At 71.5% G+C, this 57,671-nt stretch carries 28 protein-coding genes and 6 pseudogenes; 20 read left to right on the forward strand and 14 right to left on the reverse strand.

Features of this window, described 5'->3' with window-relative positions:
• The 8 genes and pseudogenes from SALPAC4_RS29050 to SALPAC4_RS0100025 all read right to left on the reverse strand — a co-directional run.
• Positions 1-664 (reverse strand): polyketide synthase dehydratase domain-containing protein (locus SALPAC4_RS29050; RefSeq protein ID WP_033775427.1); only part of this gene is annotated, 664 nt, incomplete at its 3' end.
• A 123-nt stretch (positions 665-787) separates the two neighbouring features.
• Positions 788-1,153: pseudogene (locus SALPAC4_RS29055) on the reverse strand (polyketide synthase dehydratase domain-containing protein); the annotation flags it as partial.
• 121 nt (positions 1,154-1,274) lie between these two features.
• Positions 1,275-2,081 (reverse strand): annotated as a pseudogene (locus tag SALPAC4_RS29200) (beta-ketoacyl synthase N-terminal-like domain-containing protein); the annotation flags it as partial.
• Positions 2,076-11,690: pseudogene (locus tag SALPAC4_RS28130) on the reverse strand (type I polyketide synthase); the annotation flags it as partial. The pseudogenes SALPAC4_RS29200 and SALPAC4_RS28130, both read right to left, overlap by 6 nt.
• A complete protein-coding gene (locus tag SALPAC4_RS25705) occupies positions 11,691-14,129 on the reverse strand; it encodes an SDR family NAD(P)-dependent oxidoreductase (RefSeq protein ID WP_162562165.1) in 2,439 nt (812 codons plus the stop codon).
• Between the two features lie 200 nt (positions 14,130-14,329).
• Positions 14,330-15,088, reverse strand: coding sequence for an acyltransferase domain-containing protein (locus SALPAC4_RS28135; protein ID WP_223874848.1), 759 nt, complete (start codon positions 15,086-15,088; stop codon positions 14,330-14,332).
• A complete protein-coding gene (locus tag SALPAC4_RS28140; RefSeq protein WP_050564961.1) occupies positions 14,991-26,030 on the reverse strand; it encodes a type I polyketide synthase in 11,040 nt (3,679 codons plus the stop codon). The genes SALPAC4_RS28135 and SALPAC4_RS28140 overlap by 98 nt, the downstream gene beginning before the upstream one ends.
• Complete coding sequence (locus SALPAC4_RS0100025) at positions 26,027-35,260, reverse strand: type I polyketide synthase (RefSeq protein WP_223874670.1); 9,234 nt, start codon at positions 35,258-35,260, stop codon at positions 26,027-26,029. Before SALPAC4_RS0100025 ends, SALPAC4_RS28140 begins: the two co-directional genes overlap by 4 nt.
• A gap of 676 nt (positions 35,261-35,936) precedes the next feature.
• On the opposite strand from SALPAC4_RS0100025, the gene SALPAC4_RS28775 reads away from it, so the two are divergent.
• The 8 genes from SALPAC4_RS28775 to SALPAC4_RS27865 all read left to right on the forward strand — a co-directional run bounded on the left by SALPAC4_RS28775 (position 35,937) and on the right by SALPAC4_RS27865 (position 41,243).
• Positions 35,937-36,059: a hypothetical protein gene (locus SALPAC4_RS28775; protein ID WP_019868613.1), complete on the forward strand. Its 123-nt coding sequence runs from the start codon at positions 35,937-35,939 to the stop codon at positions 36,057-36,059.
• A 290-nt stretch (positions 36,060-36,349) separates the two neighbouring features.
• Positions 36,350-37,054, forward strand: a complete 705-nt coding sequence (locus tag SALPAC4_RS24970; RefSeq protein ID WP_019868614.1) for a DivIVA domain-containing protein — start codon at positions 36,350-36,352, stop codon at positions 37,052-37,054.
• Between the two features lie 209 nt (positions 37,055-37,263).
• Positions 37,264-38,022 (forward strand): DivIVA domain-containing protein, encoded by a 759-nt coding sequence (locus tag SALPAC4_RS24975; RefSeq protein ID WP_223874671.1) that lies wholly within the window; start codon positions 37,264-37,266, stop codon positions 38,020-38,022.
• Positions 38,023-38,191: 169 nt separating this feature from the next.
• Positions 38,192-38,386, forward strand: a complete 195-nt coding sequence (locus SALPAC4_RS27675) for a hypothetical protein (protein WP_020113432.1) — start codon at positions 38,192-38,194, stop codon at positions 38,384-38,386.
• Positions 38,387-38,552: 166 nt separating this feature from the next.
• Complete coding sequence (locus SALPAC4_RS0100050; RefSeq protein ID WP_019868617.1) at positions 38,553-39,068, forward strand: IS30 family transposase; 516 nt, start codon at positions 38,553-38,555, stop codon at positions 39,066-39,068.
• Positions 39,069-39,149: 81 nt separating this feature from the next.
• Complete coding sequence (locus SALPAC4_RS0100055; protein ID WP_162562135.1) at positions 39,150-40,658, forward strand: ISL3 family transposase; 1,509 nt, start codon at positions 39,150-39,152, stop codon at positions 40,656-40,658.
• A gap of 92 nt (positions 40,659-40,750) precedes the next feature.
• A complete protein-coding gene (locus tag SALPAC4_RS0100060) occupies positions 40,751-40,969 on the forward strand; it encodes a hypothetical protein (protein WP_223874672.1) in 219 nt (72 codons plus the stop codon).
• A 124-nt stretch (positions 40,970-41,093) separates the two neighbouring features.
• Complete coding sequence (locus SALPAC4_RS27865; protein WP_019868620.1) at positions 41,094-41,243, forward strand: hypothetical protein; 150 nt, start codon at positions 41,094-41,096, stop codon at positions 41,241-41,243.
• 211 nt (positions 41,244-41,454) lie between these two features.
• On the opposite strand, the gene SALPAC4_RS0100070 is transcribed toward SALPAC4_RS27865, so the two are convergent.
• Complete coding sequence (locus SALPAC4_RS0100070) at positions 41,455-41,691, reverse strand: histidine phosphatase family protein (RefSeq protein ID WP_019868621.1); 237 nt, start codon at positions 41,689-41,691, stop codon at positions 41,455-41,457.
• Positions 41,692-41,943: 252 nt separating this feature from the next.
• On the reverse strand, positions 41,944-42,342 hold the full coding sequence (locus tag SALPAC4_RS24985; protein WP_223874673.1) for a phosphotransferase: 399 nt from the start codon (positions 42,340-42,342) through the stop codon (positions 41,944-41,946).
• A gap of 461 nt (positions 42,343-42,803) precedes the next feature.
• On the opposite strand from SALPAC4_RS24985, the gene SALPAC4_RS0100085 reads away from it, so the two are divergent.
• The 3 genes and pseudogenes from SALPAC4_RS0100085 to SALPAC4_RS28145 all read left to right on the forward strand — a co-directional run.
• Positions 42,804-43,481: a DUF899 domain-containing protein gene (locus tag SALPAC4_RS0100085; protein WP_019868623.1), complete on the forward strand. Its 678-nt coding sequence runs from the start codon at positions 42,804-42,806 to the stop codon at positions 43,479-43,481.
• A 145-nt stretch (positions 43,482-43,626) separates the two neighbouring features.
• A complete protein-coding gene (locus SALPAC4_RS0100090) occupies positions 43,627-44,136 on the forward strand; it encodes an SRPBCC domain-containing protein (RefSeq protein ID WP_019868624.1) in 510 nt (169 codons plus the stop codon).
• A 280-nt stretch (positions 44,137-44,416) separates the two neighbouring features.
• A pseudogene (locus tag SALPAC4_RS28145) lies at positions 44,417-44,668 on the forward strand (AMP-binding protein); the annotation flags it as partial.
• 185 nt (positions 44,669-44,853) lie between these two features.
• On the opposite strand, the gene glpK (SALPAC4_RS0100095) reads toward SALPAC4_RS28145, so the two are convergent.
• Together glpK (SALPAC4_RS0100095) and SALPAC4_RS0100100 are read right to left on the reverse strand one after the other, a co-directional pair.
• A complete protein-coding gene (gene glpK / locus SALPAC4_RS0100095; RefSeq protein WP_019868625.1) occupies positions 44,854-46,377 on the reverse strand; it encodes a glycerol kinase GlpK in 1,524 nt (507 codons plus the stop codon).
• Positions 46,378-46,414: 37 nt separating this feature from the next.
• Entirely contained in the window at positions 46,415-47,182 is a 768-nt protein-coding gene (locus SALPAC4_RS0100100; RefSeq protein WP_018728988.1) for an IclR family transcriptional regulator, read from the reverse strand.
• A gap of 184 nt (positions 47,183-47,366) precedes the next feature.
• On the opposite strand from SALPAC4_RS0100100, the gene SALPAC4_RS0100105 reads away from it, so the two are divergent.
• From SALPAC4_RS0100105 to SALPAC4_RS28155, 5 genes and pseudogenes are all read left to right on the forward strand, one after another.
• Positions 47,367-48,206 carry an MIP/aquaporin family protein gene (locus SALPAC4_RS0100105; RefSeq protein ID WP_012184592.1) on the forward strand — a complete coding sequence of 280 codons (840 nt, stop codon included), beginning with the start codon at positions 47,367-47,369 and terminating at the stop codon, positions 48,204-48,206.
• A 37-nt stretch (positions 48,207-48,243) separates the two neighbouring features.
• The gene (glpK, locus tag SALPAC4_RS0100110) at positions 48,244-49,761 is read left to right on the forward strand and encodes a glycerol kinase GlpK (RefSeq protein ID WP_019868626.1); all 1,518 of its coding nucleotides are present in this window, start codon (positions 48,244-48,246) and stop codon (positions 49,759-49,761) included.
• Between the two features lie 71 nt (positions 49,762-49,832).
• Positions 49,833-51,557 carry a glycerol-3-phosphate dehydrogenase/oxidase gene (locus SALPAC4_RS0100115; RefSeq protein WP_019868627.1) on the forward strand — a complete coding sequence of 575 codons (1,725 nt, stop codon included), beginning with the start codon at positions 49,833-49,835 and terminating at the stop codon, positions 51,555-51,557.
• 319 nt (positions 51,558-51,876) lie between these two features.
• Positions 51,877-52,086: pseudogene (locus SALPAC4_RS28150) on the forward strand (helix-turn-helix domain-containing protein); the annotation flags it as partial.
• Positions 52,087-52,355: 269 nt separating this feature from the next.
• Positions 52,356-52,775 (forward strand): transposase, encoded by a 420-nt coding sequence (locus tag SALPAC4_RS28155; protein WP_223874674.1) that lies wholly within the window; start codon positions 52,356-52,358, stop codon positions 52,773-52,775.
• 267 nt (positions 52,776-53,042) lie between these two features.
• Here SALPAC4_RS28155 and pyrE read toward each other — a convergent pair whose 3' ends face one another.
• Positions 53,043-53,567 carry an orotate phosphoribosyltransferase gene (gene pyrE / locus SALPAC4_RS0100125; protein WP_019868628.1) on the reverse strand — a complete coding sequence of 175 codons (525 nt, stop codon included), beginning with the start codon at positions 53,565-53,567 and terminating at the stop codon, positions 53,043-53,045.
• Positions 53,568-54,474: 907 nt separating this feature from the next.
• Positions 54,475-54,618, reverse strand: coding sequence for a hypothetical protein (locus SALPAC4_RS28160; RefSeq protein WP_019868631.1), 144 nt, complete (start codon positions 54,616-54,618; stop codon positions 54,475-54,477).
• Here SALPAC4_RS28160 and SALPAC4_RS29060 point away from each other — a divergent pair.
• From SALPAC4_RS29060 to SALPAC4_RS0100155, 4 genes and pseudogenes are all read left to right on the forward strand, one after another.
• Positions 54,583-54,852, forward strand: a pseudogene (locus tag SALPAC4_RS29060) (recombinase family protein); the annotation flags it as partial. The gene SALPAC4_RS28160 and the pseudogene SALPAC4_RS29060 sit on opposite strands and share 36 nt — an antisense overlap.
• Positions 54,828-55,454: a zinc ribbon domain-containing protein gene (locus tag SALPAC4_RS27260; RefSeq protein ID WP_109746109.1), complete on the forward strand. Its 627-nt coding sequence runs from the start codon at positions 54,828-54,830 to the stop codon at positions 55,452-55,454. The pseudogene SALPAC4_RS29060 and the gene SALPAC4_RS27260, both read left to right, overlap by 25 nt.
• A complete protein-coding gene (locus SALPAC4_RS27265; protein ID WP_050564963.1) occupies positions 55,451-55,669 on the forward strand; it encodes a hypothetical protein in 219 nt (72 codons plus the stop codon). Before SALPAC4_RS27260 ends, SALPAC4_RS27265 begins: the two co-directional genes overlap by 4 nt.
• 618 nt (positions 55,670-56,287) lie before the next feature.
• A complete protein-coding gene (locus tag SALPAC4_RS0100155; protein WP_223874675.1) occupies positions 56,288-57,184 on the forward strand; it encodes an ISAs1 family transposase in 897 nt (298 codons plus the stop codon).
• The last annotated feature ends 487 nt before the right edge of the window (positions 57,185-57,671 follow it).

The following is a 57,671-nucleotide window of genomic DNA, read 5'->3' on the forward strand; positions in this document are numbered from 1 at the left end:
CGTCGTCGGCGAGGAACCGCTGCACGAGGTGCAGGGCCCGGCGGGTGGTGTCGCCGGCGCTGCCGTCCCCGGTGAGGCCAGCGACGACGTACGCCGGTGGTTCTGCGCGCGGGATCGCGCCGAGCTGCGCCACGGGCCGGTCGCCGTCGAGCGTGACGACCGACAGCGGGCCGGGATCGGCTGCTCCGGGCGCGATCTCGGTCCAGGTCACCTGGTAGAGGGCGCCGGCGGCGAGGTGTTCGACGGTCACCGGCCGCCAGGCCAGGGAGCGCACGGAGAGCACCGGGGTCCCGGACTCGTCGGTGATGGTCAGCGACGTGGTGTCGCGTCCGGCCGCCGAGATCCACACTCGCAGCTTGCGGGCTCCGCCGCGGTAGGCGGTGATCCCGGTCCAGGCGAACGGGATCCGCACGCCCGCCTCGTCGCGGTGGGCCAGGCCGAGCACGGCGTGCAGCGCGGCGTCGATCATGAGCGGGTCGACGACGAAGCCGGCTCCGTCGTGGGTCGCGGTCAGCTCGGCGACGATGTCGTCACCGACCTGCCACGCCGCGGTGAGGCACTGGAACGCGGGCCCGTAGGCGTACGCCCGCGCGGCGAGCTCGTCGTAGACGCCGGTGGTGTCCAGCGGGACCGCGTCCGCGGGTATCCCGGCCGGGACGGGCACTGCCTCGCCGGCCGGTCCGGCCGTCCCGGTGGCGTGCCGCGTCCAGTCCTGGTCGCGCCCGGCCCGGGAATGGATGCTCACCGGGCGCCGCCCGTCGCCGTCCGCGGCGCCGACGGCCACCTGCAGCTCGACCTCGCTGCGCTCCGGTACGAGCAGCGGCGCCTGCAGGGTCAGCTCGCCGACCTGGTCGCACCCGCGGCGTGCGGCCGCGAACAGGGCGAGCTCCACGAAGACCGCGCCGGGCAGCAGCGTCCGGCCGAGCACCACATGCTCGGCCAGCCACGGCAGGGCGCCGGCCGAGAGACGCCCGGTGAGCAGCAGGCTCCCGTCGGCGGCCGACTCCACGACGTTGTCCAGCAGCGGGTGGTCCAGGGTGGCCGGCGCGCCCGGCGGGATCTGCCAGAACCGGCGGCGCTGGAAGGCGTACGTCGGCAGGGTGACCCGCCGCGGGCCCCGGCCGGCGAACGCGGCCGTCCAGCTCACCGGCATCCCGCATACGTGCAGCTCGGCGAGACCGCCCAGGAAGGCTTGCGCTTCGGGCCGGTCGCGGCGCTGCGTAAACACCACCGGCACGCCGCCGCCCAGGCTGCCGCCGGCTTTTTTTTTTCTCCAACAGCACCAGACCGACACCCTCGCCCAGGCCGAACCCGTCCGCAGCCGCGGCGAACGGCTTGCAGCGTCCGTCCCCGGCAAGCGCCCGCTGGCGGCTGAACTCGGTCAGCCCGAGGTGTGTGGCGAGGATCGTCGCTCCGCCGGCCAGCGCCAGCGAGCACTCGCCCCGGCGCAGCGCCTGCGCCGCCAGGTGAATGGCGACCAGCGACGACGAGCAGGCGGTGTCCACGGTGACCGCGGGACCTTCCAGCCCGAGCGTGTACGCGATCCGGCCCGACACGACACTGCCGGCGTTTCCGGTGGTCAGATAGCCGTCCACGGCTTCCGGGGAGGCCAGCAGCAGCTGGGCGTAGTCCTGCGAGGTGGCGCCGACGAACGCGCCGGTGTCGGTGCCGCGCAACATGGTCGGGTCGATGCCCGCCGCCTCCAGCGTCTCCCAGGCGACCTCGAGCAGCAGCCGCTGCTGCGGGTCCATCGCCAGCGCCTCACGCGGGCTGATCGCGAAGAAGCCGGCGTCGAAGCCCGCCGCGTCGGCGAGGAAGCCGCCGGCACGTACGTATGTCGTGCCCCGGCTGTCCGGGTCCGGGTCGTAGAGGCCGTCGAGGTCCCACCCGCGGTCGGCGGGCTGCCCGCCGACCGCGTCGCCTTCGCTGACCAGCAGCTGCCAGAACCGTTGCGGGCTGTCCACGCCGCCCGGGTAGCGGCATCCCATCGACACGATCGCGATCGGCACGGTGTCGTCGGCCGGTGAAGCCACCGTGTCCGCGGATTCCTGGTGTACCCCGGACAGGAGCCTGTGCAGCATCGCCGCGACCGCCGCCGGGGTCGGGTAGTCGAACACCAGGGTCGCCGGCAGCCGCAGACCGGTCGCGGCGCTCAAGCTGTTGCGCAGCTCCACCGCGGTCAGGGAGTCGTAGCCGGCGTCTCGGAACGGCCGGTCCGCACCGACCGCGTCGCCGTCCTGGTGGCCCAGCACCACCGCGGCCCGGTCCCGCACCAGGCGCAGCAGCAGCTCGACTGCCGCGTTACCGGGCAGGCCCGCGATCCGCTGCGCCAGCGCCGAGTCGGCCGCGGCGCCGGCCTGGTCCGTACCGGCGACCACCCGGGCCTCGGGCAGGTCCGCGAGCAACGGGCTGGGCCGGGCCACGGTGAACATCTCCACGAACCGCGGCCAATCCACCTCCGCCAGCGCCACGCACGGCTGGTGGCCGCCCACCGCGTGCGCCAGCCCGGCGAACGCCACCGCCTCGTCGATGACCGGCAGGCCCTGCCGGCGCAGCCGGTCGTGGGCGGCGGCGACCGCACGCTCCCCCTCGTCCCAGGGGTTCACTGCTCGCCACACGCCCCACGCCACCGACGTCGCCGCCGCGCCACGCGCCCGGCGCTGCGCGGCCAGCGCGTCCAGGAACGCGTTGCCGGCCGCGTACGCGCCGTGGTCGCCACTGCCCCACACCCCGGCCAGCGAGGAGAACAACACGAACGCGTCCAGCCGCTGATCGGCGAAGACCTCGTCCAGGTGCCGTGCGCCCGCCACCTTCGCCGCCACCACCGAGGTCACGTGTTCCAGCGACGCGTCGCGCAACGCGGCCAGCTCGATCACCGCCGCCGCGTGCACGACGGCCCGTACCTGCACACCGTCGGCCCGCAGACCTGCGGCCATCGCGGCCACCGCGTCACGATCCGCGACGTCGCAGGCGATCCAGGACACCCGTACGCCGCGGTCCGCCAGCTCAGCGGTCAGCTCCGACGTGCCCGGGGCGGCGGCGCCGCGCCGGCTCACCAGGACCACGTGCTCGGCGCCGGAGTCGGCCAACCACCGCGCCACGTACGGCCCCAGCGACCCCGACCCGCCCGTCACGAGCACCGTCCCGGCGGGCTGCCACGCCGCTCCGCCCCACGTGCCCTCGTCGCGCCTCAGCCGCCGGCCGAACACACCGCCGGAGCGGAGCGCGACCTGGTCCTCGCCGCCCACCGCGCCGCAGAGCACTCCCACCAGGGCGTCGTCCGCCCAGGGCGTCTCGTCCGCGCCGGGCAGGTCGATCAGTCCACCCCACCGGGCGGGGAACTCCAGGGCGGCCACCCGGCCCAGACCCCACACCTGCGCCTGCACGGCGCCGCCGACGCGGTCGCCGGTGACCACGTCGACCGCGTCGCGGGTCACCCACCACCAGCGGCCGCCCACCTGCAGCTCCGCCAGCGCCTGGAGCAGCACCACCGACAGTCCCAGGCCGACCGACAGACCGGCGCGTGCGGAGTCCTGCTCGGCCAGCCCGACCAGCGAGACCACGCCGGTGATGTCGACACCGGCGGTCACCTCGGCCACCGCGGAGGTCACCGCGTCTCGGTCGACATCCGTCGTCACCAGCCGCAGTACCTCGGCCCCGCGGTTCGCCAGCAGCTCGCAGGTACGGTCGACCACAGCGCTGTCCGCGCCCACCACCAGCCAGACGCCGGAAAGCACACCGCCCGGTACGGCGCCCAGCCACTTCCACCCCACCGCATAGCGCCAGGAGTCGAGGACCGCGTCCACGCTTCGGCGACGCCGCCACGACGACAGAGCGGGCAGCACGTCGTCCGCGATGCCGGCGTCGATGCCGAGCTCACCGGACAGCTCCGTGACGTCACCGCGCTCGACTACGTCCCAGAACCGGCGGTCGAGTTCGTCCGCGGCCGGCCGGGTCGCCCGGGCGCCCGGCAACATCCAGTAGGACTCGCGCTGGAAGGCGTACGTGGGCAGGTCGACCCGCCGCTGAGGCACGCCCGCGAACACGGCCCGCCAGTCGACGTCCACGCCGGCGGCGAACAACTCGCCGGCCGACGTCAGCAGGCGCCGCAGACCACCGTCGTCGCGTCGCAGCGAGCCGACGACCGTGGCGTCGTCGAGGGTCTCCTCGATCGCGGCCAGCAGAACCGGGTGCGGCGCCACCTCCAGGAAGACGCCGTGGAATGCGCGGCCCGCGCATTCCACGGCGTCCTGGAAGCGGACCGTGTGCCGCACGTTGTCCAGCCAGTACGCCGCGTCCATGGCGCTGCCGTGGATCGGCTCACCAGTCACTGCCGAGATCACCGGCGTGTGCCCGTCATCCGGTGTGATGGGGCCCAACGCGGCCAGGATCCGTTCCGCGACCCGGTCGACCTCACCGGAGTGCGCGCTGAAGTCCACGCCGGGGATCCGCCACCGCAGCACCCCTTCGGCGGACAGCGTCCGCTCCCACCGCACCAGAAGCTCGTCCGGACCGGACACCACCACCGTGCCCGGCCCGTTCACCGCCGCCACCGACAGCCCGTCCGGCAACAACTCGCGGACCCGGTCCTCGGCCGCCATCACCGACACCATCCCGCCGCCACCGGCGATCTCCCGCAACGCCCGGCTACGCAACGCGACCACCCGCGCCCCATCGGACAGCGACAGGACACCAGCCACACAAGCCGCTGCCACCTCACCCTGGGAGTGACCGATCACCGCCGCCGGCCGTACTCCCCACGAGCGCCACACTTCGGCCAGCGACACCATCACCGCCCACAGCACCGGCTGCACCACATCGACACGCGACAGATCCCCGTCCATCACGTCCGGCAGCGACCAGTCCACGAACGGCGCCAACGCGGCCCCACACTCGGCCATCGAGGACGCGAACACCGGCGACTCGGCCATCAACTGCCGGGCCATCCCCGTCCACTGCGCGCCCTGACCGGAGAACACCCACACCACGCCGCCGGTGGCGCCCGAGTCGCCCACCACAACGGAGGGTGCAGGGATGCCCGCCGCCACCGCGGACAGGCCGTCGAGCAGGCCCTCGCGGTCGGCGCCCACCACCACCGCGCGGTGCGCGAACACCGCACGGGTACGCACCAGAGCCGCACCGACCGAGGTGACGTCCTCGTCCGAGCGCCGTACCCACTCCGCCAGGCGAGCGGCCTGATCGCGCAGGCCTCCCGCCGTCCTGGCCGACACCACCCACGGCACCGCGGGCAGGCTGGGCGCGGGCCGGGCCGGGGCGGCCACCGCCGGGGCCTGTTCGAGGACGATATGTGCATTCGTGCCGCTCATGCCGAAGGAGGACACGGCCACGCGCCGGCGTCCGGTGCGGTCCGGCCACGGGGTCCGCTCGGTGACCAGTTCGACCGCGCCGGCGGACCAGTCCACCTCGGGCGTCGGATCGTCGACGTGCAGGGTCGGCGGCACCGTTCCCTGGCGCATGGCGAGGATCATCTTGATGACCCCGGCGACGCCGGCCGCCGCCTGGGTGTGGCCGATGTTGGACTTCACCGACCCGAGGAGCACCGGCCGGTCGCGGTCCTGCCCGTACGTGGCCAGCAGCGCCTGCGCCTCGATCGGATCGCCCAGCCGGGTCCCCGTGCCGTGCGCCTCCACCACGTCGACATCGCCCAGCGACAGCCCCGCGCTCGCGACGGCCTGCCGGATCACCCGCTGTTGGGCGGGGCCGTTCGGCGCGGTCAGGCCGTTGCTGCTGCCGTCCTGGTTGACCGCGCTGCCCTTGAGCACGGCGAGGACCTCGTGCCCGTTGCGCTGGGCGTCCGACAACCGCTCCAACAGCAGCAGGCCGGCGCCCTCGCCCCAGCCCACCCCGTCGGCCGAGGCCGAGAAGGCCTTGCACCGCCCGTTGGCCGCCAGCCCGCCCTGCCGGTTGAGCTCGACGAACGCCATCGGTGTGGCCATCACCGTCACGCCACCGGCCAGCGCGAGGGAACAGTCGCCCTGGCGCAGGGCCTGCATGGCCAGATGGATGGCGACCAGCGACGAGGAGCAGGCGGTGTCCACGGTGACGGCCGGTCCTTCGAGCCCGAGGGTGTACGCGACCCGGCCGGTGGCGATGCTGCCCGCGCTGCCGCCGCCGACGTACCCGGCCAGGGCGTCGGCGTCCTCGGTCTCCGGCGTCAGAAGCGTCGCGTAGTCGTGGTACATCACCCCGGCGAACACCCCGGTCGGGCTGCCCCGCAGCGACGACGGGTCGATGCCGGCCCGTTCGAGGACCTCCCATGACGTCTCCAGCAGCAGCCGCTGTTGCGGGTCCATCGCCAGCGCCTCGCGCGGGCTGATCCCGAAGAACTCGGCGTCGAAGCCGGCGGCATCGTGCAGGAAGCCGCCCTCGCGGGTGAAGGGCGAGGTGGCCTCGGAGTGCAGGTCGAAGTCCTGTTCGAGCTCCCAGCCGCGGTCGCGGGGGAACGCGGAGGTGGCGTCGATGCCGTTGACGACCAGCTGCCACAACTCTTCGGGGCTGGTCACGTCGCCGGGGTAGCGGCAGCTCATCGCGATGATGGCGATGGGGTCGTCGCTCGCCGGTTTAGTCGGGACGGCGGGCGCCGGTGCGTCGTGGACGTCGAACAGCTCGGCGGCCAGGTGGTCGGCGAGCGCGACCGGCGTCGGGTAGTCGAACACCAGGGTGGTCGGCAGCCGCAGCCCGGTGATCGCGCTGACCGCGTTGCGCAACTCGACCGCGGTCAGCGAGTCGAACCCCATGTCGCGGAAGGCGCGGTCGACGCGTACCTCGTCTTGCCTGCCCAAGCCGAGGACGGCCGCGGTCTGCTCGCGGACGAGGTCCAGCAGCAGACGTCCGCGTTCGGCCTCGGCGAGCCCGTCGAGCCGGATGCGCAGCGCGTCCGTGGCGGACGTGCCCGCGCGCCGCAGCGGGGCCCGGACCAGGTCGCGCAGCAGCGCCGGAACGCCCGTCCGCGGGCGCAGGTCCACCCGGACCGGCAGCAGCACCGGTTCGACGCTTGCGGCGCCGGCGTCGAGCAGGCGCAGCGCCTCTTCGGTGGAGACGGCCGAGAGGCCGGCGCGGCCCATCCGGTGCAGGTCGGTCCCGCCGAGATGGCCGGTCATCGCGGACCGCTGCTCCCACATCCCCCAGGCCAGCGAGACGGCGGGCAGCCCGAGGCCGTGCCGGTGCGCCGCGAGAGCGTTCAGGTAGGCGTTGGCTGCCGCGTAGTTGCCCTGCCCGGCCCCGCCCAGCACCCCGGACACCGACGAGAACAGCACGAACGCCGACAGGTCCCGGTCGGCGGTAAGCTCGTGCAGGTGCCACGCCGACTCGGCCTTGGCCGCCAGCACCGGCTCGACGCGGGAGCGCGTCAGCGACTCGACGGTTCCGTCGTCCAGCACGCCGGCGGTGTGCACCACCGCCCGCAGGCCGGTGATGCCGTTCACGACCTCGGCCAGCGCGGCGCGGTCCGTCACGTCACAGCCGTCGATCGCCACTTCGGCGCCGGCCGCCTCGAGCTCGGCCGCCAGCTCCGTGGCGCCCTCGGCGGCCGGGCCGCGGCGGCTGACGAGGACCAGGCTGCGTACGCCATGAGCGGTGACCAGGTGCCGGGCCACCAGCGAGCCGAGCCCACCGGTGCCGCCGGTGATCAGGACGGTGCCGTCCACCGGCCACACCGGCTCGCCGCCCGCCTCCGCGCGCACCATCCGCAGCGCGGAGACCACACCGGCACGGATCATCAGCTGCGGCTCGTCCAGGCCCGCGACAGCCGGCAGGACCGCACGGGAAGCCGAGTCGCCGTCGGTGTCGACCAGCACGAACCGGCCCGGGTGCTCCGACTGCGCCGACCGCACCAGGCCCCACAACGCCGCTCCCTCGGGCGCCGTCTGCGAGGCCACCACCAGCAGCACGCCGTCGCCGTCGGCCAGCCAGCGCTGGATCGCCTCCAGGCCCTCCCCCACCACCTCGGCGACCGGGCGGCCGGAGACCGCCGGCTCGAACACGGCCGGCTCCACCCCGCCGGGCCCCGACGGCACGGACACCGGAACCCAGCGCAACGCGAAGAGCGAATCGGCCGGCAGCCGGGAATCGTCAACGGCGATCGACCGTACGGTGAGGGTGTCAACCGTGGCCACCGGCTGGCCGGACGTGTCGGTCAGGGTGATGGCGACGCCGTCGCCGGCGGTCGCAACGATGCGTACGCGCAGGCGCGAAGCGCCGACCGCGAACAGCGACAGACCGTTCCAGGCGAACGGGACCCTGGAGGTCTGCTCGCCGGATCGCAGCAGCGAGGCGTGCAGTGCCGCGTCGAAGAGCGCGGGGTGCAGGGCGTACCGGTCGGAGTCGGCCTCGAGCTCGGCCGGCAGCTCGACTTCCGCGAAGATTTCCTCGCCCCGGCGCCAGGCGGCGCGCAACCCCTGGAACGCCGGCCCGTAGCCGTAGCCCAGCGCCACGATGTGGTCGTAGAACCCGGTCACGTCGACCGGTTCGGCGCCGGCCGGGGGCCACTGCTCCGGTTGCTGCGGCACGTCCGGGCCGGCCGGCATGAGTACGCCCGTCGCGTGCAGCGTCCACGGCTGGTCGTCCGGGCCGTGCTCGGGCCGGGAGTAAACCTCGACTGTCCGGCGGCCCGTGTCGTCCGGCGTGCCGAGCGCCAGCTGGATGCCGACCGCGCTGTCCGGCGGCAGGACGAGCGGCGAGACCAGCGCGAGCTCGTCGACCGCCGGGCAGCCGCTGTCCGCGCCGACGCGCAGCGCCATCTCCACGAACGCCGTCGCGGGCAGCAGATTGGCGCCGCCGATGACGTGGTCGGCCAGCCAGGGGTGGGTCCGCATCGACAGCCGGCCGGTGAACAGCAGTCCGCCGGTGCCGCCGAGCGTGGTCATCGCCCCCAGCAGGGGATGCCCGGCGGCGCGCAGGCCGGCGGAGGTGACGTTCGGTTCCGGATACAGCCAGTAGGAGCGGTGCTGGAACGCGTACGTGGGCAGGTCGACGGCGACGCCGCCGGAACCGGCGAGCAGCGCCGCCCAGTCCACGGCGCTGCCGGTGACGTGCAGTGCGGCCATGGCCTCCAGCACGGATTCGGCCTCCGGCCGCCCGCGCCGCAGAACGGACACGACGGCCGGGCCGCCGGCGTCGTCGGCGAGGCAGTCGCGGGTGAGCGCGGCCAGCGTGCCGGCGCCGAGCTCGACGTAGGCCGCGGGGTTGCGGGCCTGCAGCGAGGCGACGCCGTCGGCGAACTGTACGGCGGAACGGACGTGCCTGACCCAGTAGTCCGCCGTGCACAGTTCGTCGCCGACCGCCACCGTTCCGGACACGTTCGAAACGATCGGCAGCCGTGGACGCCCGTACGTGAGGTCCGCGGCCACCTGCCGGAACGCGTCCAGCATGGGCTCGATCAGCGGCGAGTGGAAGGCGTGGCTGACCCGCAGCCGGCGGACCTGCCGGCCGGATTCGGTGTAGTACCGGGTCACCTCCTCGACGGCGTCCGCGGCACCGGAGATGACCACGGCGGTGGGCCCGTTGACGGCCGCCAGGCTCACGCGCCCGCCACCTCCGGCGGAGGCGAGCACCGGTTCGATCTCGGCCACGGTGGCCTGGACGGCGGCCATCGCGCCGCCCGCCGGCAGCTCGGCCATGAGCCGGGCACGGGCCGCGACGAGGGTGGCGGCGTCCTCGAGGCTGAGTACGCCGGCCACGTGTGCCGCGCTCAGCTCGCCCACCGAGTGCCCGAGCAGGAAAGCCGGTACGACTCCCCACGATTTGAGCAGCCGGAACAGGGCGACCTGGAAGGCGAACAGCGCCGGCTGCGTGTAGTCGGTACGGTCGAGCAACTCGGCGTCGGAGGTGCCCTCCGCGGCGAACATGACCTCGCGCAACGGGCGATCCAGCAGGTGCTCGAAGCGGGCGCAGACGTCGTCCAGGGCCGCGGCGAACGCCGGGAACGCCGCGTACAGCTCCCGGCCCAGGCCGGCCCGCTGACTGCCCTGGCCGGGGAAGAGGAACGCGAGGCCGATTCCCGGCCGGGCGACGCCGCGGATCACGCCGGTGGCGGCGGTTCCGGCGGCGACCGCGCGCAGACCCTCGTGCAGGGTGTCCGCGGTGGATCCGATCACCACGGCGCGGTGATCGAGGTGAGTGCGCGTGGTCGCCAGCGAGAACCCGATGTCGGCCGGGCGTGCGCCGCCGGTCACGTGCCGCAGCAGCCGGTTCGCCTGTTCCCGCAGGCCGTCCTCGGTCGCCCCGGAGATCGGCCAGGCCAGGGAACGCCCGTCGGCGGGCGGTGCGGTTTCGGCGGGTTCGGGCTTGACGTCCTCGACGATGACGTGCGCGTTGGTGCCGCTGATGCCGAAGGAGGAGACGCCCGCGCGCCGGGGGCGGTCACCGGCCGGCCACGCGACCGGCTCGGACAGCAGCCGCACAGTTACCGCGGACCAGTCGACGTGCGGGGAGGGCTCGTCGGCGTGCAGCGTACGCGGCAGCGTGCCGGCCCGCATCGCGAGGATCATCTTGATCAGGCCGGCCACACCGGCCGCCGCCTGGGCGTGGCCGATGTTCGATTTCACCGAGCCGAGCCAGAGCGGGCGGCCGTCCGGGCGGTCCTGTCCGTAGGTGGCCAGCAGGGCGTCCGCCTCGACCGGGTCGCCGAGCCGGGTGCCGGTGCCGTGCGCCTCCACCGCGTCGACGTCGCTGGGGCGCAGGCCGGCGTTCGCGAGGGCCTGCCGGATGACCCGCTGCTGGGCGGCGCCGCTGGGCGCGGTGAGGCCGTTGCTCGTACCGTCCTGGTTGACGGCGCTGCCGCGGATCACCGCGAGGACGGGATGACCGTTGCGGCGCGCCGCGGAGAGGCGTTCCAGCAGCAGCACGCCGACGCCCTCACCGAAGCCCGTGCCGTCGGCGGCGGCGCCGAACGACTTGCACCGGCCGTCGGCGGCCAGCCCGCGCTGGCGGCTGAAGCTGATGAAGCCCTCCGGGGTGGACATCACCGTGACGCCGCCGGCCAGGGCGAGCGTGCACTCCCCGCTGCGCAGGGCCTGTGCCGCCAGGTGCACCGCCACCAGCGACGACGAGCAGGCCGTGTCGACGGTCACGGCCGGGCCTTCGAGACCGAGCTGGTAGGACAGGCGGCCGGACAGGACACTCGCGGCACGGCCGGTCACCAGGTGTCCCTCGGCGCCGTGCGGCGCGCTGGTCGCCCAGCGCGCGTAGTCCTGACCGTTGGTGCCGATGAAGACGCCGGTGGGGCTGCCGCCCAGGCTCATCGGCGCGATCCGGGCCCGCTCCAGCGCCTGCCAGGTGGTCTCCAGCAACAGCCGCTGCTGCGGGTCCATGGCCGTCGCCTCTCGCGGCGAGATGCCGAACAGGTCCGCGTCGAACTCGGCCGCCCGGTGCAGGAAACCGCCTTCCCGGGCGTACGAGGTGCCGGGCACGTCCGGGTCGGTGTCGAAGATGCGCTCGAGGTCCCAGCCGCGGTCCGCCGGGAACGGGGTGATCGTGTCCCGCCCGGCGGCCAGCAGGTCCCAGAACTGCTCCGGGCTGTCCGCACCGCCGGGGAAGAGGCAGGCCATGCTGACGACCGCGATCGGTTCGCGGGCCGCCTCCTCGACGTCCCGCAACTGGCGGCGTGCCTTACGCAGGTCGACGGTCGTCCGCTTGAGGTAGTCGAGGAGCTGCTCGTCGCTGGCGCTCATTCAGTCCTCCCCAAATTCTTTGTCGAGCAAGGCGAGGACCTCCTCGCGGGTGGCGGATTGGATGTCGGCGTCTTCGTCGCCGTCCGGCGCCGGTTCCAGCCGGCTGAGGATGGCCTGGAGCCGGGTGCCGGCGCCGGACCGGGCGAGGTCGTCGGCGTCGACCGTGGCCAACGCCGCCTCCAGTTGGCGGATCCCGGCCTCGACGGGGTCGCCGGCGCCGTCCGGTACGAGTTCCGCGTCGAGGCGTTCGGCCAGCGCGGCCGGTGTCGGATGCGAGTAGATGGCCGACGCCGGCAGCCGGACACCGGTGTCGGCGCGCAGGCGGTTGATCAGGTGCAGGCCGGCGACCGAGTCCATGCCGAGGTCCTTGAAGACCTGGTGGTGGCCGACCGCGTCGAGCCCGTGGTGGCCGAGGATCGCCGCCGCGTGCCTGCGTACCGTGTCGGTCAGGACGCTGCGCCGCTCGGGCGCCGGCGCGTCGAGCAGTTGTCGCCGCAACGTGGCGGTGGCGGGGTCGGCCGGCGATGCCGAAGCGGCCGCTTCCGGGATCTCCTCAACGACGGCGAGCGGCCGGCTCACCGCGAGGTCAGCGGCGAGGCGTCGCCAGTCGATGTCGGCGATCATCGTGAACGTCTCGTCCGCGTCGAGGCACCGGTGCAGCGCGTCGAGCGCGAGCGCCGGCTGCATGCCGGGCATCTCGGACCGTGCCGGTATGACGCTCGCCAAGCCGCCGCCCGCCCAGGCGCCCCAGGCGACCGAGGTGGCGGGCAGGCCGAGGGCCCGCCGGTGTTCGGCGAGCGCGTCCAGGAAGGCGTTGCCCGGCGAGTAGTTGCCCTGTCCCGCGGAGGCGAGCACGCCGGCGGCGGAGGAGAAGAGCACGAACGCGGTCAGGTCCAGATGCCGGGTCAGCTCGTGCAGGTTCAGCGCACCGCCGGCCTTGACGCGCAACGCCCGTTCCAGGTGGTCGGTGGTGAGCGTTTCGATCGGCGCGTCATTGAGGACCGCAGCCGTGTGGAAGACGGCCGCCGGCGGATGCTGCGCGATCAGTTCGCGGAGCATGTCGCGGTCGGCGATGTCGCAGCGGGCGAAGGTGACCGTGGCGCCCCGCTCGATGAGCTCCGCTTCGAGCTCGCCGGCGCCGGGCGCGTCCGCGCCCCGGCGGCTGGCCAGCACCAGGTGGGGCGCGCCGTTGTCCGCCAGCCACCGTGCCAGGTGGGCGCCGAGCACTCCGGTCCCGCCGGTGATCAGGACCGTGCCGTCGGGGCGCCAGCTCCGGCCGGCCGGGCCCGCCATGGGGTGCGGCGCCCGTGCCAGCCTGCGCCCGGAGATTCCGTCGGCCCGAATCGCCAGCTGGTCCTCGCCGTCGCCGCGGGTCAGCGCAGGCCACAGCAGGTCGAGCGCCGCCGCGTCCGGGTCGGCGGGCAGGTCGACCAGGCCGCCCCAGACGAGCGGGTACTCCTGGGCGGCGACCGGGCCGAGACCCCACAGCAGGGCCTGTGCCGGGTGGTCCACCCGATCGGCGCCGGAGACGGCGGCCGCCCCGCGGGTGAGGCACCAGAATGGCGCCGGCGCCCCGATCCGGCTCCACGCTCGCAGGGCTTCCATGGTGCGGGCGAATCCGGCTGGGACTGCCGGGTGGGACGGCATCCGGTGCTCGTCGAGGCCAAACAGGCACAGCACGCCGTCGGTCCCGTCCGCGAGGCCGCGCAGCTCGGTCTCCAGGTCCGCGCCGGCCGGTGCGACTTGCAGCTCCACGACTTGCGCCCCGCTGCGGCTGAGCGCCGCGACAACGGGCGCGCTCAGCGCCTCGCCGGCGGTGAGCACCACCCATCGGCGCGTGGAGCGCCGGGCAACGATCTGCGGGAGGCGCTTCCACCGTAGGGTGTAGCGCCAGTTGTCGATGATGCTCTGCCGCCGCCGGTTCTCGTGCCAGGTGGACAGCGCCGGGAGGACGGCGCTCAGCGGCGCGTCGCCGGCGACGTTCAGCACTTGGGTCAGGAAGTGCAGATCCTGGCCGGCGACCGCGTTCCAGAACGCGTCGGTTGCCGAGTCGCGGTTCTCCTCGGCCGGAATCGGGAGCCAGTAGCGTTGCCGCTGGAATGCGTAGGTGGGCAGATCCACGCGGGTGGCCGGCACGGCGTCGAACAACGCCGTCCAGTCCACCGTCGCGCCCGCGGTGAACAGCTCGCCCAGCCCGGTGAGCACCTCCTGCGGCTCACTCGCACGCGCGGGGACCAGCGCGGTCGCCGGCAGGCCGGACAAGCAATCGGCGGTCATGACCGTGAGCGCGCTGCCCGGCCCCACCTCGGCGAACCGGGTCCCACCCAGCTGCGCCGCAGTATGCACAGCATCGGCGAACCGGACCGTGCGGCGCGCTTGGGCGCACCAGTAACCGGGAGTGGCGATGTCGTCAGTGACCTGGCCAGTCAGCGTGGACACCACCGCGATCCGCGGCGCCGACCACGACAACCCGTCCAACCACCGCCGCGAACTCGTCCAACATCGGCTCCATCAACACCGAATGAAACCCATGACTGACCCGCAGCCAGCCACACCCCCCCCCGCCGACCGCTCCACCCGCTGCAACACCGACCGCGGCCCGACAGCACCACCGACCCCGGCCCGTTCACGCCGCCACATCAACATCCCAGCCCCGGGCCAGCACCTCGGCCTCCGACAGCGGCACCGCAACATTCGCCCCACCGGACGGCAACGCCTGCATCAACCGGGCCCGCGCCGCACCAACCGACACGCATCCGCCAGAGACAACACCCCGGCACATGCGCGGCCGCCACCTCCCCGACCGAATGACCGATCAGCAGGTCCGGGCGCACCCCCCACGACTGCAACAACCGAAACAGCGCCACCTCGAACGCGAACAACGCCGGCTGCGCCCCCCCCGTCTGCTCCACCGACTCCGGCACCACTTCACCGCCAAGCAGCTCCCAGGCCTCCTCCCACGCCGCCGCAAACACCGGAAACGCGGCCGCCAGCTGCTTTCCCATACCGGCGCGTTGCGAGCCCTGACCAGAAAACAACAGCACCGTCTTGCCCACCGACGCCGACGCCGACGCTGCCGCGGTCACTGCCCGCAGTCGGTCGATCAGCGTGTCACGATCAGGGCCGACCACCCACCGCCCGGTAATCCAGCACCGCCCGAGAACGCACCAACCCCGCACCCACCAACCGCGCATCCGGACCTGCCTGCTGCGCCCAACCGCTAGCCGCGCCGCCTGCGCCTGCAACGCGCCCGCCGACTTCGCCGAAACCACCCACGGCACCACGGCATCTCCGGCACCTCTACCGCCTCGGCCTCGGCCGGCCGGCGGCGCCTGCTCCAACACCACATGCGCATTCGTGCCACTGATTCCGAACGAAGACACACCCGCCCGGCGAATTCCGTCTCCCGGCCAAGGCGCGGACCCGGTAACCAAACTCAACCGCACCCGCCGACCAATCCACCTCCGGCGTCGGCTCATCCACATGCAACGTCGCCGGCACCATCCCATGCCGCATCGCCAGAACCATCTTGATCACACCAGCGACACCGGCCGCCGCCTGCGTGTGGCCGATATTCGACTTCACCGAACCCAACAGCACCGGCCGCTGCCGGCCCTGCCCATAGGTGGCCAGCAACGCCTGCGCCTCAATCGGATCACCCAACCGGGTCCCCGTCCCGTGCGCCTCCACCACATCAACGTCACGCAACGACAAGCCCGCATCGGCCACCGCCTGCCGAATCACCCGCTGCTGCGACGGACCATTCGGCGCCGTCAAACCATTCGACGCACCATCCTGATTCACCGCACTACCCCGCAACACAGCCAAAACCTCATGACCGTTACGCCGCGCATCCGACAACCGCTCCAACAGCACCAGACCGACACCCTCACCCACACCCGTGCCGTCGGCCGAGGCCGCGAACGATTTGCATCGCCCGTCGTCGGCGAGCGCCCGCTGCCGGACGAAGTCCGCGAACGGCGTCGCGGTGGTCAGCACGGTCACCCCGCCGGCCAGGGCGAGCGAGCACTCGCCCCGGCGCAGCGACTGCGCGGCCAGGTGCATGGCCACCAGCGACGACGAGCAGGCCGTGTCGATGGTGACCGCAGGGCCTTCGAACCCGAACGTGTACGCCACCCGGCCGGAGGCGACACTCCCCGCGGTCCCGTTTCCGACGTGTCCGGCCACGTCGTCGGCATCGGCCGGCAGCAGTGACGCGTAGTCGTGGTACATCACACCGGCGAAGACTCCGGTTGCGCTGCCCCGCAGCGACGCCGGGTCGATGCCGGTCCGCTCGAACGTTTCCCAGGCGACTTCGAGGAGGAGCCGCTGTTGCGGGTCCATGGCGGTCGCCTCATTCGGGCTGATGCCGAAGAAGCCAGCGTCGAACTCGGCTGCGTCGTAGAGGAAAGCGCCCTGAAATTCCAGGGACGGGTCGAGTGCCGCCAGCCGGTCCCGATCCCATCCCCGGTCGGCCGGCAGGCCGGCGACCGCGTCGACGCCGTCCGCCACCAGTCGCCACAGGTCCTCCGGTGAGCGCACGCCGCCGGGGAAGCGGCACGCCATCGACACGATCGCCACCGGCTCGTCGGCGGCCGACGCCGGTACGGTGCTCCCCGCATCGGCCGGTGCGCCCGACACCGCGGCGGAGAGGAACCCGGCCAGCGCGGTGGGCGTGGGATGGTCGAAGACCAGGGTGGCCGGCAGCCGCAGCCCGGCGGCGGCGCTGAGCCGGTTGCGAAGCTCCACGGCGGTCAGCGAGTCGAAGCCGAGGACCTTGAACGGCTTGTCCGGGGCTATCTCCGCCGGGCCCGCGTGGTTGAGGACCACGGCGGCGGTGTTCCGGACCAGGTCGAGCAGGACCCGTCGCCGCTCCTGCTCGTCGAGCGCGGCCACCCGGCCGGCCGCGGTGTCCTGGATGCCGGGCCGGTCCACGGGCTGCCGAAGCCGGCGCCGGCGGCTTGCGGTCAGGCCGTTGAGGAGCGCCGGCACGTCTTCCCGTGTCCGCAGCCGCTCGATGTTCAGGCGCATCGGCAGCACCACGGCGTCGTCGGCGCCGGCGGTGTCGAACAGCGCCAGAGCCTCGTCCACCGGCATCGGATCCACGCCCAGGGCGGCCAGACGCCGGCGGCCGGCCGCGTCGAGGTTGCCGGTCATCGTGCTGCTCTCGGCCCACAGCCCCCAGGCCAGCGAGGTCGCCGGCAGGCCTTCGGCACGCCGGTGCCGGGCCAGGGCGTCCAGGAAAGCGTTGGCCGCGGCGTAGTTGCCCTGTCCGGCGGTGCCGAACGTCGCCGCGCCGCCGGAGAACAGGATGAACGCGGACAGGTCGGCGTGCCGGGTGAGCAGGTGCAGGTTGAGGGCGGCGTCCACCTTGGGCCGGAAGACGACGTCGATCTGCTCGGGAGTCAGGGCCGTGACGACGGTGTCGGCGAGCACGCCGGCGGCATGCACCACCGCGGTGAGCGGGCGGTCGGCCGGGATCGCGTCGAGCAGCGCGGCCAGCTGTTCCGCGTCCGCGACGTCGCAGGCGGCGATCTCCGCCTCGGCGCCGAGTTCGCGCAGCTCGACGGCGAGTTCGGCGGCGCCGGGGGCGTCCGGGCCGCGCCGGCTGGCCAGCACCAGGCGCCGTACCCCGTGCCGGCGTACCAGATGCCGGGCGATCAGTGCGCCGAGCGTGCCGGTTCCGCCGGTGATCAGGACCGTGCCGCCGGGCCGGAAGGCGGCGCCCGCCTTGGTGGCCGGCGCCGGAGCCAGCCGTGGCACGAGTACGGCGCCGTCGCGGATGAGCTGCTCGGTCTCGTCCGAGGCGAGTGCCACCGGCAGGGCACGCCATAACTCGTCACGGTCGTCGATGATGATCTGCGCGAACCGGCCGGGATGCTCGGTCGCGGCCGACCGCAGCAATCCCTGCACCGGCGCGGCTTGCACATCCCCCGCGCTGGTGACCACGACGAGGCGGGATTCGCCGAAGACCGGGTCGCCGAGCCACTGCCGGATCGCCTCGGCCATCCGGTTGGTGATCGCACGGGCCGAGTGCGCCAGTTCCGCGGTCACCGGGCGGGCTCCGGTCGCCCAGTCCAGTACGACGGTTGCGGGAACCGCATCGCGCCGGCGCACCGCGTCCAGATCGGCGTAGGCGGGGGCGTCCACCGGCCGGCCGGTGTCCCCCACGATCGCCCATGCCACCGGCCGATCGGCGACGGGCGCTTGGACCCAGTCGACGTGGAACAGCGTGCCGGTGGCGCGGGCCTGGGCGAGCGTGTCCACGGCCAGTGGTCGCAGCCGCAGGGAGCGGGCCCGCAGCACCGCGCGGCCCCGGAGATCCGTCGCGTGGAGGGTGAACTCGTGCTCGCCGGTCACGGTCAGCCGTACCCGCAGGCTTCGGGCGCCCTCGGCGGCCAGGGTGACCTCGGCGAAGGAGAACGGCAGCCACGCCTGCGTGGTGTCGCCGTCCGGCAGGTCGAGCAGGCCGGTGTGCAGGGCGGCGTCCAGCAGGGCGGGATGGATCGCGAACCCGTCGGCGTCCTCGGCGGGCAGCCGCAGGTCGACCTCGGCCAGCACGGCGTCCCCGTGCCGCCACGCCTTGCGCAGCCCCTGGAACGCCGGGCCGTAGTCGTATCCGGCGGCGGCCAGCCGCTCGTACAAACCGTCGAGGGGGATCGTCGCGGCGCCTGCGGGCGGCCACGAGGGCTCGGCGGCGTCGCCGGCGGCGGTGCCGGCGGTCAGCAGGCCGCTCGCGTGCCGCGTCCACCCGGCGGTGTCCTGGCCGGCGGGCCGGGAGAAGATCGCGACCTCGCGGTGGCCGTCCTCGTTGGGTGGGCCTGCGGACACCTGCACCTGCACGTCGGCCTGTTCGGGCAGCACGAGCGGTGTCAGCAGGACGAAGTCGCGCAGGGTGTCGCGGCCGAGTTCCGCACCGGCGTGCAGGGCGAGTTCCACCATTGCGGTGCCGGGGACCACCGGTACGCCGTGGACGGCGTGGTCTGCCAACCACGGGATCGTCCGTACGGACCAGCGGCCGGTCCAGACCCGTACCTCATCGGCGGCGACGCTGACCGTCGCCCCAAGCAGGGGATGCTCCGGCACCGCCAGCCCGGCGCCGACCGAGTGATGCGGTGCCGGCCAGTACCGGCGGCGTTGGAACGCGTACGTGGGCAGATCCACGTGCGTGTGTGGGACGCCTTCGAAGATCGCGTGCCAGTTCACTTCCACACCGACGGTGAACAGTTCGGCGGCCGAGGTCAGCAGGCGCCGCAGACCGCCGTCGTCACGGCGCAGCGACCCGACCACCGTGACGTCGTCCAACGTCTCCTCGATCGCCGGCAACAACACCGGATGCGCACTGACCTCCACGAACGACCGGCCACCCGCATCCGCCGCCGAACGCACCGCCTCAGCGAACCGCACCGTAGACCGCAGATTGTCGAACCAGTACCCGGCATCCATCCGCCGGCCGTCAACCAGCCCACCGGTCACCGTCGAGAACACCGCGACCTCACCCGCACCAGGCCGCACCAACTCCAGATCAGCCAGCAACCGGTCCCGCACCTGCTGCATCTGCGGCGAATGCGACGCATAGTCCACCGCCACCCGCCGCGCCCGCACCCCCACCGCCTCACACCGGCCCAGCAACAACGCCAAACCCTCATCCGGACCCGACACCACCACCGTGGTGGGTCCGTTCACCGCCGCCACCGACAACCCCTCCGGCAGCAACTCCCGCACCCGCTGCTCGGCGGCCATCACCGACACCATCCCGCCACCACCGGCAAGCTCGCGCAACGCCCGGCTGCGCAACGCCACCACCCGCGCCCCATCAGCCAGCGACAGGACCCCGGCCACACACGCCGCCGCGATCTCACCCTGCGAGTGACCGATCACCGCCGCCGGCCGCACCCCCCACGAACGCCACACCTGCGCCAGCGACACCATCACCGCCCACAACACCGGCTGCACCACATCAACCCGCGACAGATCCCCGTCCAACGCCTCCGGCAGCGACCACTCCACAAACGGCGCCAACGCCGCCGCGCACTCGGCCATCGAGGACGCGAACACCGCCGACTCGGCCATCAACTGCCGCGCCATCCCGGTCCACTGCGCGCCCTGACCCGGGAACACCCACACCACACCACCGTCACGACCCCCACCCACCGGCACCACCGCGGACAACGCCTCGACCAGCTCGTCACGGCCACCACCGACCACCACCGCGCGATGCTCAAACACCGCACGCGTACGCACCAACGCCGCACCAATCGCCACAGCATCGGCATCCGCCGAGCCCGCCCACCGCGCCAGACACCGCACCTGAGCCCGCAGGCCCTCCGGCGACTTCGCCGAAACCACCCACGGAACGGCCGGCAGAGCCGGCATCGCTTCGTCCCGGACCGGGTCAGCAGGCGCCTGCTCCAGCACGACGTGGGCGTTCGTGCCGCTGATCCCGAACGACGACACCGCCGCACGCCGCGGCTTACCACCGTCCGGCCACGGAGTCGACGTGGTGGCCAGCCGCACCGCGCCGGCGGACCAGTCGACGTGCGGCGTCGGCTCATCCACGTGCAACGTCGCCGGCACCATCCCATGCCGCATCGCCAGGACCATCTTGATCACACCAGCGACACCGGCCGCCGCCTGCGTGTGGCCGATATTCGACTTCACCGAACCCAACAGCACCGGCCGCTGCCGGCCCTGCCCATAGGTGGCCAGCAACGCCTGCGCCTCAATCGGATCACCCAACCGGGTCCCCGTCCCGTGCGCCTCCACCACATCAACGTCACGCAACGACAAGCCCGCATTGGCCACCGCCTGCCGAATCACCCGCTGCTGCGACGGACCATTCGGCGCCGTCAAACCATTCGACGCACCATCCTGATTCACCGCACTACCCCGCAACACAGCCAAAACCTCATGACCGTTACGCCGCGCATCCGACAACCGCTCCAACAGCACCAGACCGACACCCTCGCCCAGGCCGAACCCGTCCGCAGCCGCGGCGAACGGCTTGCAGCGTCCGTCCCCGGCAAGCGCCCGCTGGCGGCTGAACTCGGTCAGCCCGAGGTGTGTGGCGAGGATCGTCGCTCCGCCGGCCAGCGCCAGCGAGCACTCGCCCCGGCGCAGCGCCTGCGCCGCCAGGTGAATGGCGACCAGCGACGACGAGCAGGCGGTGTCCACGGTGACCGCGGGACCTTCCAGCCCGAGCGTGTACGCGATCCGGCCCGACACGACACTGCCGGCGTTTCCGGTGGTGAGGTACCCCTCGACGCGTTCCGGCCGGTCGGCGGCCAGCTGGCCGTACTCCTGAGCGCCGGCGCCGACGAAGACGCCGGTCGTGGTGCCGCGCAGAGCGCCGGGGTCGGTCCCGGCCCGCTCCAGCGTCTCCCAGACCACCTCGAGGAGCAGCCGCTGCTGCGGGTCCATGGCGAGCGCCTCGCGCGGGTTGATGCCGAAGAAGGCGGCGTCGAACTCGGGAGCGTCGTGCAGGAAGCCGCCGGAGCGGGTGTAGCTGCGGCCGGCCCGGTCGGGATCGGGGTCGTAGAGCCCGGCGAGGTCCCAGCCCCGGTCGCCGGGAAGGTCGGTGATGGCGTCGCCCTCGTCGATCAGCAACCGCCAGAAGCGTTCCGGGCTGTCCACCGCCCCCGGATACCGGCATCCCATCGAGACGATCGCGATGGGCTCCGCACCGTCGGCGGCCGCGGCGGCAACCTCGGACGCGCCCTTGTTCCCGGCGCCGGAAAGCAGGTCGAAAAGCAGGCCCGCGACCGCCGCCGGGGTCGGGTGGTCGAAGACGAGCGTGGCCGGCAGCCGCAGGCCCGTCGCGGCATTGAGACTGTTGCGCAGCTCGACCGCGGTGAGCGAATCGAAACCGGCATCGCGGAACGGCTTGTCCGCCGCGATGGCGTCGCCGTCCGGATGGCCCAGCACCACGGCGGCCCGGTCCCGTACCGTCCGCAGCAGCAGCGCCATCGCCTCGCTGCCCGACATGCCGGCCAGCTGCGCCGCGAGGTCCGACTCCGCCGGCTCACCGGGGCCGGCCGCCGCGCGCCGCGCCTCCGGCAGGTCGGCCAGCAGCCGGCTCGCCCGGGTCACGGTGAACGTCTCCACGAACCGCGGCCAGTCCACCTCGGCCAGCGCCACGCACGCCGGCCCGGCGCCCACCGTACGGGCCAGCGCGGCGAACGCCACCGTCTCATCGATCACCGGCAGGCCCTGCCGGCGCAGCCGATCGTGTACCGCGGTGTCGCGGCCGTCCTCGCCCGGCGAGGCGCTGACCATCGGCCACACGCCCCACGCCACCGACGTCGCCGGCTCGCCCCGGGCCCGCCGCTGTGCCGCCAGCGCGTCCAGGAAGGCGTTGCCAGCCGCGTACGCGCCGTGCTCGCCACTGCCCCACACCCCGGCCAGCGAGGAGAACAACACGAACGCGTCCAGCGGCTGATCGGCGAACGCCTCGTCCAGGTTCCGGGCGCCGGCCACCTTGGCGCCCACCACCGCCGCGACGTGCTCCATCGACGCGTGCCGCAGCGCGGCGAGCTCGATCACCGCGGCCGCGTGCACCACCGCCCGCACCGCCACACCGCTCGCCCGTAGCCCGGCCGCCATCGCCGACACCGCGTCGCGGTCGGTCACGTCGCAGGCCACCCACGACACCCGCGCTCCACGCCCGGCCAGTTCATCGGCCAGCCGCTGCGCGCCGGGCGCCGCCGGGCCCCGACGACTCACCAGCACCAGATGATCGGCGCCCGCGTCCGCAAGCCAGCGCGCCACGGACGGCCCTACCGCGCCCGAGGCGCCGATCAGCAGCACCGCGCCCGAGGGGCGCCACACCCGGTCGCCCCAGGCAGCCTCGTCGCGGACCAGCCGGCGACCCCAGAGACCGCTTTCGCGTACGGCGATCTGGTCCTCGCCGCCGCAGCGGCCCGCCAGCACACCGGCCAGCCGTTCCCACGCCCAGTCGTGGTCGCCGGGAACGTCGACGAGTCCGCCCCACCGATCCGGGAACTCCAGGGCCGCCACCCGGCCCAGGCCCCAGACCTGCGCCTGCTGCACACCGGCCACCTGATCCCCCGGTACGGCGTCCACCGCGTCCCGCGTCACCCACCACCAGGAGCCGCCGACCGACGCGGCGGTCAGCGCCTGGAGCAACGCGACGGTCAGCCCCAGACCCCTGGACAGCCCGGTATGCCCGGCGACGTCGCCCTCAGCCCAGCCCACCAGCGACACCACACCGGCCACCGGGACGTCACCGGCCACCGCGGCGATCTGGTCCGTCAGCACTGCGGGATCCGGCTCGGTCACGGTGAGGCGCAGGGTTCGCGCGCCGGACCGGTCCAGCGCGTCGCCCACTCGATCGGCCAGGCCGTCGTGTGCGGTCACCACCAGCCACACCCCGCGCGGGTTCGCGCCGGCGCCGTACGCCAGCTCCCGCCACGTCACCCGGTAGCGCCACGAGTCCGCGACCGTGTCGGCGTGATGGCGGCGCCGCCACGACGACAGGGCCGGCAGAATCTCCTGCAACGCCGAGGCGTCGACGTCGAGCTGGGACGACAGGGCGGCGACATCGATACGCTCGACCGCGTCCCAGAACCGCTGTTCGGCCGGGTCGGCCCGTCCGGGTGTCGGCGTCAACCAGTACGGCTCCCGCTGGAACGCGTACGTCGGCAGCCCGAGGCGCCGGTGTGGCACGGCGCCGAACAGCGCGGGCCAGTCGATGTGCACCCCGGCCACGAACAGCTCCGCTGCCGAGATCAGCATCCGCCGCAGGCCGCCGTCGTCGCGGCGCAGCGAGCCCACCACCGTGACCTCGTCCAGGCTCTCCACGATCGCCGGCATCAGCACCGGATGCGGGGATACCTCCAGGAAGGCCCGATGTCCGGCGCCGGCCGCGCTGCGCACCGCGTCGTGGAACCGGACCGTGTGGCGCAGGTTCTCGAACCAGTAGCCGGCGTCCATCGCGGCGCCGTCGACCGGCGCGCCGGTCACCGCCGAGATCAGCGCGGTGTGGCCGGTGCGCGGCGCGACCGGCGTGAGGTCGGCCAGCAGCCGGCCACGGATGCGTTCCACCTCGGCCGAGTGGGCGCTGAAATTGACGCCCGGGATCCGCCATCGCAGCACCCCCGCGGCCGCGAGCGTGCGCTCCCATCGCAGCAGGGCGTCTTCGGCACCGGACACCACCACTGTTGCGGGCCCGTTGACCGCGGCCACCGACAGGTCGCCGGGCAGCAGCTCGCGGACCCGCGCTTCGGGCAGCATCACCGAGATCATCCCGCCGTCGCCGGCGATCTCCCGCAGCGCCCGGCTGCGGGCGGCCACCACCCGCGCCCCGTCGGTCAGCGACAGGACGCCGGCCACGCAGGCCGCCGCGATCTCACCCTGCGAGTGGCCGATCACCGCCGCCGGCCGTACGCCCCACGACCGCCAGACCGCGGCCAGCGACACCATCACCGCCCAAAGCACCGGCTGCGCCACGTCGACCCGCGACAGGTCCGCGTCGGTCAGGTCGCCCGGCGACCAGTCCACGAAGGGCGCCAGCGTCCGGTAGCACTCGGCCATCGACTCGGCGAAGACCGGCGACTCGGCGGTCAACTGCCGCGCCATTCCCGCCCAGTGCGACCCCTGACCGGAGAAGACCCACACCGGAGCGTGGTCGGCGCGGGCGCGGCCCGCGACGACCGAGGGTGCCGGCACTGCGTCCGCCACCGCGGTGAGACCGGCCAGCAGAGCCTCCCGGTCGGCGCCCACCACGACCGCGCGGTGCTCGAACAGCGCGCGGGAACGCACCAGGCCGGCTCCGGCCGACACCACGTCCGCATCGCAGGATCGCGCCCAGGACGCCAGACGGCCGGCCTGAGCCGCCAGGCCCGCGGCCGTCTTCGCGGACACCACCCACGGCACCGCGGGCAGCTGCGTGGCCGGGGCGTACGCGGTGACCGGAGCCTGTTCCAGCACCACGTGCGCGTTCGTGCCGCTGATCCCGAACGACGACACGGCCGAGCGCCGCGGTCGATCGCTCTGCGGCCATCGGGTGGGCTCGGTCACCAGCCGCACCGTGCCGGAGGACCAGTCGACCTGCGGCGTCGGCTCGTCGACGTGCAGCGTGGCGGGCACCGTGCCGTGCCGCATCGCCAACACCATCTTGATCACACCGGCGACACCTGCCGCGGCCTGGGTGTGGCCGATGTTCGACTTGAGGGAACCCAGCAGCACCGGGCGTTCGCGGTCCTGGCCGTACGTGGCCAGCAGCGCCTGCGCCTCGATCGGATCGCCCAGCCGGGTCCCGGTGCCGTGCGCCTCCACCACGTCGACGTCGGGCAGCGACAGCCGGGCGTTCGCGACCGCCCGGCGGATGGCCCGCTGCTGCGCCAGGCCGTTGGGGGCCGACAGCTGACTGCTCGTGCCGTCCTGGTTGACCGCGCTTCCCCGCAGCACAGCGAGAACCTCGTGGCCGTTGCGCTGCGCGTCGGTGAGCCGCTCCAGCAGAACAAGCCCGACGCCTTCGGCCCACACGGTCCCGTCGGCGGCCGCGGCGAAGGACTTGCATCGGCCGTCGGGCGCGAGGCCGCTCTGCCGGGAGAACTCGACGAACATGCCGGGTGTCGCCATCACCGTGGCGCCGCCGGCCAGGGCGAGCGTGCACTCGCCCTTTCGCAGCGAGTCCGCGGCCATGTGCATCGCCACCAGCGACGACGAGCACGCCGTGTCGACGGTCAGCGCGGGACCCTGCAACCCCAGGGCGTACGCGACCCGGCCCGAGATCACGCTGGGCGTCGTACCGGTGAGCACGAAACCGTCCACGTTCTCGCCGGCCGGGTTGCCGAGGCCTGGCGGGTACTCCTGGGCGATGGCGCCGACGAAGACGCCCGTGTCGCTGCCGCGCAGACCGGTCGGGTCGATCGCCGCGTCCTCGATGGTCTCCCAGGCGACCTCGAGCAGCAGCCGCTGCTGCGGGTCCATGGCGAGCGCCTCGCGGGGGCTGATCCCGAAGAAGCCGGCGTCGAACTCGCCCGCGCCGTGCAGGAAGCCGCCCTCCCGCACCGGGGACTCACGGACCCGCTCCGGGTCCCATCCGCGGCCGGCGGGGAAACCGGTGATGCCGTGGCGTCCGGCGGCGACCAACTCCCACAGGTCCTGGGGCGAGTTGACGTCGCCGGGATACCGGCACCCCATGCCGACGATCGCGATCGGCTCGCTGCCGGCCGCCTCGGCGTCCCGCAGCCGCTGGCGGGTCTGCTGCAGTTCGACCGTGACCCGGTTGAGGTAATCGCGAAGTTTGTCTTCGAAAATCATGGCACGCGGGCCCTTCCCGGTCGCGACGTCATCCGGCGGGTTCGGCGTTCTCATCGGGGACCCAGCTGCTCGTCGATGAAGGCGAACAGCTCGTCGTGGCTGGCCTCGGCGACGTCGGTCACCAGGTCGGTGGCCGGCCCGGCATCACCGCCCGGCGCGTCGAGCGACCGCAGCAGCCGGCGCAGCCGTGCGGCGATCTCCGGGTCTCCGGTGGTCGCGGGGGCGGCCGCCGCGAGCAGCGTCTCCAGCCGGTCGAGCTCCGCGGCCAGGTCGCCCGCGGGGTCGGGTGGTGGCGGCGCCAGGGCGTCGGCCAGGTGTGCGGCCACCGCGGCCGGCGTCGGGTAGTCGAAAGTCAGGCTGTTGGGCAGGCGCAGCCCGGTGGCCTCGGCGAGCCGGTTGCGCAACTCCATCACGCTGAGCGAGTCGAACTCCCCGTCGAGGAAGCCGCGGTCGACCGCGACCATGCCGGGGTCGGAGTGTCCCAGAACCTCCGCGGCGACGGTCCGGACCAGGGTGAGGGCTTCGCGCCCCCGGGTCGCCTCGTCCGCGTCGGTGAGCCGACGCAGGCCGAGGCGCCGGCTGGCCGGCGCCGTCCGGGCCGGTGCCGCAGTGGCTGTTGGCGCGAGCCGGCGCAGCATTCCCGCCGCCGTGCCCGCCCGCAGGTTCGCGGTGGTCAGGTTGACCGGTACGACGAGCGGGTTCGGGTCGGTCAGCACCACGTCCAGCAAGGCCAGCGCCTGACGCGTGGGCATCGCGGCCATGCCGGTGCGGGCCATGGCGGCGCGGTCGCCGGAGCTGAGCGCGCCGGCCATGCCGGCGTCCCACGGCCCCCAGGCGGCCGAGACGGCCGGCAAGCCCCGGGTACGCCGATGGTGCGCGAGCGCGTCGAGATAGGTGTTCGCGGCGGCGTAGTTGGCCTGGCCGGGATTGCCGAGCACACCCACCGCCGAGGAGAAGAACACCAGCGCCGCGAGGTCGAGCCGTTCGGTGATCCGGTGCACGGACCACGCGGGGTCGGCCTTGGCGTGGAACACCGCCTCGACCTGGTCGTCGGTGAGCGAGGCGACGGTTCCGTCGGCGACGACGCCGGCCGCGTGCACGACGACGGTGGGCGGATGACCGGCCGGAATCGCGTCGAAAGCGGCGGCCAGCGCGTCCGGATCGGCGGCGTCGCAGGCCGCGACGCTCACCACGGCCCCGAGCTCGCGCAGCTCGTCGGCGTTCGGCACCGCGGCGCCACTGCGGCTGATCAGCAGGAGCCGCCGCAGCCCGTGCCGCTTCACGAGGTGCTCGGCCACCAGGCGGCCGAGCGCTCCGGTTCCGCCGACGACGACCGCGGTGCCGTCCGGGTCCGGCGGCGCCGGGAAGGTCAGCACCAGCTTCCCGGTGTGCTGTGCCTGGCTGAAGCGGCGCAGCGCCCGGCCCGCGTGGCGTACGTCACACGCGGTGACCGGCAGCGGCCGCAGCCGGCCGTCGGCGAAGAGCCGGACCAGGTCGGCGAGCATTTGCCGGATCCGGTCCGGGGCGACGTCCAGCAGGTCGAACGGCGTGTACGTGACACCGGGATGCAGATCCGCCACCTCGCCGGGCGCGCGGACATCGGTCTTTCCCAGCTCCACGAAGCGGCCGCCGTGCGCGGTCAGGCGCAGCGAGGCGTCGGTGAACTCCCGGGCCAGCGAGTTGAGGACCACGTCGACGCCGTGCCCGTCCGTGGTGGCCCGGAACGCCGTCTCGAAGTCCAGCGTGCGCGAGGACGCCAGGTGGTCGTCGGCCACCCCCTGCCCGCGCAGCACCGGCCATTTCGCGGGTGCGGCGGTGCCGAAGACCTCGGCGCCCAGATGCCCGGCCAGCTGGACCGCGGCCATCCCGACGCCGCCGGTGGCCGCGTGCACCAGAACCTTCTCGCCCTCCTTGACGCCGGCGACGTCGGTGAGGCCGTAGTAGGCGGTGAGGAAGGCGACGGGCACGCCCGCGGCCTGAGCGAAGCTCCAGCCCGGCGGCACGGGGACCAGGTAGCGGTGGTCGACGACGATCCGCGCTGCGATGGTGCCCGGCATGAGGCCCATCACGCGGTCGCCGGCCCGCAGGTCCGGCACGCCCGGCCCGACTTCGGTGACGATCCCCGCGCCCTCGGCCCCCATCGTCGCCGCGCCCGGGTAGGCGCCGAGGGCGATCAGCACGTCGCGGAAGTTCAGCCCCGCGGCCCGTACGGCGACTCGCACCTCGCCGTCGCCGAGGGCCCGGTCGGCGCCGTGGCCGGGCGCGAGGACGACGTTGTCGAGACTGCCGGGGCGGGTGAGCTGCAGCCGCCAGGTGGCGGTCTGCGCCGGCGGCGCCGGCGCGTCGCCGGGGGCCAGCTGCGGCACCAGGACACGTCCGGCCCGGATCGCGAACTGCGGCTCGCCGGTACGCAGCGCCGCGTGCAGCGCCTGTTCCGAGCCGGGCGTCGCGTCGCTGTCCACGATGACCAGACGGCCCGGGTGTTCGGCCTGGGCCGAACGGATCAGACCCCAGACGCCGGCCGCGGCGAGATCGGTGACATCCTCCGCCTCCGAGGTGGCGATCGCGTGCCGGGTGACCACAACCAGCCGGGCTGCCGCGAGCCCGTCGTCGGCGAGGAACCGCTGCACGAGGTGCAGGGCCCGGCGGGTGGTGTCGCCGGCGCTGCCGTCCCCGGTGAGGCCAGCGACGACGTACGCCGGTGGTTCTGCGCGCGGGATCGCGCCGAGCTGCGCCACGGGCCGGTCGCCGTCGAGCGTGACGACCGACAGCGGGCCGGGATCGGCTGCTCCGGGCGCGATCTCGGTCCAGGTCACCTGGTAGAGGGCGCCGGCGGCGAGGTGTTCGACGGTCACCGGCCGCCAGGCCAGGGAGCGCACGGAGAGCACCGGGGTCCCGGACTCGTCGGTGATGGTCAGCGACGTGGTGTCGCGTCCGGCCGCCGAGATCCACACTCGCAGCTTGCGGGCTCCGCCGCGGTAGGCGGTGATCCCGGTCCAGGCGAACGGGATCCGCACGCCCGCCTCGTCGCGGTGGGCCAGGCCGAGCACGGCGTGCAGCGCGGCGTCGATCATGAGCGGGTCGACGACGAAGCCGGCTCCGTCGTGGGTCGCGGTCAGCTCGGCGACGATGTCGTCACCGACCTGCCACGCCGCGGTGAGGCACTGGAACGCGGGCCCGTAGGCGTACGCCCGCGCGGCGAGCTCGTCGTAGACGCCGGTGGTGTCCAGCGGGACCGCGTCCGCGGGTATCCCGGCCGGGACGGGCACTGCCTCGCCGGCCGGTCCGGCCGTCCCGGTGGCGTGCCGCGTCCAGTCCTGGTCGCGCCCGGCCCGGGAATGGATGCTCACCGGGCGCCGCCCGTCGCCGTCCGCGGCGCCGACGGCCACCTGCAGCTCGACCTCGCTGCGCTCCGGTACGAGCAGCGGCGCCTGCAGGGTCAGCTCGCCGACCTGGTCGCACCCGCGGCGTGCGGCCGCGAACAGGGCGAGCTCCACGAAGACCGCGCCGGGCAGCAGCGTCCGGCCGAGCACCACATGCTCGGCCAGCCACGGCAGGGCGCCGGCCGAGAGACGCCCGGTGAGCAGCAGGCTCCCGTCGGCGGCCGACTCCACGACGTTGTCCAGCAGCGGGTGGTCCAGGGTGGCCGGCGCGCCCGGCGGGATCTGCCAGAACCGGCGGCGCTGGAAGGCGTACGTCGGCAGGGTGACCCGCCGCGGGCCCCGGCCGGCGAACGCGGCCGTCCAGCTCACCGGCATCCCGCATACGTGCAGCTCGGCGAGACCGCCCAGGAAGGCTTGCGCTTCGGGCCGGTCGCGGCGCTGCGTAAACACCACCGGCACGCCGCCGCCCAGGCTGCCGCCGGCCGCGGCGACGAGCGCCGCGTCCGGGCCGATCTCGACGTACGCGCCCACGCCCGCCTCGTCCAAGCCCCGGATCCCGTGGTGGAACAACACCGGCCGGCGGATGTGGCCCACCCAGTAGTCCGGGCTGTCGAGCATGCCCGGCTCGGCGAGCCGGCCGGTCACGTTGGAGACGACCGGCAGCCGCGCGGGCCGATACGTCAGGCGCCGCGCGACCTGGCGGAACTCGTCCAGGACGCCGTCCATGTGCGGTGAGTGGAACGCCCGCGCCACCCGCAGCCGCCGGGTCCGGTGCCCGCGGGCCGCCAGGCGGCCCGCGATGTCGAGCACGACCGCTTCGCTGCCCGAGACGACGGTCGCCCGGGGCCCGTTCACCGCGGCGATGCCGGCGAACGCCTCCCGGCCCTCCAGCAGCGGAACGACTTCCTCCTGCGCAGCCTGCACGGCGACCATCACCCCGTCCGCGGGGGTGTTCTCCATCAGCCGGCCCCGCGCGGCCACGAGTTCGCAAGCGTCGGCCAGCGAGAGCACACCGGCCAGGCAGGCGGCACTGATCTCGCCGACCGAGTGGCCGATGAGGTAGTCCGGCCGCACGCCGAACTCGGCGGCCAGACGGCACAGGGCCACGTGGAAGGCGAAGAGCGCGGGCTGGGTGAACGCGGTGGTGTCGAGCAGCGCGGCGTCTGCCGAGCCCGGCTCGGCGAACATGACGTCGCGCAGCGGGCGGCCGAGGTGCGGGTCGAGATGGGCGCAGACCTCGTCGAGCGCCTCGGCGAAAACCGGGTAGGCCGCGCTCAGCTCGCGTCCCATGCCGGGCCGCTGGCTGCCCTGCCCGCTCAGCATGAACGCCACCGGCCCCGGCGCGGCGGCCCGCCCGCGATACAGTCCCGCTGCCGTCGCTGCCGTCGCTGCCGTCGCTGCCTGCGCCAGCCGGTCCAGGGCCGGCCCGACATCGCCGGGCTTCTCCGCCACCAGGACGGCACGTTCGGCGAGGCTCGACCGTGCGGTGGCGAGGGAGTAGCCGACGTCGACCGGGCGCCACGGCTGCGTCAGGTGCCGGCGCAGCCGCGCGGCCTGCTCGCTCAGGGCCGCCTCGCTCTGCGCCGACAGCACCAACGGCACGGGCGCCCCCGTGTCGTCGGGCGCCGCCGGGTCCCCGGCCGGCGCCTCCGCCTCTTCGATGATCACGTGCGCGTTCGTGCCGCTGATGCCGAACGAGGACACCGCAGCCCGCCGGCGGCGGCCGTTCGCCGGCCATGGGACCGCATCGGTGACCAGGGCGAGCCCACCCGTGGACCAGTCGACGTGCGGGCTGGGCACGTCGACGTTCAGGGTGCGGGGAAGGATCCCGTGGCGCAGGGCCTCGATCATCTTGATGACGCCGGCGACGCCGGCGGCCGCCTGCGTGTGGCCGATGTTGGACTTGAGCGAGCCGAGACGGACCGGCCGCTGCGGGTCGCGGTCCCGGCCGTACGTGGCCAGCAGCGCCTGGGCCTCGATCGGATCGCCGAGCGTCGTCCCGGTGCCGTGCGCCTCGACGGCGTCGATGTCGTCCGGGCGCAGCCGCGCGTTGGCCAGCGCCTGCCGGATTACCTGTTCCTGGGCGAGGCCGTTGGGCGCGGTCAGCCCGTTGCTCGCGCCGTCGGAGTTGATGGCGGTGCCACGCAGCACGGCGAGCACCGGATGCCCGTGCTCGCGGGCCGCCGCGAGCGGCTCCAGCAGGACCAGGCCGGCGCCCTCGGACCAGGCGGTGCCGTCCGCGGCGGCGGCGAACGGCTTGCACCGTCCGTCCGCGGCCAGGCCGTGCTGGCGGCTGAACTCGGTGAACATGCCGGGACCCGACATCACCGTGACACCGCCGGCGATCGCCATCGTGCAGTCGCCGTTGCGCAGCGCCTGAACGGCCAGGTGCATCGCGACCAGCGAGGACGAGCACGCCGTGTCCACGGTCAGCGCGGGACCGCGCAGGCCGAGAACGTACGCCAGCCGGCCGGACGCGATGCTCGGTGTGGTGCCGGTCAGGACGTGACCCTCGGTGGACGCGGTGGCCTCGTGCAGGCGTGGGCCGTAGTCCTGCGCGGTCGCCCCGACGAACGTGCCGACTGCCGTGCCGCGAACCGACGAGGGGTCGATGGTGGCCCGCTCGAACAGTTCCCAGGCGCATTCCAGCAGCAGTCGCTGCTGCGGATCCATGGCGAGCGCCTCGCGCGGGCTGATGCCGAAGAAGGCGGCGTCAAAGTCGCCCGCGTCGTGCAGGAAGCCGCCGGCGGACGCGTGGCTCGCCCCGGTCCCGTCCTCGGCGAGCAGGTCGGTCAGCCGCCAGCCTCGGTCGAGCGGGAACCCGGTGATCGCCTCGCGGCCGTCGAGCACCATGTCCCACAGCTGTTCCGGCGTCTTCACGCCACCGGGGAACCGGCAGCTGGCCGCCACCACCGCGATCGGTTCGCCGGCGGCGGCCGGTTCCGGGTCCGCCGTAACCGGAACGGCGCCGAGCAGGTAGCCGGCGACGGCGTCCGGTGTGGGATGGCTGAACAGCAGTGTGCTGGGCAGGGCCATCCCGGTACGCGCCCGCAGGCGGTTACGCAGCTCGACGGTCATCAGCGAGTCGAACCCGAGGTCCTTGAAGATCCGGTCACCGGCCACGGCCTGCGGCGATCCGCCGGCAACGAGCGCCACCTCCTCGCGTACGAGCTGGTGCACGACACGGGTCCGCTCCTGCTCGCCCCGGCCGGCGAGCTGCTGCTCCAGTGCCGCCTCGCGGTGCTGCGGCTCGGTGGAGGCCGCCGGCTCATCGGCCAGCCAGTAGCGCTGCCGCTGGAACGCATACGTCGGCAGGCAGACCCGGCGGGCGCCGGTGCCGGCGAAGTAGGCGGCCCAGTCGACCGGCACTCCGGCGGTGTGCAGGCGGGACAGCCCGCGGGTCAGCGCGACGGCTTCGCCGAAGCCCTTGTGCAGCAGCGCGACGACCGTGGTGGCCGGCTCGTCGCCCAGGTTCTGCTCGACGATGCCGCTCAGGGCGCCGCCGGGTCCCAGTTCGGCGAAGCTGCACACGCCGCGGGCGCGCAGGTCGGCGACGCCGTCGGCGAACCGTACGGGCTCGCGGATGTGCCGGGCCCAGTAGCCCGGGTCGGTGAAGGTGCGCGGGTCGGCCACCTCGCCGAGGAGGTTCGACACCAGCGGCGTACCGGGCGCCGCGATGTCGATGTCGCGCGCGACCCGGGCGAACTCGTCGAGGATCGGGTCCATGTGCGCCGAGTGGAAGGCGTGGCTGACCGGCAGCCGGTGCGTCTTGTGTCCCGCGGCTGCGGCACGCGCGGCCACCTCGGCGATCGCGTCGGCGTCGCCGGAGACCACCACGGCGTCGGGCCCATTGGCCGCGGCGAGCGACAACGGGCCGGCCAGGCCGTCCATCAGCGCGTACACCCGGTCTTCGTTGGTGGCGAGGGCGAGCATGGCACCGCGGGACCGCACGGACGCCATCAGGCGGGCCCGGTCCGCGACCAGCCGGCACGCGTCCGGCAGGGAGAACACCCCGGAGACGTACGCGGCGGTCAGCTCGCCGATGGAATGGCCGCCGGCGAAGTCGGGGTGAACACCCCAGCCCCGCAGCAGGTCGGCGATCGCCACGCCAACCGCGAACAGGGCGGGCTGGGTGAACCGGGTGTCGTCGAGCAGGGCGGCCGGCGCGCTGCCCTGCTCGGCGAAGACGACCTCACGCAGGGGGCGGGGCAGGTGTCGGTCGAACTGCGCGCAGACCCGGTCGAACGAGGCCGCGTAGCCGGGAAACGCCGCGTACAGCTCGCGTCCCATTCCGGCGCGCTGCGAGCCCTGTCCCGGAAAGAGGAACGCGACCACGGGCCGGTCCCGCCGCACGTCCTGCACGACGTCTCGCCCGGCCGCACCCGCCGCGATGGCGTCCAGGCCGGCCAGCAGTCCTTCGCGCTCGCTCGCCACCACGACCGGGCGGTGGGAGAAGTGGGTGCGGTCGGTGGAGAGCGACCGGCCGACGTCGGCCGGGTGCAGGTCTCGGTCCGCGCGGACCCGCTCGCTCAGGCGGCGCGCCTGCTCGCGCAGCGCTGCCGGCGAAGCGCCCGAGACCGGCCAGGGCACCGCTGCCAGCTCGCGGGCCGGCCCGGCCGCCCGGTCCGGCTGCGCATGGCCCTGGACCACCACATGGCAGTTGGTCCCGCCCATGCCGAACGCACTGACGCCGGCGATCCGCGCATCGACCGGTCCCCAGTCGGTAAGCCCGGTCTGCACCCGCAGTCCGAGGTCGTCGAGGGGAATCCGGTCGTTCGGCGTGGTGAAGTTCAGGCTCGGCGGCAACTGGCGGTGGTGCAGGCTGAGCGCGACCTTGAGCAGACCGACGATGCCTGCGGCGCTCTCCAGATGACCGACGTTCGTCTTGGCCGATCCCACCCGCAGCGCGGCGGCACGGCCCGGGGCCCGGCCCAGCACGTCACCAAGCGCGGCGGCCTCGACCGGGTCGCCGACCGGCGTGCCGGTTCCGTGCAGCTCCACGTAGGTCACCCGGCCGGGATCGACGCCGGCGCTGCGGTAGGCGCGTCGCAACACGTCCGCCTGCCCGCGCCGGTCCGGGACGGTCAGTTCGGTGCTGCCGCCGTTGTTGAGCGCGGAGCCGCGCAGCACGCAGTAGATACGGTTGCCGTCGGCTTCCGCGCTGGTCAGCGGCTTGAGGACGAGGACGGCGCCGCCCTCGCCCCGCACGTACCCGTCGGCGCCGGCGTCAAAGGTCCGGCACCGGCCGTGCGGGGATAGCGCGCCCAGCCGTTCGACGCCGGCCAGCGCCTGCGGCGCGAGATTGAGCTGTACGCCGGCTACCAGAGCCGCCTTGGCCTCGCCCCGGTGCAGGCTCTCGCAGGCCAGGTGCACGGCGGTCAGCGAAGAGGACTGCCCGGTGTCGACGGTGACGCTGGGTCCCCGAATCCCGAGCGCGTGCGACACGCGGTTGGCGAGGAAGCTGCGGTGCAGTCCGGTGCTGGTGTGCGCGGTGACGGCGGCGAGACCGCGGCGGTGGGCGAGCACGGCGTAGTCGTCGGCCATCGCACCGACGAAGACACCCGTGTGTCCGCCGGCCAGACGGCCGGGCACGATCCCGGCGTCCTCCAGCGCCTCCCAGCTCAGCTCCAGCACGAGCCGCTGCTGTGGATCCATCGCGGCCGCCTCACCTGCGGAGATGCCGAAGAATCCCGCGTCGAAGAGGTCGACATCTCGGAGAAATCCACCGCGGCGCAGGGTACCGTCCGGACCGGCCGCCCTCAGCTCGGCGCGATCGTCCGGGATCTCGGTGACGGCCTCGGTCCCGTCACGCAGCAGCCGCCAAAAGGCGTCCGGGTCAGGCGCTCCCGGAAGCCGGCATGACACTCCTACCACCGCGATCGGCTCTCGATCGTGCGTCACCCCAGCGTTCACCCCCGTAGCCTCGAAATCTTTCTCGAAATGCCATGGCCGCAGTGGCCAGCATCGGCCATTGTCCGATGCCCCAATAAATTTAAACCGCAGCCCCTAAATGCCGATGAGATTGACAACGAGCCCATTCAAATTGAAAGAAAGCAGCAGTGGCCATGACCGCGATTTTTATCGGACACCACTCATCGCCGCCTCTTTCGGGAAACGAAATGGGAACGAGACGGTGGACGACTTACGCACGGTCGAGGCGCGGCGACGACGGCAGGGACAGCCACTGGCGCGGAAGCCGAGGCCCCCGACGTTATCTCCTCTCCCCGTTTGCTGTTCCAGTGACCGCCCACAATGGAATTAATCTCTTTCTACACCCGACCAAAGGGACTGTCAACCGCCCGCATAACACGCGCAGACCCGCTCCGCGGACCTATGACCAGGCACCGAAGAGGTGAAATCGCGGTTTCTTGTACCCGGCAACTATGATCTATATCACAGCGGTTAAGCTGCAAGCGATATCAACCGACTTGCCCGCTCGCCAGGGTCGGGTAGCCGGAGGGATTTCACCCTCCGGCTCCCACAGATCCCGGCGTGACAGTCTCCCACCGGGCTCTTGTCATCCTGCTCACCAGGCGGTCGTGACCCAACGCCAGTGCGTGAAGATCCGGGGATACCCGTGGGTGATCTCCGTGAGCTTGCGGCGGGCGGCGCGACCGACCTCGCGGTCCTCGAAGACCTCGAGCTGCCAGCCGCAGTCGGTGACGGCGGCCTCCTCGTCGTGGCCGGGGCGCGGCGCTGATCAGCCGCTCGATTGAGCGACTGCGCGGCGGTCGCGCGCCAGGCCCGCGCGGCTCAACGCCCGCCGGTGTCCACGAGGGCAGGGCTGGTTGTGGACACCGACGATGGTTCGGACGCCCCCCGTCGACCCGCGGTTGGTGACACGGAGGTCGAACATCGCCGCTGTATGATGCGCGTAGGCTCTCGCGCTCGTTGCGCGTCCGGCGGTGACGGGGCTTGCTACATCCGCGGCACGTAGCCGGTCCCTGACTCGACGGCGATGTGGCTCAGCGACCGATCCAAGGAGTTCCGATGCCTCTGACGCCGGCCGACATCCACAACGTGGCCTTCAAGAAGCCCTCGCTCGGTAAGCGGGGATACGACGAGGAAGAGGTGGATGCCTTCCTTGACGAGGTCGAGCGTGAGATCCAACGGCTCGCGGACGACAACAGTGCTCTGCGGGCGCAGGTGGAGACCGGCGCCGGTGACCACGACCGGCTCAGCCTGGAGTTGCAGAAGCTGCACGCGCAGTTGGACCGGCTGCAACGAGAGCGGGCGCTCGCCGAGCAGGCCGCGCAGGACGCGCAACGACAGTTGGAGTTGGCGCGCGCTCAGGCCAGGGAGGGCGCACCTGATGACGAAGGCAGAAGCCTGCCGGTGCTCATGATGGCGCAACGCACCGCCGACGACTATTTGAGCAAGGCGCGTGCGGAAGCCGATGAACTGCTGTCGGGGACCCGAGCGAAGATCGAGAGAATGGTTCAGGAAGCGCAGGCTGAGGCACGCGAGACGGAGCTGCAGGCCGTTGGCCGCCACAAGGAGGCCATTGAGAGCCTCGACGTCAAGCGGGCGGAGGCGCAGCGGCACATTATCACTCTCAACCATTTCGCGCATGACTACCGCAAGCGTCTCCAAGAGCATCTGTCGAGCCTGATGAACGACGCGGGCGGTGGCGGCAGCAGGGACAACGACCGCGGCGCCGCCGAGCTGCCGACCCAGGTCAGGACCGAGATCTGACGCCCCGTCACGACCGCGGGTGGTCGTTTCGGCCGGTCCGCCAGTGCTGACGGCGGCGGGCAGGGGTGCGGGTCGTCCGCTCCGATGTGGCTCTGTGTGAAAGCCACTCGTAACAACGACATTGTCTATTCGCTGCCATCCGACTGCGCCGGCTAAGGTAGTCTGTCTGACGCGACGCCGTGACCGCGGGTAGACTCCAGGGAGCCAAGATGCCACTAACTCCGGCCGACATCCACAACGTCGCTTTCAAGAAGCCTCCGATCGGCAAGAGGGGGTATGACGAGGAGGAAGTCGACGCCTTCCTCGACGGAATCGAACGTGAAATCGTCCGGCTCATCGAGGAAAACGAATCACTGCGCCGACGGGTCGTGCAGAACCCCTCGAGCCACGAGGTCGACGGGCTCAGCGCAGCCGGCTACGCCGAGCTGTCCGAACTGCGGTCGAGGTTCCAGCGGGTGATCAGCGAAAAGGCGGACACCGAACGGGTCCGTGACCTGCTTCAGGCCGATCTGGAGCGCGCCCGCGCGCAGGCCGCGGCGCGCGCCCAAGGGGGCGCGCAGGACGGCCAGGGGGCCCGCGTGCTGGAGATGGCGCAGCAGACCGCGGATGGCCACATCGAGGACGCTCGACGCGAGGCGGACCGGCTGATCGGGAGTGCCCTGGGCGAGGCGCAGTCACTGGTGGACGAGGCCCAGGCGACCGCCGGAAAGGCGGAGGAGGCGGCCCTCCAGCGCTACCACGATGCCATCACCGAGTTGGAGAACGAGCGCGACGCTCTGCAGCGGAGGGTTGAGGAGCTCACCGGCTTCGGGCGCGACTACCAGGAGCGCCTGCGGTTCGAGGTGACGCGCCGGATGGACAACATGAAGGACATCCCCAAGGCCGGTCCGGTCCCGGTGTTCGATGAGAACGCCTGGCTCCGCCACCGGCGCCCGGGTCGGCAGAACGTCGGTGGCGACGCCCGCTGACACGCTGTGCGGCAGGTGCTGCTCGACTCTCCGGTGAGCCTGCGGCCGCGGTGGGATACGGGTTCGGGTGTGGCGGAGCGCAGATCGCCGACTTCGCCGGGGCCGCGCGCCTTCGCCGGTCCGGAGGAGGAGGATACGGTGGACCGTCCCGAGTCGATGCGGGCCCCGGGTGGCGGCAAACGCCTGCTCATCGGGGGGTGACACCCGGCACGGGCGGCTGGCTAGCTGGTTCTTCGTCCGCAAGACACCCCAGTGGCGGCTGCGCTACCTCCCCACCGAGGAGACCAGCACAGCACGGGAGCACCTCTTTGCCCGCTTCGACGCCCTCATCAGTGAAGGGCACCCCGTGCTCAGATGGTCGTAGCAATCGAATCTTGTCAGTCGTTGTTTCTCTTGGCGGGGTGGTCGTTGAGGGGCGGGTGGGGCATGGGTGGTCGTCGGCCGTTGACGGTGGCGGATCGCGAAGAGATCACTCGGGGTATCGCTGGATGCGGGTGTCGCACGAGGCGATCTACACGTGGATCTAGGCGTTGCTGGTCGGGGAGTTGGCCCGGCAGCACCTGCGTCTGCGCAGCGGCCGCAAGAACCGTCGTCCGACGCGCTCAGCCGCGTTCCCTGCGCCGAAGATCTCCAACCCGACGTTCATCGACCAGCGGCCCGCCCAGGCCGAGGACCGGCGAATGCCCGGACACTGGGAAGGCGACCTGATCATCGGTAAGAACGGTGCCAGCGCCACCGCATCGCTGGTGGAACGCACCTCCCGTTTCCTGATCCTCGTGCCGCTAGCGGGCCGGGACAGCCCCACCACCGTGACCAGCGCCGTGGCCACCGGCATCGCCGGCCTGCCCGACACCCTGCGCCGCCCCCTGACCTGGGACTGCGGCACCGAGATGGCTGAGCACGCCGCGACCCACCAGCTCACCGCCATCGCCGACCGACTCAACAGCCGACCCCGACGCATCCTGGGTTACAGAATGCCCAAAGAGGTCTTCGCCGAACTCCGGACCAGCCAGATTGCTTCCACCGGCTGGGGAGTGTGGATCTAACGGCTCTGTCTCACATTCGGTGGTGACCGAGGTGGTCGATGTCGTTGAGGTCATGTGTGCAAGATCGATGATCTTACGAAGATGGTGTTCTCGGGGCTGTCCCCGTTGGTGATCGATGAGGTCACGGACGAGGGCGAGCGGATCCTGGTGCGGGCTCGGACTCCTGGAGGAACGGTGGCCTGTCCGGGCTGTGCGGCGGTGACGGGCCGGGTGCACGGGTATCACCAGCGGACTCTGGCGGATGTGCCGGTCGATGCCCGGCCGGTAGTGGTGCGGGTGCGCGTGCGGCGTCTGGTGTGCCCGACGCAGGGCTGTCGTCGCACGTTCCGGGAACAGCTTCCGGGTGTTCTGGAGCGTTACCAGCGTCGCACGTCCCGGCTGAGCGCCCAGGTCGCTGCGGTGGTGCGTCATCTGGCTGGCCGGGGCGGTGCTCGCCTGTTGTCGGTCCTGGCGATGGTCGTCATGTCCCGTCACACCGCGCTGCGGGCGCTGCTACGCGTTCCGCTGCCCGAGCGGCGGGTTCCCCGCGTGCTCGGGGTCGACGACTTCGCGCTGTGCCGCCGTCGCCGTTACGCCACCGTCCTGATCGACGCGGTCACCCGTGAACGCATCGACGTGCTGCCCGACCGCAAGGCCCACACGTTAGAGACATGGCTGCGTGAGCATCCCGGTGTCGAGGTGGTGTGCCGGGACTCCTCGGGCGCCTACGCCGAAGCGATCCGCCGCGCCCTACCCGACGCGTTGCAGGTCGCCGACCGCTGGCACCTGTGGCACAACCTCGCCGAGGCCGTCCGCAAAGAGGTCACCGCCCACAGCACATGCTGGGCCACCGCCGGCCAACCGTCACAGCAAGGCATCCGGGCCGTGACCACCCGGCAGCGGTGGCAGCAGGTCCACGACCTGCTCGACAAGGGCGTCGGCCTGCTCGAATGCGCCCGCCGACTCAACCTCGGTCTGAACACGGTCAAACGGTATGCCCGAATCAGCGAACCCGAACGCCTGGTCCGCGCACCGCAGTACCGGCCCACCCTCGTCGACCCCTACCGTGACCACCTGCGCCGACGCCGGGAACAAGACCCCGCCGTCGGCGCTACGCAACTCCTCGCCGAGATCAGGGAACTGGGCTACACCGGCAGCCTCAACCTGCTCTACCGCTACATCACCCAAGGCCGCGTCGAAGCCGACCGCCCAGCCATGTCGCCCCGACGCCTCACCCGCTACCTCCTGACCCCACCCGACCAGCTCACAGACCATCAGCGCACGCTCGTCAACGCCCTCACCAGCGCCTGCCCGCAGATGACCGCGCTGGCCGGCTTCATCGGCTCGTTCGCCGCGCTCCTCACACCCACAGCCGGCAACGACGACCATCTCGACACGTGGATCACCGAGGTCAAGGCCACGGACCTACCCCACCTGCACACCTTCATCCGCGGCCTCGGCCTTGACCGCGACGCCGTCAACGCCGCCCTGACCCACCCCTTCCACAACGGCGGCACCGAAGGCGTCAACACCAAAACCAAACTGATCAAGCGACAGATGTACGGACGAGCGGGCTTCGCTCTCCTGCGCCATCGAATCCTGCTCGGCTGACCAGCACCCTCCATCACCACCGAATGTGAGACAGAGCCGCTAGCGAGACAGCCCCGGACGCGGCGGCACCGGCGCGGCCGAGGGTGGCCGCGGTGGCGTCTTGGCTTGCCCGTGGCGTGGTGCGGGTCTTGCCGCCCGACTCGCGGTCGCGGTCGCGGTACGGCAACGAGTTCGCGTCGGAGTTGTATGAACTCGCTGCGGCCAAGGCGTCGTGGTGGGCGCAGCTGATGCACGGGGCGCGGTTGCTGGACCGGGCCTGGGTGCTACGCGCGGAGCTACGCCAGACAGATGCTCGGCGGGTGCGGTCGTGACCGCGGACCCTGGCGTGTCCCGGCCCCTGGAGCCGCCGTCCGCTGCGGCGGACGCGGCAGGGCGGGGCCCGGCGGCGGTTGGCCGGCTGGAGTATCGCCGTCGCCATGACCGACCATACGCTCGGTGGCCGATATCCCCGCGACCGTGGCGGTGCAGGTCTTCGGGCAGGGCGCGGCGGCCACCGCCGGCACGACAGCGATCGGCACCATGACGGTCGCCGCGTTCGGCGCGGCCCGGGCGTTCATGCGCGACCGCGACAACCCTGAATCATAGCCAGTACAGCCGTGAGCAGCGGATTTGCCGCCCACGGCGACGGCCACCCCCGGCCCGCCTCCCGTGCCAACGTCATGCTCGCCTACATCGCGGTCATCCGCGCCAAACACACCCTCGACCCCGGCGGACTGTCCTGGATCGACGACCCCCTCCGGCCTGTTCAAGGTGGTGGCGGCGGGCGGACTGCACGGCCAGGGCCTGGGTGATCAGGTCACGGACGACCTGGTACGTGTGAATCTGTTCGGGTGGCGGCGGGGTCGGCGGGTTGGGTGGCGAGCCAGCGGCCGAGGTGGGTGGCCTGCTGCCAGCCCAGCGGTGACAGTTCGATGTCGGCGTCACGGCCGGTGAGGCCGTGGTCGTCCAGGCCGTGGGCCTGGGCGTCGGCGAAGGCGGCGTTCGCGGTGCTCTGTCCGTGACGGACGATGGTCAGCTGCGAGACGGTGTCCATGGCCCCAGTGTCTAGTGTCGCGCGTCAGGTAGTTGCGGTAGGACCTTTGGTGGCGCCGCCTCGACTGGTAGGGGTCGTGTTTGGTCGGGCCGCACCTGGCGAATGGAGCGAGCACACCAGCACCGAGCTGCCCGAGTTGTTCGGCGTCGCCCGATCATCGGTGTACCGGGCGATCTAGCGAGCGGCGGCCCCCGAGCGGCCGACGCCGTTGTCACGAAGCCGCCTCGTCTGTCAAACCCCTTCAGGACACGATCAAGTGCCGACCGGCCTGCGGGCCCCCCAGTTCGGCTTGCCGCCTGGCAGACCACGGTCCCTGTTTTGGCCCATCAGCATCATGAACAGGCACTTCATCGCGGCCAGCCCACGCGCCCGTCGGATCGTCGCCTCGTCCGCCTGGGCGTAGCTGTCGAAGAACCGCGAGGCGCCTCCCGCGGGGAGCAGCAGCCAGGCAGCCCCGAGGTCCCACGCCGGATCGCCGGCGAAGAGTGCGCCGAAGTCGACGATGCCCGCCAGCGTGCCGTCCGCGACGACGACGTTCGCGGGATGCAGGTCACCGTGCACCCACACCCGTGGTCCCGGCCACTCGGGAGTCGCCACCGCGTCGTCCCACACAGCCCGGATGTCGTTCTCGGCGAAGCCACCGAGGTCCACGGCCTGCAGAAAGTACTCGAACCCGCCCGTGCATTCCTTTTGGGGTGAGCGCCGAAGTCCGAGGCGCCCGGTGCGTCGGCGGGCGCCTCCACATGCAGCGCCTTGAGGAAGGCCGCCAGCAGTCGGCCGCGTGGTCGCCGCGCACAGCTTGATCCAGCAGATTCGTATCCGCCCTCGGGTTCGCGGTAACCACTGGCGTCGTGGTGCTCCGCGGCGGACTCCGGCAGCTGGCGAGCGGTGGTGGCGTAGCGGATCGCGGTCTTGGCGTCGATGCCGAAGAGCGCGGCTAGGTGCAGCGGGTCGCCGTGGGCCAGGGCTTCCTCGAGTTGCCGGTCGCGGCGCAGGCGTTCCAGGGTGGCGGCGTGCCCGCGCAGCGCGCGGCAGGCCGAGCCAGCAGCACGCGCCCGGAGAGCGCTGGAGCCTGCGGTGACCGGCCGAGGCCGCGACGGGAGGAGAAAGTAATGACGGACGCCAAGATCGTCGACCGGGCGGACTGGTACGCGGCGCGGCGGGCCTTCCTGGAGCGCGAAAAGGAGGTGACCCGGGCGCGGGACGCGCTCAACGCGGAACGGCGCGAGCTGCCAATGATGGTAGTGGACAAGGGGTACGTCTTCGAGGGCCCGGACGGCGAGCGGACACTGCCGGAGCTGTTCGAGGGCCGGCGGCAGCTGCTCACCTACCACTTCATGTGGCCGCTGGAGGGGCACGACTGGTGCCCGGTCTGCTCGCTGTTCATCGACAACATCGGTCACCTGGCGCACCTGCACGCCCGGGACACCTCGCTGGCCATCGTCTGCGCCGCGCCGCAGTCGGACATCGTGCCGTTCAAGCGCCGGATGGGCTGGGACATCCCCTGGTACACCACCCGGGGCGACGACTTCTACCAGGACTTCACCCTCGACGTCGGCACGGACGAGCCGGAGCTGCCCGGGGTCAGCGCGTTCCTGCGCGACGACGACGGCCGGGTGCTCTACGCGTACTCCACGCACGGGCGCGGCAGCGACATCCTGAACAACACCTACAACTACCTCGACCTGACCCCGCTGGGCCGGCAGGAAAAGGGCATGGCGGACACCATGGGGTGGATCCGCCACCACGACCGCTACGGCGACGCCACGGCGGGCTCCTGCCACGGCTGACCGTCGCTCCCGCCCACGGCCACGCCGGATCGACCGGCGTGGCCGTCGGGCGTGTGCGCTTGACCGTTCCGTCCAATATTGACAGTCTGCTACGACCGGCCCACGTCCCGTGGCCGGGTCAGCGACCCAGAGGAGACCGGATCTGATGGATCCCGAAACCTTCCGTACGCGGACCACCCGGCACCCCGGCCCCGGCGGAAAGCCGCTGCTGCGCTTCACGCACGACTACCTGGACCCGCCCGAGCGCGTCTGGCGGGCGATCACCGACAGCGAGGAGCACTCCTCCTGGTTCGGCTTCCCGGTCGTCGTGGAGCCGGTCGAGGGCGGGAACGTCACCGTGACGTTCTCCCCGGAGATGGTGGAGCGGGCCCGGGTCGTCGAGGTCGACGAGCCGCTCCGGTTCGTGTACGCCGGCGACGGCGACGCCTACCGCTGGCTGCTGAGCCCGCACGGGGACGGCTGCCGGCTGGTGCTGGAGAACGTGGTCGGCGACCCGGGGCACCTGCCGCAGAGCGCCGCCGGCTTCCACCTGGCCCTGGACAAGATGGGCGAGCTGCTCGACCGGGAGGCCGGCCGCCCGGCGCCGCACGGCGGGCCGCTGTCCTTCGACGACCTCGTGAAGCACTACTCGGAGCTGCCCGAGCAAGCGAACTGACCCTCGTCGACCGCGGCGGGATGATCGAAGGGAGTCCCACCAGCCTGCGGCCCGACGCCCGGCCTCCTGGCTCCGGGCCACCCGCCGCCACGCACCCCCGCCCGGACCCGGGCGCGGCGGTGGGACGGCCAGCCGGCGGGAGGAGGCCACAGTGACAGGTGGAACGGGCGAACCGGAGCCGAGCCGGACGGGCCTGGTGCCCTGGCCGCCGGAGTCCGTGGCCCGGTACGTCGCCGCGGGATACTGGGAGGGGCGGCCGCTGGGCGCGCGCATCCTGGCCGTGGCCGATGCCCTGCCCGACGCCGAGGCGCTGGTCGGCGGCGACGTCCGGCTGACCTACCGGGAGCTGGTGGAGCGGGCCGACGGCGCGGCGCTGCGAATGCACGCGCTGGGCCTGCGCCGCGACGACCGAATCGTCATGCAGCTCGACAACCGCTGGGAGTTCGTCGTGCTGCCGGTCATGGCGCTGCCGGCGCACCGCCACCACGAGATGTCCCACCTCGTGCGGCAGGCCGAGGCCCGGGCGGTGGCCGTACCCGCCGAGACGGACCGCTTCGCCGCCGATGGTGGTGTCCACGGCGGTGGTGATGGCCCGTACGGGGCTGGTGGTGCTGGTTGGCTACGTTTAGGGTTGGCGTCTGCTGCTGCCTGCACCGCGACGACGAATGTGCGCCAGACAGGGCTCGGCTTCCCTCAACGCTTGATCTTGGTTGTGGGTCAGCGGCGAGCAGGGTCCTCCTCGGGCCGGATCCAATCGAAGGTGCGCTCCACCGCCCGTCGCCAGTTTTCCCGTTCCCGTGTCCGGACTGCGGCATCCATCTCCGGCACCCATCGGGCAGCCGGATGCCAGTTGCTGCGCAGGCCCTCCAGGTCTGGCCAGTACTCGACCGCAAGCCCGGCTGCGTATGCGGCCCCGAGGGAGACCGTCTCGGCCGCCATCGGGCGCACCACCGGCACTGCAAGTACGTCCGCGACGAACTGCATCAGCAAATTGTTCGCGGTCATCCCGCCGTCCACCCGCAAGGCGGTCAGCTCCAGCCCGGAGTCGGCGTTCATGGCGTCGACCACCTCACGGGTCTGCCACCCGGTCGCCTCCAGCACGGCCCGGGCCAGGTGCCCCTTGGTGATGTATGAGGTGAGTCCGACGATCGTACCGCGCGCCTCGCTGCGCCAGTGTGGGGCGAAAAGCCCGGAGAAGGCGGGCACAATGTAGCAGCCGCCGTTGTCGTCGACCGTTCGGGCGAGGGTCTCGATTTCCGGTGCGGTGCTGATCAACTCCAGCCGGTCGCGGAACCACTGCACCAGGGATCCTGTGATCGCGATGGACCCCTCCAGGGCGTACCGGGCGGGCTCGTCGCCGATCCGGTAGCCGACGGTGGTGAGCAGGCCGTGCCGCGAAGGCACCGGCTCGGTACCGGTGTTCAGCAGCAGGAAGCTGCCGGTGCCATAGGTGCACTTGGCCTCGCCTGGGTCGAAGCAGGTCTGACCGAACAGGGCGGCCTGCTGGTCACCGAGGGCCGCCGCGATCCGGACGCCGGGCAGGACGGCTGTGGCGGTGCCGTACACCTCCGACGAGGAGCGGATCTGCGGCAGCATGGCCGCCGGCACGCCGAAGAAGCTCAGCAGTCTGGGATGCCAGTCGAGAGTGCGCAGATCCATCAACATGGTACGGCTGGCGTTGGTGACGTCGGTCAGGTGCAGGCCGCCGTCCGGGCCGCCGGTGAGGTTCCAGATCAGCCAGCTCTCCATGGTCCCGAAGAGCACCTCGCCGCGTTCGGCGCGTTCGGCGAGGCCGGGGATGTGGTCGAGCAGCCAGCGCAGCTTCGGGCCGGAGAAGTACGTGGTCAGCGGCAGCCCGCACAGCTCCTGGATGTGCTCGGCGCCGCTGGCGCGGGAAAGGGCTTCCACCACCAGGTCGGTGCGGGTGTCCTGCCAGATGAGCGCGGGAGCCACCGGGACACCGGTGCGCCGGTCCCAGACGACCGTGGTTTCGCGCTGGTTGGCGATCCCGATCGCGGCGATCTGGTCGATGCTGAGGCCGGCCTGGTTGAGGGCGCGGGGAACGACCTTGCCGACGTTGCGCCAGATCTCCATAGCGTCGTGCTCTACCCAGCCCGGCCGGGGAAAGTGCTGCCGGTGTTCCCGCTGGGCAACTGAGACGAGATTGCCACGGCGGTCGAAGACGATGCATCGGGTGGACGTGGTTCCCTGATCGATGGCGACGACAAAGCGCTCGGTCATTACTCGTCCTTAGTGAAGCCGGGTGGTGGGTGACGGATCACCAGCGCGTGGCGCCGAGATCGCGGGACACCGCGCGGGCGGCGTCGCGGACGTACGTGACGAGGGCTGGGCGGGGGTTGCCGGACCCGTCGCAGGTGCGGTCCACCGGACCGGAGAGCCCGATCGCGCCCACGACCAGGCCGCCATAGCCACGGATCGGCGCGGCGATGCCGGCCTCGCCAGGGGTCATCTCACCGATTTCGGCCCCCCAGCCATTGTCCCGGATTTCGCTGAGGGCCCGGGTGAGTGCTCGTGCGGTGACCAGGGTGCGTCGGGTGTAGGGCTCGGGTTCGCGTTGCGTAGCCGCGTTGGCGGCGCCCACGTCGTAGGCGAGCAGGACTTTGCCGAGCGCGGTGGCGTGCGGGGGAAGAAGGGACCCGACGTCCAGCGTCTGGAGGATGTCGTCGGGCCGGAACACGTGGTGGACCACAAGTACCTTGCCGTCCAGCAGAGTGCCGATACGGACCGCCTCGCCGCTGCGCGCGGCGAGTGGGTCCGCCCAGTTGATGGAACGGGAACGGAGCTCGTTGACGTCGAGGTAGCTCGTGCCGAGGTGCAGCAGCGTGGCACCGAGTTGGTACTTGCCGGAGGTCTTGTCCTGTTCCACGAATCCGACGTCTTGCAGCGTACGTATGATGCCGTGCGCCGTGCCCTTGGGCAGGTTGAGAGAACGGGCGATCTCCCCGATGCCGAGCCGGCCGGAACTGCTGGCCAACAGGCGGAGGATCGCCGCGGCACGCGCGATGGACTGCACCTGACCCGGCATGGGGCGGATGCTAGAGCGTTCGGGGCCAACGCAACAGTGTTCGGCATTGTCGACCGGGGTTCGTTGACCTGCCTCCTCATGTTTCCTACGGTTCACCGCACGGCGACGTCCGACACCTCGCCGACATCGCACGGCCCTCCGTCCCCCCGGTCGCGGAGGTCCGCCACCCCCACCTGGAGACACCATGACACAGCGTGTGAGAGCGCCCGGACTCCTTGGCGAGTTGGCCGCCGAGTTCGCCGGCACCGCGATCCTGATTCTCTTCGGCGTGGGCGTCGTCGCCCAGGTCACTGCCGGTGGCACCGGTGAGTTCGACAGCATCGCCTGGGCCTGGGGCCTTGGCGTCGCGCTGGGCATCTACGTCGCTGGCCGGATCAGTGGCGCCCACCTCAATCCGGCGGTGACGCTCGCCCTCGCGGTGTTCAAGGGCTTCTCGTGGCGCAAGGTGATGCCCTATGCCCTCGCACAGACCGCCGGGGCGTTCGTCGCGGCCCTGATCATTCGCTGGAACTACAGCGAGGTGCTGCAGCGGTTTGACCCGGGCTTGACCAGCAAGAGCCAGGGCGTCTTCTCGACCCTGCCGGGTGCTGGCATCACCGAGTGGGGCGCCCTGCGTGACCAGATCATCGGCACGGCGATCCTGCTGTTTCTGATCCTTGCCGTAACCGACGCCCGCAACTCTCTGCCCGGTGCCAACCTTGCCCCACTGATCGTCGGCCTGATCGTGGTCGCGATTGGCATGGCGTTCGCCGTCAACGCCGGCTACGCGATCAACCCGGCCCGTGACTTCGGCCCCCGCCTCGCGTCCTTCCTCACCGGGTACGAGACGGCCTTCCTGGACCCGAGCGGATATCCGTATTTTTGGGTGCCCATCGTCGGACCGCTGGTCGGTGGTGTCATCGGCGCCGGCCTCTATCAATTGTTCGTCGGCCGATTCCTGCCGAGCGATGAGCCGCAGCCGGGCGCGAACAGCGCCGAGACTGCGACCGAAACGGCTGCGATGTCCGAGCGCGCCCGCGTCTGATCGACATATCCCGACGACCCGTAGAGGTGACTCCCGCATGGCTGACTTCGTTGGTGCGGTGGACCAGGGCACCACCAGTACCCGTTTCATGGTTTTTGATCACGGTGGTAACGACGTCGGTCGCCACCAGCTCGAGCATCAGCAGATCCTGCCGCGGCCCGGTTGGGTCGAACACAATCCGGTGGAGATCTGGGAGCGGACCCAGACCGTCATCCAGACCGTGCTCTACGAGCACCGCCTGACCGTCACCGACCTCGCCGCGCTCGGGATCACCAACCAGCGTGAGACCACCGTGGTATGGAACAGGCGCACCGGTCGGCCCTACCACAACGCCATCGTGTGGCAGGACACCCGCACCGACCGGATCGCCTCGGCACTGGAGCGCTCGGGGCAGGGCGACATCATCCGCCGTAAGGCCGGCCTGCCACCGGCCACATACTTCTCCGCCGGCAAGATCCAGTGGATCCTCGACAACGTCGATGGGGTCCGGGAAGCAGCCGAGCGTGGAGAGGCCGTCTTCGGCAACACCGACACCTGGCTGCTGTGGAACCTGACCGGCGGCACCGACGGCGGCGTGCACGTCACCGATCCGACCAACGCCAGCCGCACCATGCTGATGAACCTGGACACGCTGGACTGGGACGACGAACTACTGTCGTTCTTCGACATCCCGCGCGCCATGTTGCCCCGGATCCGACCATCGTCCGAGCCGGACTCCTACGGTGCCACCACGGCGCGTGGTCCGTTCACCGGATCGGTCCCGCTCACCGCGGACCTCGGCGACCAGCAGGCAGCCACCGTCGGTCAGGTCTGCTTCGCCCCGGGCGAGGCCAAGAACACCTACGGTACGGGCAACTTCATGCTCCTCAACACCGGCACGGAGATCGTCCGCTCCCAGGCCGGCCTACTCACCACCGTCTGCTACCAGTTCAGCGGCCAGGCGCCGGTATACGCCCTGGAAGGCTCCATCGCGGTCACCGGATCAGCCGTGCAGTGGCTACGCGACCAGTTGAAAATCATCAACACCGCAGGGCAGAGCGAGATCCTGGCCCGCCAGGTGCCCGACAACGGCGGAGTGTACTTCGTACCCGCCTTCTCCGGCCTGTTCGCCCCGTACTGGCGCTCCGACGCCCGCGGCGCGATCGTCGGCCTGTCCCGGTTCAACACCGACGCCCACATCGCCCGGGCCACCCTCGAGTCGATCTGTTACCAGAGCCGAGACGTCGCCGAGGCCATGGCCAAAGACTCCGGCGTACCGCTGGAATGTCTCAAGGTCGACGGCGGCGTCACCGACAACGACCTGTGCATGCAACTGCAAGCCGACATCCTCGGCGTACCGGTAAGCCGGCCCGTGGTCGCCGAGACCACCGCGCTCGGCGCCGCGTACGCCGCCGGCCTCGCCGTCGGATTCTGGCGCAGCACCGACGAACTACGCGAGAACTGGAACGAAAGCCGCCGCTGGCAGCCCACCTGGCCACCAGAACAACGCCAAGCCGAGTACGAACGCTGGAAGCAGGCCGTCCAACGCACCCTCAACTGGGTCGACGTCGACTGACCACCACCGGATCCGAGAAACCCGGGAGGCCGGCGTCCCCGCTGGCCTCCCAGACACAGGAGAGAGAACGCATGCACTCCGCGACACTGTCACTGGCCGCCCGCGAGCGGTCGCTGGCCGCGCTGAGCAGCGGCCCGGAACTGGACGTCCTGGTGGTCGGTGGCGGCGTCACCGGCGCCGGCTGCGCCCTGGACGCCGTCACCCGGGGCCTGTCGGTCGGCCTCGTCGAGGCCCGCGACTGGGCCAGCGGCACGTCGAGCCGCTCCAGTAAACTCATCCACGGTGGTCTGCGCTACCTGGAGATGCTCGACTTCGGGCTGGTCCGCGAGGCGCTGCGCGAGCGGGGCCTACTACTGCAGCGACTCGCCCCGCACCTGGTCCGGCCGGTGCCGTTTCTCTACCCGCTGCGGCACCGCGGCTGGGAACGGCTGTACGCGGGCGCCGGTGTCCTGCTCTACGACACGATGAGCCTTTCCGGCAGCAACTCCCGCGGGGTACCGGCCCACCGGCACCTGACCCGACGTGGCGCGGTCCGCGCTTGCCCGTCCCTGCGTCCGGAGTCGCTGGTGGGCGCGTTGCAGTACTACGACGCTCAGGTCGATGACGCCCGGCTGGTGACGTGTCTCGTCCGTACCGCCGCAGCCCACGGCGCGTACCCCGTTTCCCGAGCCCGGGTCGTGGGCCTCCTGCGCGACGGCCACCGCATCACCGGGGCGCGGGTCCACGACCTGGAGACCGACCAGGTCCTCGAGGTCCGCGCCCGGCAGGTCATCAACGCCACCGGCGTCTGGACCGACGAAATCCAGTCTCTCGTTGGGGAGCGTGGGCCGGTGCAGGTTCGCGCGTCGAAAGGTATCCACCTCGTCGTGCCCCGCGACCGGATCCGCTCCACCACCGGCCTGATCCTGCGAACCGAATCCAGCGTGCTGTTCGTGATCCCGTGGGGTCGGCACTGGCTGATCGGCACCACCGACACCGACTGGGATCTGGACAAGGCGCACCCGGCAGCGACCAGCCGCGACATCGACTACCTGCTGGAACGAGTCAACGAGGTACTGGCCAGTCCGCTGACCCGCGACGACGTCGAGGGCGTATACGCGGGCCTGCGGCCGCTGCTGTCCGGGCATTCGGATGCGACCGCCAAGCTGTCCCGTGAGCACACTGTGGCGAACCCGGCGCCGGGTCTGGTGATGGTCGCCGGCGGGAAGTACACAACGTACCGGGTGATGGCCCGCGACGCTGTCGACGAGGCCGTGCGGGGACTCGGCGGTGGGGTGCCGCGGTCCTGCACCGACCGGGTTCCCCTGCTCGGCGCCGAGGGCTATGTCGCCCGATGGAACCAGCGCCATCGCATCGCGCGACAGTACAACCTGACCGTGGAGCGGGTTGAGCATCTGTTGCGCCGCTACGGCGCCGCCGTTGACGAGGTGTTGGACCTGCTGGGAGAGGATCCGACCCTCGTTGAGCCGCTCGACAGCGCCGACGACTATCTGCGTGTGGAGGTCGTCCACGCGGCGTCAGCCGAGGGTGCCCTGCACCTGGAGGACGTGCTTACCCGGCGTACACACATATCGATCGAGACGTTCGACCGGGGCCTGGCAGCCGCCCGACCGGCGGCGCAGTTGATGGCGTCGGTGCTCGGCTGGGACGCCGAGCGTATGGACCGCGAGGTGGCGCACTACGTCGCACAGGTGGACGCCGAACGGATGGCGCACGACCAGATCGACGACCAGGCCGCCGACGCGGCCCGGCTGGTCGTGCCGGATGTGGTGCCGCAGGTAGCACTCGCGGCCTGACCTGGCGCGCGCGCCGTATGCGTCCCGCCACGTCCCGCCCGACAGGCCGGAGTCAGCTACGGCCGACCCTGTGGGATTCCAAAACCCGGTAACCGTGGTTGACGTGGGCAGATGTAGCGCTCGGCCATGCTGTTAGGCATCGTCATGACCTGTGTCGCTGCGCCTGCTCTACCTCGTGTTCTGCCGCATCGCCGGATAGCTCGCCCTCCTGGCCAGCACCGGTGCGGCCAAAGACGTGGAGATCTTGGTGCTCCGTCACGAGAACGCGGTCCTGCGCCGGCAGAATCCGACACCGCACCTGGACTGGGCAGACCGAGCGGTGCTCGCCGCCCTGATCAAATTCCTGCCCCGGGCGTTGGCGGCGCACCGGCTCGTCACTCCGACCACGGTCACGCGCTGGCATCGGCGGCTGGTCGCCCGCCACTGGACATATCCCAACCGGTCCGGCCGGCCGCCGACCGACCCAGCCATCACCGCCCTGGTCGAGCGGATGTCCCGGGACAACCCCGGCTGGGGCTACCAACGCATCCACGGCGAACTGCTCGGCCTCGGCCACCGTGTGAGCGCGTCCACGATCCGGCGGATCCTCAACCGGTTGGGCATCCCACCGGCGCCCGTGCGCCGTGACCACACCACCTGGCGACGGTTCCTCCGCGCCCAGTCGTCGACCATGTTGGCCTACGATTTCTTCCACGTGGACTGCGCGCTCACCCTCAAGCGCCGGTACGTGTTCTTCGTGATGGAGGTTGGCAGCCGCTACGTGCACATCCTCGGCATCACTGCCAACCCGGACGGAGCATGGACACCCAGCAGGCCCGCAACCTGCTCATGGACCTCGGTGACCGCGCCGATCAATTCAGGTTCCTTATCCGGGACCGGGCCGGCCAGTTCACCGCAGCCTTCGACGCGGTGCTGGCCGATGCCGGCGTCACCGTATGCAAGATCCCGCCGCGAAGCCCGCGAGCAAATGCCCACGCGGAACGGTTCGTCCTCACCGTCCGCAGCGAGCTCACCGACCGCATGCTCATCGTCAACGAACGACATCTACGCCTGACGCTCGATGAATATGCCAGTCACTACAACGGCCGACGACCACACAGGTCGCTGCAGTGGCAGCCTCCACGATCCGACCGGCCCGTCGTCGACCTGGCCCACGAGCGGGTCAGACGTCGCCCAGTCCTCGGCGGGCTGATCAACGAGTACGAACGAGCCGCGTAGACGGCCCTGCTCAGAGTCGGTGACAGGGTTATGAAACCCCACACGCCCCAAACGCCGTCGGCGTACCGGCTCCCGTGTAGAGACAGGTACGGCTTGACCTACAAGGCTGCACCGGGGCAGGCGACTTTCCGATGGTCGGCTGCCTTGACGGTCGTGCGACTGACCGACATGCCTGGTCGATGACGTGCGTGACGGGCGTCCAGTCGACATCTCCACGCGGCATCCGCTTCTGTTTGATACGCAGGTGATCGAGCGGCACCAGAGCTGTCACGCCATCGGTGAAGCTTCCAGGTCGCGGCGAGTGAGAGCGGCGCGGAGTTGTAGCGCCTCGGCCGCCAGATTCTCACGACCGCCCTGCTCGCGATCGATGGCGCAGACCACCGTCTCCACCTGGGCGCCGATGAACCGTAGCTGCCCGCACGACATCAGTAGGGCACCTCCGGTCGTCACGACATCCTCGATCACTGCGACCCGCCGACCGTGCACGGGGCCGCCCTCAGCCGCCTTGTTGGTGCCGTACTCCTTGGCTCGCTTACGAACGAAGACTGTGGGTAGCCCCGTCAGCTGTGACATCACCGTGGCAAGCGGGATACCGCCCATCTCCATCCCGGCCAGCACGTCGCACTCCGGCAGCAAGGCCACCATCGCTTCGGCAACCTCGCGCAACAGATCCGGCTGTCCCTCGAACAGGTACTTGTCGAAGTACTCCTCGCTGACCTGCCCGGATCGCAGACGAAACCGTCCGGTCAGATGGCAGGTGTCGTAGACGCGGCGCGCAAGCGGAAAGGTCACACGCTCAGCCTCGCACCTCCCCTGGATCGAGCACGTACCCCCTCGGCGGCGCTCCTCAGGATCGTCCTACAAGGACGACTTTGTGAGCTCTTCGGCATCCGGATCTGCCTCGTTCCGGGCGCGCATGCGTCTGCGATGGGTAACCGAGCGTAGCCGGACGGAGTAACTCCGCCTGAGTGACGAGGGGAACTCGGGTCGGCCATCCTGGGCTCCGTCGTCGTGTGGATCTTTGTACGTAACGGTGTACCTACCTATGTAATCTGATCTATACACCGACAAATGCGGACCATGCAGGCGCTGCACTCAGCAGTAGCGCACCCGACCGTAACGGATACGCCGCCGCTAACCGCCGTGCGGACAGTCAACCCTGCGCTCCACAACCTCCGCGCCGGAACACGGCCAGACCAAGATCACGAGGATTCCGCCAGACCGATGAGAAACACCCCCGACACAACGGTGAGAAACGCCGACTCGACCCCAGCTCATCCAAGCAGGCTCCGCCATCTTCAACGCGAACCTACAACTACCCAGATCCAACTACTCGAACCTCCCGCTCCACCCGAGCGGGCCCATCCGCCGGCTCCTCATCAGGAAGAACCATCGCGTGACAACCCCATTCCGACCCCGGCCACGAGGAAATCCTGGAAAGCCTCGTCCGACATCTGCTCTCCAGTGACGACCTCGACGAGCTCCGCACCGAAGCCCGGACCCTGGTGCTCATCGACCACGAGTACCTACGGGAGGCCGTCGCCTACGACAACGCCGGGTCATGACCCTCAAACACGGCGTCGCGGCTTCGGCTGTCCGCCTGAAGCTCCCTTGCACCCCCGCACATCCACCAGAACAGGAAGCAGACCATGATCGACATCAGTCTCGTCCTCAAGTACTGCGGCGAACGGATCAGCGCTCAGGCGCTGACCGACGCCGCCCTCGCCGACACCAGCCAGCCGACCCGGACGAGCAGACCGCCCCGATCGTCCGGCAGATCTTCACCGAATTCCTCGCCGGTATCGGCCTGTTCGCCATCGCTGAAGGACTCACCGCCAATCACGTGCCCTGCCCCTCAGCGCATGACCGCGCCCGCAACCGGCACCGCAGCGGCATCGCCTGGTCCAAAAGCGCCGTGCGGGTCATCCTCACCAACCCCCGCTACACCGGCCGGCAGGTCTGGAACAAACAACGCACCGACGAGGTACTGCTCGACGTCAACGACGTGGCAATGGGCCACACCGGCGTCATGCGCTGGAACCCCCGCGACAAATGGGTGGTCTCCAAGGAGATCACCCACGAACCACTCATCGACGACACGACCTTCGAGCAAGCCCAAGCGATACTGCGACATCGCGGACGGGGAACCGGCGGCCAACACCTCCGGCAGCGCACTCGCAACCCGTACGCTTCCGCGGCATCATCTACTGCGCCGCCTGCGACCGACGCATGCAAGGCCAGTACAACCACGGCGACGCCTACTACCGCTGCCGATTCCCACAGGAGTACGCCCTCGCCAACCACGTCCCACACCCCCGCAACGTGTACCTACGCGCGGACGCCCTCACCGACCCACTCGACACCTGGCTCGCCTCCGCCTTCGCCCCCCAACGCCTCGAACACACCATCACCACGCTGGCCGACGCCCAACCAGTAGCCCATCCGCCCGCAACCGGCATACCAGCCCAGGCCATCATCACCGAGTTCGACGCCAAGCTAGAGCGCTACCGCGCCGCCCTCGACGCTGGCGCAGACCCGACGGTAGTTACCGCCTGGATCACCCAGACCCAGGCCGACCGCGCCCGCGCCCGCGCCCGCGCCCGCGCCGAAGCAGAACTACACGCACTCGCGAGCACCACCCACACCGGCTGGCCCGAGCAGAGATCACCGCCCTGGTGACCGCACTCGGGGATATCGCCGCCGTGCTCCGCGACGCCGACCCAGCCGGCAAGGCCAAGGTCTACCGGCAACTCGGCCTCCGGCTGAACTACCAGCCCGAAACGCAAACGGTGCGCGCTGAAGTGGATCTCAGCGCGCACCGTGGGAAATGGTTTGTGTCCGAGGGGGGATCGATACCACAACCCCACCATCGCGATGCGTCGACGATGACATAACAATTGAATGTCGATGATTACAGCCTGGCAACAGCGAGCTTTGCCGAGTGCTGCGACACGACACCGCCCTTTGCAAGGCCGCGGCCAGAGTACCGGGGTAGCTACTGGACCGTCACGGTGAGGGACATCGATCGGCCGCCATCCGAGCCGACGGGAACGGAGCACACTTGTGTTCCTACTTCCTTTCGTGATCGTCTAATTCCTGCCGACACCTCGGCGCACCGAGACAGGTTTCGTTCATCGCCGAAGGGGAGGCACCCCGCTACCACTTGTGGGATCCACTTCAGGCAGGGGCCCGGTGACCTGATGTCCATCAACATACACAGCCTGCGCTACATTCGTGCACCCTCATCGCCTTGGCGCCACGACCCCCGCTCCAACGACACCGGCCCTGTAATGCGCCTATAGCCGGAGCATGCGAAGGGGGACGCGCAAGCGCCCATGCCCCTGGTATACCAACCACCCCACCCCACACCCAGGGCTCCGGCAAGGTAGCGATATGACCGTTGCGGCCGGTTGGGTGGGGACGCTCCGGATCATGGTGGTATAGAGACGGGCGCGGCCTTTCGATGATCATCCAGGTGTCGAGTCTGGGAAGATCAAAGAGGACCACGCCCGTTGGGATCAACATCGCTGATTGATGTGTTGGCCGTGCACGCGGACCACCTGGATGAGTCGTTGCCGGTCCAACGCCGGTCGAGCCTGGTCACGGCGTTGGCGGCAGTGCCGGACCGGCGAGACCCCCGCGGTGTCGTCCATGCGTTGCCCGCGGTCCTGGCCACTGCCGTCGCGGCGGTGCTGACCGGTGCCCGCTCCGCGGCGGCGGTCGCGGAATGGGCCGCTGATGCGCCGCAGCAGGTCCTCGCTGAACTGGGCGTGTTCCGGGATCCGTTCACCGGGGTGCATCGAGCTCCGGACGAGTCCACGTTCCGGCGAATCCTGGCCGGTGTCGACGCCGACGCCCTGGACGACACGGTCGGTCGGTGGGTCCTCGCGTGCCAGCCGGCGGCGACCACCGGGCGACGGGTGTACAGCGTGGACGGCAAAACCTTGCGGGGCAGCGGCCCGGCCGGTGAACAGGTGCATCTCCTCGCAGTACTCGACCAGCACACCGGGACGGTCCTGGGCCAGGTCGACGTCGACGGCAAGACCAACGAGCTGACCCGCTTCCAGCCGCTGCTGGGCTCTCTCGACCTGACCGCGGTGGTCGTCACCGCCGACGCGTTACACACCCAGCGCGAGCATGCCCGCTGGCTGGTCGACACCAAGAAGGCCGCCTACGTCTTCACCGTGAAGAAGAAACACTCTGCGCAACACGGCGATCAACCTGCTCCGGCTAACCGGCATCACCACCATCGCTGCAGCCCTACGCCACAACAGCCGAAACCCATACCGGCCACTCCAACTACTCGGACTCGACTGAAACGGCCATATCGTCACCTTGCCGGAACCCTGGCGAGGCAGCCAACCGGGGCGCGTCACTTCGTAAAAACCCGGGCTAATGTGCAGATATGATCGACCAAAGAAGGCTCACAAGCATCGCCAGCAAAATCATCCAGACCAAGGCTTTGGTCGCGAGTCGTGCACGAGGTGTACGGGCCTCGGCTAGCCGGCCAAGCATCTCGACCTTCGACTCAAACAGGTACGGGCTGGGACTGTCGGCGGTCCTGAACTTCAGTGGGTCGGTGGGTGGTCCGGTGTCTGGCCTGCTGGGTTTGTCCGGATCTGAACTTGCCATCGTCACAGTATGTCCTCCCAAAGATGCCACGCACAACCGGCCAACGAGTTGACAAGCCTATGTAGGGTTCTGCCGCTGCTCGAACACGGCAGCGGCAGACCCGTTTTCTTCTTAAACAGGACGGGCGACAGGAGGCGGCGGTGTATTCATTGGCATCCGGATGCCGGTCGATGGATCACACATCACAACTATCCTGTAGATCAACGACTGCCCCTGGCATGCTGGACTGGAATTCCATTCCCAATTTCCGGGTAGCGTGCAAAT

Source organism: Salinispora oceanensis, assembly GCF_000383575.1.
Taxonomy (GTDB): domain Bacteria; phylum Actinomycetota; class Actinomycetes; order Mycobacteriales; family Micromonosporaceae; genus Micromonospora; species Micromonospora oceanensis.

Excerpts from the sequence above, each read along its gene's own strand:
- SALPAC4_RS0100070 (WP_019868621.1), bottom strand. The coding sequence starts at position 41,691 with ATGGACACCGTCTCGCAGCTGACCATCGTCCGTCACGGACAGAGCACC.
- SALPAC4_RS0100100 (WP_018728988.1), bottom strand. The coding sequence starts at position 47,182 with ATGCCGGGTCAGGTGCAGTCCATCGCGCGTGCCGCGGCGATCCTCCGC.
- SALPAC4_RS28155 (WP_223874674.1), top strand. The coding sequence starts at position 52,356 with ATGGACACCCAGCAGGCCCGCAACCTGCTCATGGACCTCGGTGACCGC.
- SALPAC4_RS28140 (WP_050564961.1), bottom strand. The coding sequence starts at position 26,030 with ATGAGAACGCCGAACCCGCCGGATGACGTCGCGACCGGGAAGGGCCCG.
- glpK (WP_019868626.1), top strand. The coding sequence starts at position 48,244 with ATGGCTGACTTCGTTGGTGCGGTGGACCAGGGCACCACCAGTACCCGT.
- SALPAC4_RS24975 (WP_223874671.1), top strand. The coding sequence starts at position 37,264 with ATGCCACTAACTCCGGCCGACATCCACAACGTCGCTTTCAAGAAGCCT.
- SALPAC4_RS0100090 (WP_019868624.1), top strand. The coding sequence starts at position 43,627 with ATGGATCCCGAAACCTTCCGTACGCGGACCACCCGGCACCCCGGCCCC.
- SALPAC4_RS27260 (WP_109746109.1), top strand. The coding sequence starts at position 54,828 with ATGGGTGGTCTCCAAGGAGATCACCCACGAACCACTCATCGACGACAC.
- SALPAC4_RS0100085 (WP_019868623.1), top strand. The coding sequence starts at position 42,804 with ATGACGGACGCCAAGATCGTCGACCGGGCGGACTGGTACGCGGCGCGG.
- SALPAC4_RS0100055 (WP_162562135.1), top strand. The coding sequence starts at position 39,150 with ATGGTGTTCTCGGGGCTGTCCCCGTTGGTGATCGATGAGGTCACGGAC.
- SALPAC4_RS0100105 (WP_012184592.1), top strand. The coding sequence starts at position 47,367 with ATGACACAGCGTGTGAGAGCGCCCGGACTCCTTGGCGAGTTGGCCGCC.
- glpK (WP_019868625.1), bottom strand. The coding sequence starts at position 46,377 with ATGACCGAGCGCTTTGTCGTCGCCATCGATCAGGGAACCACGTCCACC.
- SALPAC4_RS24970 (WP_019868614.1), top strand. The coding sequence starts at position 36,350 with ATGCCTCTGACGCCGGCCGACATCCACAACGTGGCCTTCAAGAAGCCC.
- SALPAC4_RS0100115 (WP_019868627.1), top strand. The coding sequence starts at position 49,833 with ATGCACTCCGCGACACTGTCACTGGCCGCCCGCGAGCGGTCGCTGGCC.